Source organism: Promicromonospora sp. NPDC090134 (genome assembly GCF_044746965.1).
Taxonomy (GTDB): Bacteria; Actinomycetota; Actinomycetes; order Actinomycetales; family Cellulomonadaceae; genus Promicromonospora.
In genome coordinates this window covers 392,451-437,593 of sequence record NZ_JBIVCZ010000006.1, presented here as the reverse complement: position 1 = coordinate 437,593, position 45,143 = coordinate 392,451, and the positions used below count along the sequence as shown (strand labels likewise).

General features: G+C 73.3%; 47 protein-coding genes and 1 pseudogene (1 of these 48 only partly in view). 30 read left to right on the top strand and 18 right to left on the bottom strand.

Going from position 1 to position 45,143, the window contains the following annotated elements:
• Together ACIPN7_RS18870 and ACIPN7_RS18865 are read right to left on the bottom strand one after the other, a co-directional pair.
• Positions 1-320, bottom strand: a 320-nt coding sequence (locus ACIPN7_RS18870; RefSeq protein ID WP_400545545.1) for an SDR family NAD(P)-dependent oxidoreductase, incomplete at its 3' end; no start/stop codon positions are given.
• Positions 321-473: 153 nt separating this feature from the next.
• Positions 474-1,892 (bottom strand): cation:dicarboxylate symporter family transporter, encoded by a 1,419-nt coding sequence (locus ACIPN7_RS18865; RefSeq protein WP_400545542.1) that lies wholly within the window; start codon positions 1,890-1,892, stop codon positions 474-476.
• Positions 1,893-2,022: 130 nt separating this feature from the next.
• Here ACIPN7_RS18865 and ACIPN7_RS18860 point away from each other — a divergent pair, with 130 nt between their 5' ends.
• Complete coding sequence (locus ACIPN7_RS18860; RefSeq protein ID WP_400545539.1) at positions 2,023-3,738, top strand: ATP-binding protein; 1,716 nt, start codon at positions 2,023-2,025, stop codon at positions 3,736-3,738.
• Complete coding sequence (locus tag ACIPN7_RS18855; protein WP_400545536.1) at positions 3,735-4,430, top strand: response regulator; 696 nt, start codon at positions 3,735-3,737, stop codon at positions 4,428-4,430. The genes ACIPN7_RS18860 and ACIPN7_RS18855 overlap by 4 nt, the downstream gene beginning before the upstream one ends.
• Positions 4,431-4,478: 48 nt before the next feature.
• Here ACIPN7_RS18855 and ACIPN7_RS18850 read toward each other — a convergent pair whose 3' ends face one another.
• A complete protein-coding gene (locus ACIPN7_RS18850; RefSeq protein ID WP_400545533.1) occupies positions 4,479-5,039 on the bottom strand; it encodes a hypothetical protein in 561 nt (186 codons plus the stop codon).
• A 98-nt stretch (positions 5,040-5,137) separates the two neighbouring features.
• Positions 5,138-6,127 (bottom strand): helix-turn-helix transcriptional regulator, encoded by a 990-nt coding sequence (locus ACIPN7_RS18845; RefSeq protein ID WP_400545530.1) that lies wholly within the window; start codon positions 6,125-6,127, stop codon positions 5,138-5,140.
• A 114-nt stretch (positions 6,128-6,241) separates the two neighbouring features.
• Here ACIPN7_RS18845 and ACIPN7_RS18840 point away from each other — a divergent pair, with 114 nt between their 5' ends.
• The 4 genes from ACIPN7_RS18840 to ACIPN7_RS18825 all read left to right on the top strand — a co-directional run bounded on the left by ACIPN7_RS18840 (position 6,242) and on the right by ACIPN7_RS18825 (position 9,878).
• On the top strand, positions 6,242-7,354 hold the full coding sequence (locus tag ACIPN7_RS18840) for an ATP-binding cassette domain-containing protein (protein ID WP_400545527.1): 1,113 nt from the start codon (positions 6,242-6,244) through the stop codon (positions 7,352-7,354).
• A complete protein-coding gene (locus tag ACIPN7_RS18835) occupies positions 7,351-8,169 on the top strand; it encodes an ABC transporter permease (RefSeq protein ID WP_400545524.1) in 819 nt (272 codons plus the stop codon). The genes ACIPN7_RS18840 and ACIPN7_RS18835 overlap by 4 nt, the downstream gene beginning before the upstream one ends.
• 128 nt (positions 8,170-8,297) lie before the next feature.
• Positions 8,298-8,921 carry a cation transporter gene (locus ACIPN7_RS18830; RefSeq protein WP_400545521.1) on the top strand — a complete coding sequence of 208 codons (624 nt, stop codon included), beginning with the start codon at positions 8,298-8,300 and terminating at the stop codon, positions 8,919-8,921.
• Positions 8,922-9,014: 93 nt separating this feature from the next.
• Positions 9,015-9,878 (top strand): patatin-like phospholipase family protein, encoded by an 864-nt coding sequence (locus ACIPN7_RS18825; RefSeq protein WP_400545518.1) that lies wholly within the window; start codon positions 9,015-9,017, stop codon positions 9,876-9,878.
• Positions 9,879-9,941: 63 nt separating this feature from the next.
• Here the strand turns inward: ACIPN7_RS18825 and ACIPN7_RS18820 are convergent, their stop codons facing one another.
• A complete protein-coding gene (locus tag ACIPN7_RS18820) occupies positions 9,942-10,664 on the bottom strand; it encodes a dienelactone hydrolase family protein (protein WP_400545515.1) in 723 nt (240 codons plus the stop codon).
• 135 nt (positions 10,665-10,799) lie between these two features.
• Here ACIPN7_RS18820 and ACIPN7_RS18815 point away from each other — a divergent pair, with 135 nt between their 5' ends.
• Positions 10,800-11,225 carry an NUDIX hydrolase gene (locus ACIPN7_RS18815; protein ID WP_400545563.1) on the top strand — a complete coding sequence of 142 codons (426 nt, stop codon included), beginning with the start codon at positions 10,800-10,802 and terminating at the stop codon, positions 11,223-11,225.
• A 22-nt stretch (positions 11,226-11,247) separates the two neighbouring features.
• Here the strand turns inward: ACIPN7_RS18815 and ACIPN7_RS18810 are convergent, their stop codons facing one another.
• Both ACIPN7_RS18810 and ACIPN7_RS18805 read right to left on the bottom strand, forming a co-directional pair.
• A complete protein-coding gene (locus tag ACIPN7_RS18810; RefSeq protein WP_400545512.1) occupies positions 11,248-11,841 on the bottom strand; it encodes a histidine phosphatase family protein in 594 nt (197 codons plus the stop codon).
• A gap of 59 nt (positions 11,842-11,900) precedes the next feature.
• Positions 11,901-12,548, bottom strand: coding sequence for a transcriptional regulator (locus ACIPN7_RS18805; protein WP_400545509.1), 648 nt, complete (start codon positions 12,546-12,548; stop codon positions 11,901-11,903).
• 63 nt (positions 12,549-12,611) lie between these two features.
• On the opposite strand from ACIPN7_RS18805, the gene ACIPN7_RS18800 reads away from it, so the two are divergent.
• Positions 12,612-12,944, top strand: coding sequence for a PEP-utilizing enzyme (locus tag ACIPN7_RS18800; RefSeq protein WP_400545506.1), 333 nt, complete (start codon positions 12,612-12,614; stop codon positions 12,942-12,944).
• A gap of 122 nt (positions 12,945-13,066) precedes the next feature.
• Positions 13,067-13,993, top strand: a complete 927-nt coding sequence (locus ACIPN7_RS18795) for a M23 family metallopeptidase (RefSeq protein ID WP_400545503.1) — start codon at positions 13,067-13,069, stop codon at positions 13,991-13,993.
• Positions 13,994-14,065: 72 nt separating this feature from the next.
• Here the strand turns inward: ACIPN7_RS18795 and ACIPN7_RS18790 are convergent, their stop codons facing one another.
• Both ACIPN7_RS18790 and ACIPN7_RS18785 read right to left on the bottom strand, forming a co-directional pair.
• On the bottom strand, positions 14,066-14,449 hold the full coding sequence (locus ACIPN7_RS18790; protein ID WP_400545500.1) for a VOC family protein: 384 nt from the start codon (positions 14,447-14,449) through the stop codon (positions 14,066-14,068).
• A gap of 9 nt (positions 14,450-14,458) precedes the next feature.
• Positions 14,459-14,926: a MarR family winged helix-turn-helix transcriptional regulator gene (locus ACIPN7_RS18785; RefSeq protein WP_400545497.1), complete on the bottom strand. Its 468-nt coding sequence runs from the start codon at positions 14,924-14,926 to the stop codon at positions 14,459-14,461.
• Positions 14,927-15,018: 92 nt separating this feature from the next.
• Here ACIPN7_RS18785 and ACIPN7_RS18780 point away from each other — a divergent pair, with 92 nt between their 5' ends.
• From ACIPN7_RS18780 to ACIPN7_RS18760, 5 genes are read left to right on the top strand one after another with little or no spacing between them, the layout of a single operon-like run.
• Positions 15,019-15,474, top strand: coding sequence for a nitroreductase/quinone reductase family protein (locus tag ACIPN7_RS18780; RefSeq protein ID WP_400545494.1), 456 nt, complete (start codon positions 15,019-15,021; stop codon positions 15,472-15,474).
• 60 nt (positions 15,475-15,534) lie between these two features.
• Positions 15,535-15,990, top strand: a complete 456-nt coding sequence (locus ACIPN7_RS18775; RefSeq protein ID WP_400545491.1) for a nitroreductase family deazaflavin-dependent oxidoreductase — start codon at positions 15,535-15,537, stop codon at positions 15,988-15,990.
• 36 nt (positions 15,991-16,026) lie between these two features.
• Entirely contained in the window at positions 16,027-16,485 is a 459-nt protein-coding gene (locus tag ACIPN7_RS18770) for a DUF5959 family protein (protein WP_400545488.1), read from the top strand.
• A gap of 58 nt (positions 16,486-16,543) precedes the next feature.
• On the top strand, positions 16,544-17,452 hold the full coding sequence (locus ACIPN7_RS18765) for an intradiol ring-cleavage dioxygenase (RefSeq protein ID WP_400545485.1): 909 nt from the start codon (positions 16,544-16,546) through the stop codon (positions 17,450-17,452).
• 45 nt (positions 17,453-17,497) lie between these two features.
• Complete coding sequence (locus ACIPN7_RS18760; RefSeq protein ID WP_400545482.1) at positions 17,498-18,214, top strand: DUF1684 domain-containing protein; 717 nt, start codon at positions 17,498-17,500, stop codon at positions 18,212-18,214.
• Positions 18,215-18,251: 37 nt separating this feature from the next.
• Here ACIPN7_RS18760 and ACIPN7_RS18755 read toward each other — a convergent pair whose 3' ends face one another.
• Positions 18,252-19,787, bottom strand: a complete 1,536-nt coding sequence (locus ACIPN7_RS18755; protein ID WP_400545479.1) for a GMC family oxidoreductase — start codon at positions 19,785-19,787, stop codon at positions 18,252-18,254.
• Between the two features lie 164 nt (positions 19,788-19,951).
• Between ACIPN7_RS18755 and ACIPN7_RS18750 the strand changes: the two genes are divergently transcribed.
• Complete coding sequence (locus ACIPN7_RS18750) at positions 19,952-20,854, top strand: helix-turn-helix domain-containing protein (protein WP_400545476.1); 903 nt, start codon at positions 19,952-19,954, stop codon at positions 20,852-20,854.
• Between the two features lie 286 nt (positions 20,855-21,140).
• Here the strand turns inward: ACIPN7_RS18750 and ACIPN7_RS18745 are convergent.
• Positions 21,141-21,266: pseudogene (locus tag ACIPN7_RS18745) on the bottom strand (helix-turn-helix domain-containing protein); the annotation flags it as partial.
• 547 nt (positions 21,267-21,813) lie between these two features.
• On the opposite strand from ACIPN7_RS18745, the gene ACIPN7_RS18740 reads away from it, so the two are divergent.
• The 6 genes from ACIPN7_RS18740 to ACIPN7_RS18715 all read left to right on the top strand — a co-directional run bounded on the left by ACIPN7_RS18740 (position 21,814) and on the right by ACIPN7_RS18715 (position 28,250).
• Positions 21,814-22,572 (top strand): VIT family protein, encoded by a 759-nt coding sequence (locus tag ACIPN7_RS18740; RefSeq protein WP_400545473.1) that lies wholly within the window; start codon positions 21,814-21,816, stop codon positions 22,570-22,572.
• A 16-nt stretch (positions 22,573-22,588) separates the two neighbouring features.
• A complete protein-coding gene (locus tag ACIPN7_RS18735; protein WP_400545470.1) occupies positions 22,589-23,866 on the top strand; it encodes an arginine deiminase in 1,278 nt (425 codons plus the stop codon).
• A 245-nt stretch (positions 23,867-24,111) separates the two neighbouring features.
• Positions 24,112-24,246: a hypothetical protein gene (locus tag ACIPN7_RS18730; protein WP_400545467.1), complete on the top strand. Its 135-nt coding sequence runs from the start codon at positions 24,112-24,114 to the stop codon at positions 24,244-24,246.
• A 150-nt stretch (positions 24,247-24,396) separates the two neighbouring features.
• Positions 24,397-24,867, top strand: a complete 471-nt coding sequence (locus ACIPN7_RS18725) for an HNH endonuclease (protein WP_400545465.1) — start codon at positions 24,397-24,399, stop codon at positions 24,865-24,867.
• A gap of 292 nt (positions 24,868-25,159) precedes the next feature.
• Positions 25,160-26,581 (top strand): rifampin monooxygenase, encoded by a 1,422-nt coding sequence (rox, locus tag ACIPN7_RS18720; RefSeq protein WP_400545560.1) that lies wholly within the window; start codon positions 25,160-25,162, stop codon positions 26,579-26,581.
• An 82-nt stretch (positions 26,582-26,663) separates the two neighbouring features.
• Positions 26,664-28,250, top strand: coding sequence for an ATPase (locus tag ACIPN7_RS18715; protein WP_400545462.1), 1,587 nt, complete (start codon positions 26,664-26,666; stop codon positions 28,248-28,250).
• A 34-nt stretch (positions 28,251-28,284) separates the two neighbouring features.
• Here ACIPN7_RS18715 and ACIPN7_RS18710 read toward each other — a convergent pair whose 3' ends face one another.
• From ACIPN7_RS18710 to ACIPN7_RS18695, 4 genes are all read right to left on the bottom strand, one after another.
• Positions 28,285-28,887 (bottom strand): TetR family transcriptional regulator, encoded by a 603-nt coding sequence (locus tag ACIPN7_RS18710; protein WP_400545459.1) that lies wholly within the window; start codon positions 28,885-28,887, stop codon positions 28,285-28,287.
• Between the two features lie 10 nt (positions 28,888-28,897).
• Positions 28,898-29,836 carry an SDR family oxidoreductase gene (locus ACIPN7_RS18705; protein WP_400545456.1) on the bottom strand — a complete coding sequence of 313 codons (939 nt, stop codon included), beginning with the start codon at positions 29,834-29,836 and terminating at the stop codon, positions 28,898-28,900.
• Entirely contained in the window at positions 29,833-30,741 is a 909-nt protein-coding gene (locus ACIPN7_RS18700; RefSeq protein WP_400545453.1) for an oxidoreductase, read from the bottom strand. The genes ACIPN7_RS18705 and ACIPN7_RS18700 overlap by 4 nt, the downstream gene beginning before the upstream one ends.
• A gap of 159 nt (positions 30,742-30,900) precedes the next feature.
• Positions 30,901-31,962 carry an LLM class flavin-dependent oxidoreductase gene (locus ACIPN7_RS18695; protein WP_400545450.1) on the bottom strand — a complete coding sequence of 354 codons (1,062 nt, stop codon included), beginning with the start codon at positions 31,960-31,962 and terminating at the stop codon, positions 30,901-30,903.
• 126 nt (positions 31,963-32,088) lie between these two features.
• Between ACIPN7_RS18695 and ACIPN7_RS18690 the strand changes: the two genes are divergently transcribed.
• A complete protein-coding gene (locus tag ACIPN7_RS18690; protein ID WP_400545447.1) occupies positions 32,089-32,568 on the top strand; it encodes a GNAT family N-acetyltransferase in 480 nt (159 codons plus the stop codon).
• A gap of 149 nt (positions 32,569-32,717) precedes the next feature.
• A complete protein-coding gene (locus ACIPN7_RS18685; RefSeq protein ID WP_400545444.1) occupies positions 32,718-33,536 on the top strand; it encodes a metal-dependent hydrolase in 819 nt (272 codons plus the stop codon).
• Positions 33,537-33,621: 85 nt separating this feature from the next.
• On the opposite strand, the gene ACIPN7_RS18680 is transcribed toward ACIPN7_RS18685, so the two are convergent.
• The gene (locus ACIPN7_RS18680) at positions 33,622-35,415 is read right to left on the bottom strand and encodes an ATPase (protein ID WP_400545441.1); all 1,794 of its coding nucleotides are present in this window, start codon (positions 35,413-35,415) and stop codon (positions 33,622-33,624) included.
• 285 nt (positions 35,416-35,700) lie between these two features.
• Here ACIPN7_RS18680 and ACIPN7_RS18675 point away from each other — a divergent pair, with 285 nt between their 5' ends.
• The 4 genes from ACIPN7_RS18675 to ACIPN7_RS18660 all read left to right on the top strand — a co-directional run bounded on the left by ACIPN7_RS18675 (position 35,701) and on the right by ACIPN7_RS18660 (position 42,187).
• The gene (locus tag ACIPN7_RS18675) at positions 35,701-36,924 is read left to right on the top strand and encodes a hypothetical protein (protein ID WP_400545438.1); all 1,224 of its coding nucleotides are present in this window, start codon (positions 35,701-35,703) and stop codon (positions 36,922-36,924) included.
• A 108-nt stretch (positions 36,925-37,032) separates the two neighbouring features.
• Positions 37,033-39,318: a serine/threonine protein kinase gene (locus ACIPN7_RS18670; RefSeq protein WP_400545435.1), complete on the top strand. Its 2,286-nt coding sequence runs from the start codon at positions 37,033-37,035 to the stop codon at positions 39,316-39,318.
• Between the two features lie 374 nt (positions 39,319-39,692).
• The gene (locus ACIPN7_RS18665; protein WP_400545432.1) at positions 39,693-40,697 is read left to right on the top strand and encodes a hypothetical protein; all 1,005 of its coding nucleotides are present in this window, start codon (positions 39,693-39,695) and stop codon (positions 40,695-40,697) included.
• Positions 40,698-41,080: 383 nt separating this feature from the next.
• On the top strand, positions 41,081-42,187 hold the full coding sequence (locus tag ACIPN7_RS18660) for a serine protein kinase RIO (RefSeq protein WP_400545429.1): 1,107 nt from the start codon (positions 41,081-41,083) through the stop codon (positions 42,185-42,187).
• 78 nt (positions 42,188-42,265) lie between these two features.
• Here the strand turns inward: ACIPN7_RS18660 and ACIPN7_RS18655 are convergent, their stop codons facing one another.
• A complete protein-coding gene (locus ACIPN7_RS18655) occupies positions 42,266-42,736 on the bottom strand; it encodes an Lrp/AsnC family transcriptional regulator (RefSeq protein WP_400545426.1) in 471 nt (156 codons plus the stop codon).
• A gap of 59 nt (positions 42,737-42,795) precedes the next feature.
• Between ACIPN7_RS18655 and ACIPN7_RS18650 the strand changes: the two genes are divergently transcribed.
• On the top strand, positions 42,796-43,923 hold the full coding sequence (locus ACIPN7_RS18650; protein ID WP_400545423.1) for a trans-sulfuration enzyme family protein: 1,128 nt from the start codon (positions 42,796-42,798) through the stop codon (positions 43,921-43,923).
• A gap of 47 nt (positions 43,924-43,970) precedes the next feature.
• A complete protein-coding gene (locus ACIPN7_RS18645; protein WP_400545421.1) occupies positions 43,971-44,366 on the top strand; it encodes a hypothetical protein in 396 nt (131 codons plus the stop codon).
• A gap of 3 nt (positions 44,367-44,369) precedes the next feature.
• On the opposite strand, the gene ACIPN7_RS18640 is transcribed toward ACIPN7_RS18645, so the two are convergent.
• Positions 44,370-44,975 (bottom strand): GNAT family N-acetyltransferase, encoded by a 606-nt coding sequence (locus tag ACIPN7_RS18640; protein ID WP_400545418.1) that lies wholly within the window; start codon positions 44,973-44,975, stop codon positions 44,370-44,372.
• 148 nt (positions 44,976-45,123) lie between these two features.
• Here ACIPN7_RS18640 and ACIPN7_RS18635 point away from each other — a divergent pair, with 148 nt between their 5' ends.
• Positions 45,124-45,143, top strand: the 5' end (the start) of a protein-coding gene (locus ACIPN7_RS18635; protein WP_400545415.1) for an SRPBCC domain-containing protein. The gene runs 634 nt beyond the window's last position; only the first 20 of its 654 coding nucleotides appear in the window; the start codon lies at positions 45,124-45,126; its stop codon lies off the right edge, out of view.

The following is a 45,143-nucleotide window of genomic DNA, read 5'->3' as shown; positions in this document are numbered from 1 at the left end:
AGGTCGAAGCTCGCGACCGGGCCGAGCAGCATGATCCCGGCGGTGTTGACCACGACGTCGACGCCGCCGAACGCCGCCTCGGTCGCGTCGAACGCGGCGGCCATCGCGGTCTCGTCCGCGACGTCCCCGCCGACGGCGATCGCCTGGCCGCCGGAGGCCTGGACCTCGGCCACGACCTCGTCGGCCCGGGCCTGGTTGCCCGCGTAGTGGACGGCGACGGCGTAGCCGTCGGCCGCGAGCCGCCCGACGACGGCGCGGCCGATGCCGCCCGACCCGCCGGTGACGAGCGCGACGCGCGGGGTGCTGGTGGTGGTGCTCATGGGGTGCTCCCTGGTCTAGATGTGGACTGTGCGTTCATATAACCACGGATGTGTACGCCACGTCCATATCTTCGCGGAAACTCGTCCCGGCAGACGACAGAAAGACGGCGGCCGAGGAACCCCCAGAGTTCCCCGGCCGCCGTCGGTCCTTGCTCAGACGCCGGTCGGCTCCGGCACCCGGGGGCGCGGGCCGCCCGTGCGGTCTGCGTCGTCACCGGCGTCCGCGTCCGATGCGCCGTCGGCGTCGGCGGCGGCCTCCGGCGCGTGCAGGTCGTCCGCCGCGCTCTCGTCGAACGGGAGCGCTCCGGACAGCACCTCGGTCACGCGGTCGCGGTCGATCTCCTTGGTCCAGGTGCCGATGATCACCGTGGCCACGGCGTTGCCCGTGAAGTTGGTCAGGGCCCGCGCCTCGGACATGAAGCGGTCGATGCCCACGACGATGCCCACGCCGTCGACCAGGTCGGGTCGGTAGGTCTGCAGGCCGCCCGCGAGCGTCGCCAGGCCGGCGCCGGTGACCCCGGCGGCGCCCTTGGAGGCGATGATCATGAAGGCGAGCATGCCGATCTGCTCGGGCACGGACAGCGGCGTGCCCATGGCGGACGCGATGAACAGCGACGCCATGGTCAGGTAGATGGCCGTGCCGTCGAGGTTGAACGAGTACCCGGTCGGCACCGTGATGCCGACGACCGGCTTGGACACACCCAGGTGCTCCATCTTGGCGATGAGGCGCGGCAGGGCCGCCTCGGACGACGACGTGCTGACGATCAGCAGGTACTCGCGCGCCAGGTACTTCATGAGCGAGAAGATGTTCACTCGGGCCACGAACCAGAGCACGGTACCCAGCACCACCGCGATGAACAGGATGCAGGTCAGGTAGAAGCCGACCATCAGTGTGCCCAGGGCGACGACGGCGCCCCAGCCGGTCTCGCCGACGACACCCGCGATGGCGCCGAACGCGCCCACGGGGGCGACCCACAGGATCATCGTCAGCACGCGGAACACGATCGCCTGGACCAGGCGGATCGCGTCGAGCGCGGGCTTGCCGCGGGCACCGAGCTGCTGGATGGCGAACCCGACGAGCAGCGCCACGAACAGCGTCTGCAGCACGGACTCACCGGTCAGCGGCGAGACGAGCGTGGTGGGGATGATGCCGAGCACGAAGTCGACCAGGCCGGCGGCCTCACCCTCCGCCTCGTAGCTGGCGTCCGCGATGTTCAGGCCCTCGCCCGGGTGCAGCACGTTGCCGACGACCAGGCCGATGAACAGCGCGAACGTGGACATCACGATGAAGTAGAGCAGCGCCAGCCCGCCGACCCGGCCCACGGTGGCGGCCTTCGCGATCGAGCCGATGCCCAGCACGATGGTGCAGAAGATGACGGGCGAGATCATCATCTTGATGAGGGCGACGAACCCGGTGCCGAGCGGCTTCAGCGCCACTCCGGTCTCCGGGGAGGCCAGGCCCACGATGACGCCGGCGACGACGGCGACGATCACCGCGATGTACAGGTAGTGACTCTTGTCGAGCCGGCGGCGCGGGGTGGTCCCGGCGCCGGCGGGCTGCGTTACCGCCATGGTGTTTTCCTCTCACAACGCTGTGTGGTCAGCGACAAGAGTGCTGGCCAGGGCGGCGAACCCCACCATTGCGTACATAGTGTTCTCGCGACGGTCGGAGCAGCCGCGCGGGCGGTCCACAATGGACCCCGTGGCGCAGCGACGGGGTGCGAGTATCGCGAGGTGGTTCCTCGCCGTGCACACGGCGCTGCTGTTCGCCGGGGCCGTCATCGTGTTCGGGCTGCTGGCGCTGGACGCACGGTCCTCGGCCGAGACGCACGCGGCGAAGGAGAGCACCGACCTGGCGGCCACGGTCGCGGCGGAGGCCCTCGTGATCGACACCGTGGCGCGGGCGCACGACACGCTGGAGACGGACCGCCCGGGCGCCGTCGCCGAGGCCTCCGGGCTGCTGCAGCCATACGCCGAGCGGGTCATGGCCACCACCGACATCGACTACCTGACCGTCATGGACACCGACCGGACGCGCTACACGCACCGCAACACGTGGCAGATCGGCCGCGAGTTCGTCGGCACCACGGCGCCGGCGCTGCGCGGCGAGACGTTCACCGAGGTCTACGACGGCACGCTCGGGCCGTCGGTGCGCGCCGTGGTCCCCGTCGTGACGGACGACGGCGAGGTGGTCGGCATGGTCTCCGCCGGCGTCACGCTCGACCGGCTGTGGGACAGCATCGTCCCCCGCCTGGTGGTGGTCGGCGTCGGCACGCTGCTGGCGTTCGGCACGGGCGCGGTGGCCGCGACGCTGCTGGCGCGCCGGCTGGACCGGATCACGGAGAGCAAGGGCCCGGACGAGCTGGCGCACCTGTTCACCGCGCACGAGGCGGTGCTGCACTCCGTCGAGGAGGGCATGCTCCTGGTCGAGGACGGCACCGTGGTGCTGGCCAACGACGAGGCGCTGCGCCTGCTCGACGTGCCGGACCTCACGGCGCCCTTCGCCGTGGACGACGAGCGCCTGTCCCCCGCCGTGCACGACGTGCTGGTCGGCACCGCGCCCGAGGGTCCGGTCCGCGTGGGCGACCGCGTGCTGCTCGTGGGCCGCGACACCGCCGCGGCCGCGGGCCGCAACGTCGGCGAGGTCGTGTCCCTGCGCGACCGCACCGAGCTGCAGCGCGTCACCGGCGAGCTGTCGTCGGTGCGCACCATCTCCGAGGCGCTGCGCGCCCAGACCCACGACTTCAGCAACCGGCTGCACACCATCGCGACCCTCATCGAGCTGGGCCGCAGCGACGAGGCGCTGCGGTTCATCGCCGGCGAGAAGGACCTGGGCCAGCGGCTCACCGACCGCGTGGTCCAGGCGATCGAGGAGCCCGTCATCGCCGCGCTCGTGCTGGGCAAGGCCGCCCAGGCCCGCGAGCGCGCGGTCGAGATGCACTTCGAGACGCACCTGACGCCGGGCACGCACTGGCTGGAGCCGGTGGACGTGGTGACGATCCTGGGCAACCTGATCGACAACGCGATCGACGCCGCGTCCGCCCGCGCGCTGGCCGGGGCGGCCGAGGCGTGGGTCGAGATCTACCTCGCCAACGGCGACGACGGCTCGCTGGTCTTCCAGGTCTCCGACAGCGGGGCCGGCATCGCCGACACCGACCTCGGCCGCATCTTCGAGCACGGCTGGAGCACCAAGGACGCCGCGGCCGGCGGCCGCGGCTACGGCCTGGCGCTGGTGCGCCAGGTGGTCGAGAGCCTCGGCGGCGACGTCGAGGTGACGCGCGGGGCGGGCACGGGCGCGGTCTTCACGGTCACGCTCCCCCGTCCTGAGGAGGCGCCGCCCGGCGGCGCGCCCGACGACGCCGCCGCCGTCGTAGCGCCCGCCCTGGCCGGACCGACCGGGCCGGGCGGCCGCGGGTGATCCGGGTCCTGGTCGTGGAGGACGACCACCGCACCGCCGACGCGCACGGCGAGTACGTGCGCCGCGTGGACGGGTTCGAGCTGGCCGGGGTGGTGCACACCGCGGGCGAGACCGTCCGCGCGCTGCGCGACGCGCAGGCCGCAGGACAGGAGGTGCACCTGCTCCTGCTGGACATGAACCTGCCCGACCGGCACGGCCTGGTGCTGTGCCGCCAGCTGCGCGCGGCGGGCCTGGTGGTGGACGTGATCGCCGTGACGGCGGCGCGCGAGCTGGAGGTGGTCCGGGAGGCGGTGGCCGTCGGCGTGGTGCAGTACCTGATCAAGCCGTTCGCGTTCGGGCTGTTCGCCGAGAAGCTCGGCGCGTACCGCAAGTACTTCGAGCAGATGCGCTCGCCGGTCTCGACGATGAGCCAGCGCGAGGTGGACACCGCGTTCGCGGCGCTGCGCACCTCCAACGCGGCAGGGCTGCCCAAGGGGCTGTCCCAGGACACCCTGGACGCGGTGTCCGACCTGCTCGCGCGGGCGCCGGGCCCGCTGTCGGCGAGCGAGGTGGCCGACGAGCTGCACCTGGCGCGGATCACGGCGCGCCGGTACCTGGAGTTCCTCGCCGACCGCGGCGTCGCGACCCGCGCGCCGCGCTACGGCACGCGCGGCCGCCCGGAGCTGGAGTACGCCCGCCGCCGCCCGGCGTGACCTGGGGGGATGGCCGACGACGGGCGGCGAGGCGGTCGGACGACGGCGTCAGGCCGCGACGGCCGCCGTCAGCCGGTCGATGAAGGCCTGCTCCCCCTCGCTGACCTTGACCCGCTTGCTGAAGAAGCCGCCCTCCTTGGAGCTCGAGGCCTCGGCGACCTGCCCGGCGATGCGGAGCAGCCACTCGCCGTAGGCGACGGCGTCCTTCTCGTCGCCGCGTGCCCGCAGCAGCGCGACCGCGGCGGTGGTCAGTGCGACCGCACGGGCCGTCTCGCCCTCCGGGTCGGGCTGCGCGCCCTCCGTGGCGGCGCGCTCCGTGGCGGCGGCAGCGGCCGCCACCCCGACCTGCGAGGCGGGGTTCGCCGCCGCCTCGGCCTCGGCCGCGTCCTGCTCCTTGAGCCGGTCGCGCATGCCGATCGCCACCGACCGGACGAAGTCGTTCTCGTGCTCCTGGGCCTCGCGGAACACCTTGGCGCCCGAGGTCATCTCCTTGAGGAACTGGAAGGCTCCCGGACGGCCGTCGGCGAGGGTCGCGCCCTTCAGCACGGCTCCCGGGGCGTCCAGGATCGGGGCGAGCTCGTCGGCGGTGAAGTCGGCCAGGTTCGTCATGCGCACGCTCTCTGTCGGGGTCGTGGATACGGGGAACGCCTCAACCTACTGTGCGGTTCCCGCACCCCGCGCCCCCTTCTCGCAGGTCAGGTCACCCGTCAGTCGCGCACCGCCGCCGCGTACCGGTCCGCCAGCTCCCGGGTCGCCGCCACGAGCTCGGGCGGCCCCACCACCTCGAACGGCACCCCGTAGACGCTGAGCCGCCCGGCCAGGCCGGCCCAGGACCACGAGCCCAGCACCACACGGCACCGGGGCTCCCCGTCGACGTCGGGCAGGGGCTCGCACAGCCCGTGGCCGCCGACCCACGGCGCGATGTCGGCGGCCCGCGCGTGGAGCACCGCCTCACCGCGCACCGGCGAGCGGGACCCGCTGATCCGCGGCCCGACGAAGGCGGCGACGTCGCCGCCGGGCACCTCCCGCGGCGCGAACCGCGGCCCGGTGCCCGAGCGGAGCGTGAGGCGGTCCACCCGGAACAACCGCCAGTCGTCGCGGTCGAGGTCGAACGCGACGAGGTACCAGCGCCCCTCCGACGTCACGAGGTGGTGCGGCTCGACCCGGCGCGGCGGCCGGAACGCGGCGTCGCCCTCCCCGACGGGCGCCATGGTGCCGCCCGTGTAGTCGAACCGGACGACCTCGCGGGCCTGGCAGGCCGAGCCGAGCGCCAGCAGCAGGTCCGGGTCCACGGCCGGCTCCTCCGGCCCCGGCCGACGCCGCACGGTGGTCACCTCGAGCGCGTCCAGGCGCGCGCGCAGGCGGGCCGGCATGACCTGGCGGATGGTCGCCAGCGCCCGCAGCGCGCCCTCCTCGGCCCCGGGGATGGCTCCTGTGCGCAGCGCGACGGCGACGGCGACCGCCTGCTCGTCGTCGAACAGCAGCGGGGGCAGCTCGGCCCCGGCGTCGAGGCGGTAGCCGCCGTCGGGCCCCTTGGTGGCGGTGACGGGATAGCCGAGCTCGCGCAGCCGGTCGACGTCGCGCCGCACCGTGCGGGGGCTGACGTCCAGCCGCTCGGCGAGGAGCGCGCCGGGCCAGTCGCGGCGGGCCTGGAGCAGCGACAGGAGGGCGAGGAGGCGTCCGGAGGTCTCGAGCACGAGTCCAGGATCGCATGCAGTAGAGGCCAGGATCTGACCGCTACCTCGGGAAGGCTGAGGGGGTACCGCAGAGCAGGAACCGACCGAACGCACGGACCGCAAGAAGGAGACATCGTGATCCGCACCCGAGCACTCACCAAGGACTTCGTGGTGAGCCGCACCCGCACCGTCCACGCCGTGCGTGGCATCTCGCTCGACGTCGAGCCGGGCGAGCTGGTCGCCGTGCTCGGCCCCAACGGCGCCGGCAAGACCACCACGCTGCGCATGCTGACCACCCTCATCCAGCCGACCTCAGGCACCGCCGAGGTGGCCGGGTACGACGTCGCCGACCACCCCGACCGGGTCCGCGCCGCCATCGGCTACGTGGGCCAGGGCGGCGCGGGCGGCGCCGCCCAGCACGTCCGCGACGAGCTCGTCACCCAGGGCGAGATCTACGGCCTGGACCGCCGCACGGCCCGGACCCGCGCCGCCGAGCTGCTGGAGGCCCTGGACCTGACCGAGCAGGCCGACCGCAAGGTCGAGAGCCTGTCGGGCGGGCAGAAGCGCCGCCTCGACGTGGCCGTGGGCCTGGTCCACCGGCCACCGCTGCTGTTCCTCGACGAGCCGTCGACCGGGCTGGACCCGCACAACCGCGCCAACCTCTGGGAGCACATCCTGCGGATGCGCACCGCGGCCGCCGAGCCGATGACCATCGTGCTGACCACCCACTACCTCGACGAGGCGGACACGTTCGCCGAGCGCGTCATCGTCGTGGACCACGGGCAGGTCATCGCCGACGACACCGCCGACGCCCTGAAGGCCGAGCTGGCGGGCGACCTGGTCGCCCTGCGGGTGCCGGCCGAGCACGCCGCGGACCTCGCGGCGATCGCCGAGCGCGCGCCCGGCACCCGGTCGGTCCGCGTGGCCGACGCCGAGGTGCGGGCCCAGGCGGCCGGGCGCGCGGACCACGCCGACCGGACCGTCGAGATCCGCACCGCGGACGGTCCCGGCGCCACGCCGGGGCTGCTGCGCGCCGCCGACGCGGCCGGCGTCGAGGTGCGGCGCATCGACGTCGCCCGGCCCACGCTCGACGACGTCTTCCTCGGCCTCACCGGCCGCAGCCTGCGGGAGACCGGCGTCGACGGCGGCGCAGCCGGGCCGGACGAGCCCGGCGGCACCGGCAACCCCGCGACGACCGCCTCCGACACGACCACCTCCGCGACGACCAAGAAGGAGGTCCCGGCATGAGCGCCGCGACCCTGACCCCCGCCCCCCAGGCCTCCGCCGAGCGCCCGCTCGCACGCCGCAGCTTCGTGCGCGACACCCGGATCGTGCTCCTGCGGGAGCTGCGCCCGGTGGCGCGCGACCCGTTCTCGATCCTGTTCGGGCTCATCCAGCCGCTCGTGTTCCTCGGGCTGTTCGGCCCGCTGCTGGTCGGCTCGGCAGGCGCGACCCTGGGCTCCGACGTCTGGCTGTGGTTCGTGCCCGCCGTGCTGGCGATGACCACGCTGTTCGGCAGCTCGGTGACCGGCTCCAACCTGCAGCTCGACATCTCCTCGGGCGTGCACGAGCGGATGCTGGTCACCCCGCTGTCCCGGCCGGCGCAGCTCGTGGGCCGCGCCCTGAAGGAGATGGTGCCGGTCCTGGCCCAGTCCGCGGTGGTGCTGCTGGTGATGCTGCCGTTCGGCCTGCGCCCGGACCCGCTCGGCGCGGTGCTCACCCTGCTGCAGCTCGCCGTGCTCGGCATCGGCGTCGGCGCCCTGTCGTACTCGCTGGCGCTCGCGGTGCGCAAGCAGGAGTGGATGTTCTGGGTGGTGCAGCAGACCGTGCTGTTCCCGGTCATGCTGCTCTCGGGCATGCTGCTGCCGCTGGAGACCGGGCCCGCGTGGATGCGCGCCATCTCCACGGTGAACCCGCTGCGCTACGTCGTCGACTCGGGTCGCGCCGCCTTCGCGGGCGACCTCGCCTCCTCGGCCGTCGCGTGGGGCTGGGTTGCGGCGGTGGTCACGGCCGCGGTCGGCCTGACGGTCGGCGTGCGGGCCATGGTGCGCTCGGCGGACTGACCGCCCTCGCGTCGGGCGCCGCAGTTCTCTTCGAGGCCCGAGTTTCTCCGCTTTGATCGGCCGCAAAGCGGAGAAACTCGGGCCTCGAAGGAAACCTGACCGGTGCGCACGCGCGGCAAGATGTCAGCGTGCCCACGAAACCTGACGCCCGCCTGGCCGGCCTGCGCCGAACCGTGCTGATCGTCGCGATCCTCAACTTCGCCTACTTCTTCGTCGAGCTCACCGTGGCGCTCACCGCCGGGTCGATCTCCCTCCTCGCCGACAGCGTCGACTTCCTCGAGGACACGGCGATCAACCTGCTGATCCTGGTGGCCCTGAGCTGGCCGCTGGCCCGCCGGGCGGTCATGGGCAAGGTCATGGCGCTGATCATCCTGGGGCCTGCGGCGGTGGCAGCCTGGCAGGCCGTGGGCCGGTTCTCCGCCCCGACGGCGCCCGACGTCGGACCGCTGGTGCTGGCCTCGCTCGGGGCGATCGCCGTCAACGGGACGAGCGCCTGGCTGCTGGCCCGGGCCCATCACAACGGCGGCGCGCTCGGCCGGGCGGCGTTCCTCTCGGCCCGCAACGACGTGCTGGTCAATGTCGCGATCATCGCGATGGGCCTGGTCACCGTGTGGACCGGCTCCGGCTGGCCCGATCTGGTCCTGGGCTGCGTCATCATCCTCCTGGCCCTCCACGCCGCCCACGAGGTCTGGGAGGTCAGCGAGGAGGAACGCCTGGCCGCCAAGGCCCTGGCGGGCGACGAGATCGGCTGACCCCACCCGCCCGGCACTCAACGAAGGACGTCACCCCGGGATCACCCCGGGGTGACCGCGCCGCACCCAGGAGCCGGTCGTACAGTGCGAGGCATGACCGACGCGCTGGTGCTGGGTGGCGGCGGCGTCGCCGGCGTCGCGTGGGAGCTGGGCGTGCTGCGGGGCATCGCCGACAAGGACCGGGAGCTGGCGGCCCGTCTGGTGAGCGCCAAACGGGTCGTCGGCACGTCCGCCGGGGCTGCCGTGGCCGCGCAGATCACCAGCGGCATGCCGCTCGAGACGCTCTACGAGGCGCAGCTCGTCGACGACGGCCTCGACTTCGTGGTCGAGTTCGACGGGCCGGCGATGATCGCTGGTTGGGCCGCCGCCCTGGAGCCGGCGGCCGACGGCACGCCGCCCGACCCGCTCGTGATCCGCCGCCGGATCGGCGCGATGGCGCTCGCCGCGGCCACCACCGACGAGGCGACCCGGCTCAAGGAGCACGAGGCGCACCTGCTGAGCACGCAGTGGCCGGACACCGACCTCGCCATCCCCGCCGTCGACGCCGAGTCGGGCGAGCTGCGGGTGTTCCGCCGCGACCCGGGCGTGCGGCTCCTGGATGCCATCGCCGCGAGCTGTGCGGTGCCGGGCGTGTGGCCGCCGGTGACCATCGGCGACCGGCGCTACGTGGACGGCGGCATCCGGTCCGTCGCGAACGTCGACCTGGCCGCCGGCGCCGACCACGTGCTGGTCATCACGCCGCAGCGGCCGGGGTCGCCGTCGCCGTTCGGTCCCTCGGCCACCGAGCAGGTCGAGGCCCTGGCGCCCGCGAAGGTGCTCATGATCGGCGCGGACGACGCGTCGCTCGAGGCGTTCGGCATCAACCCGCTCTCCCCTGCGACGCGGGCGCCGTCGGCCGCCGCGGGCCGCGCGGTGGGGCGGGCGCAGGCCGCGGAGCTGGCCTCGCTGTTCGCCTGACCCGGCCGAACGGGCCGCCAGACCTGCGCCGGGCCCGAACCGGCCGACGGGCCCGCACCGGGGTCAGGCGGCCCCGCCCTCGGCCGACGGCGACGCAGCCGGCGTCGGCCCGCCCAGGTGCTCGGCGAAGAACGCGAACGTCCGCTCCCACGCGTCCGCCGACGCCGCCGGGTCGTGCGACATGCCCTGGATCCTGATCAGCATGCCGAGCGCCCCGGTGTACTGCGCCAGGAACGAGTGGGTCGCCTCGGGGTACACCTTGAGGTCGACGGGGATCCCGGTCCGCTCCAGGCCGGCGCGGAGCTTGTCCACCTCGGCGACGTCGACCACCTTGTCCCGGCCGCCGTAGCTCGCCACGACCGGGCAGGGCGCCGACAGCATCCGGGCGAGCTCCGCCGGCTCCTGCTTGCCCGCGGGCAGCAGGCCGTAGTTCACCGCCGCGGCGTCGAACATCCCGCGCCCCGCGGCGACCAGCGCGAACCGGCCGCCCAGGCAGAACCCCATGACGCCCACCCGGCCGGTGCAGTCGGGCCGGGCCGCGAGCGCCGCCCGGGCCTCCTCCAGGCGGTCGTAGGCGGGCCCCTGGTCGGCGACGAAGCTGGCGAAGGTCTGCCGCAGGCAGCGTCCGCGCTGGTACAGGGAGGGGGCGTGCACGAGGTAGCCGTTCGCGGCGAGGTGGTCGCAGACGCGGCGCAGCTCGGCGGTCATCCCGTAGGCGTCGTGCACCACGACGACGCCGGGAAAGGGGCCGTCGCCGGCGGGGACCGAGGTGTGTCCGGGGTGCACGCGGAGCCTCCTGTGCGCTGGGGCGTCCGGACGCCTGGCCCGGACCTCGCTGCCGACCGTACCAGGGGTTGTGCATCGTGCATATGCCCTGGGTGCGCCATGCTGGGCACCATGTTCATCAGCACCGACGGGACCATGGACCTGCGAGTCTCCGCGTACGCGGTCATCACCGACGAGGCGGGCCGGATGCTCCTGCCCCACTGGTCCGAGGGCACGCACCACGGCTGGACGATGCCCGGCGGCGGCATCGACCCGGGCGAGCACCCGGCCGACGCCGCCGTCCGGGAGGTCTACGAGGAGACCGGCTATGACGTGGAGCTGGACGGGCTGCTCGGCGTCGACAGCATCGTGTTCCCGGCGGCCGAGCGCGTGCACGCGGCGGACCGTCCGGGACAGGCCCTGCGCATCGTCTACCGGGCGCGCATCACGGGCGGGGAGCTGCGCGTCGAGGAGAACGGCTCCACCGACGGCGTCGCCTGGCACACCCAGCAGGAGGTCGACGCCCTGAACCGGGTCGCGCTGGTGGACCGGTCGCGCCGCTGGGCGGGGTTGATCAACTAGGCCGCGCCGGACCGGGGGCGGGTCAGGGCCGCGCCGACGGCGGGAAGCCCGTCCAGCGCAGGTCGGCGGGCAGGTGGCCCATGTCGTTGAACAGCACGACCGTGGGTGGCAGGCGGTCGCGGTACTCGATCACGGTCAGCGCGGCGTTGCCGCTGTTCAGGCCGAGCCAGCGGGCCGGAGGCGCGTCGAGCGCGTGCCGCAGCAGCCACGCGACCTGGAACGCGTGGGTGACCAGCACCTCGTGGGTCTCGGCGTCGGCGGGCCGCGCGAACCGGTCGACCAGCTCCTGGGCGAGACGTTCGCCAGGGGCGCGCTCGTCGTCGTCGAACCCGTCGAAGAAGCCGGCCCAGGCCGGCGGGAGGTCCGGCGCGGCGGGCACGTACGGCACGTGGTCGACCAGCTCGGCCGCCTCCGCGACCGGGACCCCCGGGAGGTGCTCGCCGAGCACGCGCGCGCTCGCCACCGCCCGCGGCAGCGGCGAGTGCCACACCGCGTCGACCGGCAGCGCGGACAGCCGCGCACCCAGCAGGTCCGCCTGCCGCCGTCCGACGTCGGTCAGCTCGCCGAACGCGTCCGCCGCGCCGTGCCGGGCCAGGTACAGGTGCCGGGTCGCCATGCGACGAACCTAGCGGCCGGACCAGGTACTACGCACTGCACGGGCCGTCACGCGGGCCGTCACGCGCCGCGCGGGATCCCCAGGGTCGAGAGCAGGTCCTCGTGCAGCTCCATCCAGACGGCGTGGCACGAGCCGATGCCGGTCCCGGCCACCCACTCGGTCTGCCCGGCGCGCGCCTGCTCGAGCGCCCGGGCGAACCGCGTGTCGTACCCGTCGAACCGGGCCAGCACCGCGGCGAGCGAGGCGACGAGCGGCGTCAGCTCGACGCCCAGCGCGCCGAGCTCGTCCAGCACGCGTGCGTCCCAGTCCGCGTCGGTGTGCTTGTTCGGGGCGAGGCGGTCGTCCTCCGCGGGGAGCAGCTGCCAGTCGGTGCACGCCTGGAGCAGGCGCGCGTTCAAGGGCCCGAAGACCTCGTGCGCCTCCTCGACGACGGCGTGCGCTCCCGACTCGGCCAGCTCCAGGGCGAGGAGCCGGTCGTCCTCGGCGCGGCCACGATCCGTCAGCGACCAGCCCGCCGTACTGCCGAACGCCGCCTGGCGGACCCAGCCGTACGCCTCGTCGTCGAGCAGGAGCTCGCGGGCGTCCGCGTGGTCGAGGCCGAACCGCGCGGCCACTGCGTCGTCGTCCGCCATGCCCTGGATCCGTATGGAGTGGAGCACGAGCAGCTCCGGCTGCGAAGATCTGCCGAGCACCGGGATGTGGGTCATAGTGCACCGTGCATCCCGCGGTGCCCGGTGTCAACGTGGGCGCTTACGCCCAGGGAGGAAGTCATGTCGGACAGCTTTGTCGTCGAACTGGCCGGGGCCCCCGGCAGCCCGGGCCAGGCGTCCGGGCCCGCACGTGTGGTGCACGGCCCGGACGACTTCACCCGCGTGCGCCCCGGTGACGTGCTCGTGTGCCGCTTCACCGAACCGTCCTGGACCGCCCTGTTCGGCGTGGTGTCCGCCGTGGTCACCGAGACCGGCGGTGTCCTGTCGCACGCCGCGATCGTGGCCCGCGAGCACGGCATCCCCGCGGTGCTCGCGGTACCCGGCGCCATGACGACCCTGCGCGACGGCGAGACCGTCACCGTCGACGGCGGGGCCGGGCGGGTCACCGGCTGATCTCCGGATGCACTCGATCCGGGCAGCCGTCCAGGGGCAGGCCTCCCCATGGGCACCGGCCCGGCGCCGTGCCAGCCTTCCTGCGTCAGACCAAGAGTCAGACCTCAGGATGGAGAGCACCAATGACAGGCAACTCCCCGTTCCGCAGAAGATCCGCCAGGCAGTGGGCGTTCGCGGCCCTGGCCGCGCTCGCCCTGGTCGCCTCGCCGACGGCGTCGGCCACGGCCTCCCCGGCCACGACGCCGGGTGGCGGCGCCGGCGTGCTGGCGATCTCCCACAAGTCACCCTTCAACTGCAGCAAGACGTTCTACGCCAACAACTGGAGCGGGGGCCACAGCCCCAACGGCTCCATCGACTGGCAGACCTACGGCAGCGACGCCATCAACGGCGAGACGGTCCGGGCCACGGCCGGCGGCACCGCCACCTTCGACGACGAGGGCGGCACCAGCTACGGCAAGTGGGTGCAGATCGTGCACAGCGACGGGACCCGCACGCGGTACGCCCACCTGGCCACGATGGTGCGGGCCGCGGGCCAGACCATGTCGGTCAGCCAGGGCACCGTGATCGGCACCGTCGGCTCCACCGGCGGCTCGTCGGCGCCGCACCTGCACTACGAGCAGCGCAACTCGTCCGGCGTCGTGGACACCTCGCCCACCGTCGACGGCGTGACCGTCTCCGTGGGCCAGAAGAAGGCCGTGACGAGCACCAACGCCTGCGGGTCGAGCAACCCGTACACGCCGGCGGAGGTCTGCGGCAGCGGTTTCGCGGTGGTCGACCAGGCCGCGCTCGGCACGGTGGGCCGGACCTACCTCCTGTACAACTCCGGCACCGGCAACAACTGCGTGGTCACGCTGAAGTCGACCAACCTCGGCACCCCGAGCGCGGTCTCGGCCTTCCTGGAGCCGCAGGGCGCGTCGCGCACCACCGACTCCGGCAGCTACGGGTACTACGCGGGCCCGGTCAAGCGGTCCGCACCCGGCACCTGCGTCAAGTGGGGCGGCTCGGTGGGCTCCACCAGCTACACGAGCCCGTTCGAGCACTGCGGCTGACGTCCCCTCCGCCACGCCGAAGGCCCCCGAGGCACGCCTCGGGGGCCTTCGGTCTTGACGCGCCCTGAGGCCTCAGGCGCCCGACGGCGGCTCGATCAGGTCCCACGGCATGCCGTACAGGTCCTCGAAGACGGCGACAGTGCCGTAGACCTCGTACCGCGGCTCCTCCCGGAACCGCACGCCCGCCGCGAGCATCCGCGCGTGCTGCGCGGCGAAGTCGTCGGTCTCGAGGAAGAACGCGACCTTCCCGCCGGCCTGGCGCCCGACGACGTCGTCGGCGCCCGGCAGCGCGAGCACGAGGCCGGTCCCGCCGTCGGCGGGGCCGACGACGACGCGGCGGCGGCCTGCCGCATTGGTCTCGTCCTCCCGCAGGGCGAACCCGAGGGCATCGACGAAGAAGGTGATCGCCTCGTCGTGGTCGCGGACGAGGTAGGTGACGTCGGAGAGTCGCAGCACCCCGTGATCCTAGGCCGCGCGCACACCCCGGGCCGCCACGACGACGGCCGACGCCAGGCGGCGGAACTCCGGCCGGTCGATCGCCGGCAGCGTGGCCAGCAGCCCGTCGAGTGCCCTTGTGACGCCGTCCTCGAAGGCGGCCACCGCCTGGGTCCCGGCGTCGGTCAGCGACACCTGGACCGCCCGGCGGTCGCCCGGCACCGGGCCGCGCTCCAGCAGCCCGCGCCGCTCGGCCCGGTCGACGAGGCCGGTGAGCGCCGCCTTCTCGATGCCCAGGAGCTGCGCCAGGTCGACCATGCGCTGGGGCTGGTCACCGAGGCCGCAGAGCAGGCGGCCCTGCATGGGCGTGAGCTCGTGCTCCTCGGCGACGCGGGCGACGGTGGCGGTCAGCACCACGGCGAGCTCCACGAGCTCGGGCATGCCCCCGATGCCGTGCGCGGCGCAGCCCAGCAAGGCGTCGGGAGTCTCGTCGGGCATCACTCGTCAAAGGTACACAGCCAACATGGTTCATGCCATGTATAGTCAATGGTACGAACCTTTTCTCGGACGTCCGACCGGAAGGCGGCACCATGAGCTTCACCCATCCGACCGGCACGCGCGGCGCGCGGCAGCCGGGCCGGTCCACCCGCTTCTTCAACAAGCTGATCGCCCGCCGCGCCCGGCGCGCGGACGGCAAGACGATGGGCATGTCGCTGCTGGTGCTGACCACCGTCGGCCGCAAGAGCGGCCGGCCCCGCGAGAACCCGGTCGGCTACTTCGCGGCGCCCGACGGCGGCTGGTTCATCGCGGCGTCGGCGGCCGGTGCGCAGGCCAACCCGGCCTGGTACCTCAACCTCGCGGCGCACCCGGACCAGGTGACCGTCGAGCTGGCAGGCCGCAAGGTCGCGGTGACCGCGCGCGAGCTGCACGGCACGGAGCGCGCGCAGGTCTGGAAGCAGATCACCGACGAGGCACCAGGCTTCCGCAAGTACGAGCAGACCACCGACCGGGAGATCCCGGTCATCCACCTGACACCCAAGGCCTGACGCCCCCGCGCCGACAACGGGCGGCCGCGCACCCCGGTCGCCCGGCAGTAAGGTCCCGCCATGAGCTTCTCCCACCCCACGGGCACCCGCGGAGCGCGGGTGCCCGGCCCCGTGTTCCGCTGGCTGAACCGGCTGATGATGGGGCACGCGCGGCGGACCCGGTCCACGACCATGGGAAAGAACCTCCTGGTCCTGACGACCGTCGGGCGCAGGAGCGGGGAGCCCCGGCAGACGCCGCTCGCGTGGTTCCCCGGGCCGGACGACACCTGGCTCGTCGTCGCGTCCGCCTGGGGCGCCGCCACCAACCCCGCCTGGTACCTCAACCTCGCCGCGCACCCGGACCAGGTCACCGTCGAGCAGGGCGGCCGCAAGGTCTCCGTGACCGCCGCGGAGCTCCACGGCGCCGAGCGGGCCGAGGCCTGGCGCAGGATCACCGCCGAGGCCGCGAACTTCCGCCGGTACGAGCAGACCACCGACCGGGAGATGCCGGTCATCCGGCTGACGCCGAAGGCCTGATCCCGGGTGTCGGTGGGCCGTGGTTGACTCGCGCCCGTGACATCACAGGATGCGGGCCGACCCGCAGGACTGCCGTGCGAGCTCTTCCGTTTCGGGAACGACGGGAACGTCGTGGCGCTCCGCATCGACTCGCTCGCCCCACAGGACGGACGCGTCATCCAGGCGAGCGGCACGATCGAGATCGACTGCGGGGACCTGTCCGCCGGGAACGGAGTCCGGGGCGCGCTGCCGACGCTCGTCGCGGATGATGACCTGGACGCCTGGCGGGAGGTCCTCGACGCGCTGGACCTGGGGCACGACGTCGCCTGGCGCGCGGATCAGAAGGCGACCGAGGTGCACGTCCGCTGGGAGCACGACGACAGGCTCGTCGTCGCCGTCCGCGACCGGATGGGCCTGCTGACGGACGTGACGACCGCCGTGCCCGTGTCCGACGAGTGGTTCGACGAGGCCTACGACCGCCTGGAGCGGGTCTACGAGCTGTTCGAGCGCCGGTGACAGCGCACTCTCAGCCGTCTGGCGGGCGGGGCACAGCACCAGGTCCTAGTTTCCGGGCATGACCTCCCCTCACACCGGACGCGAGCAGCCCGAAGCCCCCGAGCCCCACGACCTCGGGCTCTCGCACGACCTGCCGACCCTTCTGAACCGGCGGCACGCCCTCGGCCTGCTGACCGCCGGCGGTCTCGCCGCGGCGCTGGCAGCCTGCTCACCCGGCTCCGGCTCGTCGGGCTCGACCGGCGCCCCCGGCGGCGCGCCGTCGGGCAACCCGGGCGGCGCGCCGCCGGAGGGCGGCCCGGGCGGGGGCGCGCCCGGCGAGGTGTCGCAGGCCGATGTCGGGAAGGGCGAGATCCCCGAGGAGACGGGCGGCCCTTACCCCGCCGACGGCACCAACGGACCCGACGCCCTGACCATGACGGGCGTGGTGCGCAGCGACATCACCTCCAGCTTCGGCGACTCGTCCGGTACCGCCGACGGCGTCCCGCTCACCTTCTCCCTGAGCGTCGTGGACGTGTCGGGCGACGGCGACGCCGGGACCCCTGTCGCGGGCGCCGCCGTCTACGCGTGGCACTGCGACCGCGACGGCAGGTACTCGATGTACGACGTCGCCGACCAGAACTACCTGCGCGGAGTCCAGGAGGCCGACGCCGCCGGCACGGTCACCTTCACCTCGATCTTCCCCGCCTGCTACGCGGGCCGCTGGCCGCACATCCACTTCGAGGTCTACCCGTCGCTCGACGACGCCACCAGCGCGACCAACCGCATGCGCACCTCGCAGCTCGCCCTGCCCCAGGACGTGTGCGACACCGTGTACGCGACGACGGGCTACGAGCAGAGCGTGACCAACCTGAAGGGCGTCACCCTCGACTCCGACAACGTGTTCTCCGACGGGTACGCGCTGCAGCTGGCGAAGGTGTCCGGCTCGGTGGCCGCGGGCTACACCGCGACGCTCCGGGTGCCCGTGTGAGGCCCCGCCCGCGGTGTGTCACCCACGGTAGGTAGTGTCGGACGCATGACGCACGCCGCCACCACCTCCCCCGCCATCACAGCGCTCCAGACCGCGGACTGGCGGCGGCGCGTCTTCGCGCTGTACGCCGAGGCCCGCACCCGCGCCGTCGTGAACCCGGCCGCCGCGCACGCGGGCTGGATCGCCGCCCGGGACGAGCTCTTCGCGACCCATCCGGTCTCCCCGATCCTGCCGGAGGAGCGGCCCGGCTTCACCGGGCTGACCGTCACCCCGTACGACCCGGCCTGGCGCCTGAGCGCCCCGATCGTCCCGGCCGAGCCCGGGCCCGACGGCGCCCCGCGCCGCCTCGACGTCCCCACGGGGACCGACGGCGTGGTGCCGTTCGAGCTGCTCGGCACGGTCGCGCTGGGGTCCGACGCCCTGGGCGACCTCGGCACCCTCGACGTCTGGCGCCTCGGCTCCTACGGCGGCGGCCTGTTCGTGCCGATCAAGGACGCGCTGGCCGGCCCGCCCGGCGGCACCTACGGCGGCGGCCGCTACCTCATCGACACGATCAAGGGCTCCTGGCTCGGGCACACCGGCGGGTCGGACGGCGGGGAGGGCGGCGGCCCCGACGACTTCGGCGTCGGCGACCTGGTGCTCGACCTCAACTTCGCCTACAACCCGTCCTGCGCCTACGACCCGGCGTGGACGTGCCCGCTGGCCCAGGAGGGCAACACGCTGGCGGTCGAGGTCCCGGTCGGCGAGCGCACCCCGAAGTAGGTGCGTTCCGGCCGGGACCCTCGACCGCCCGGCCGGTCTACGCCGTCAGGGTGTTCCGGTAGATGTGCTCGGCGAGCATGATCGTCGTCAGGTTCGTCGCCGTCGAGGGCACGAGCGGCATGATCGACGCGTCGATCACCCGGATCCCGGTCAGGCCACGCACTGCGCCGCCCCCGTCCACCACCGCCTGCTTGTCCTCGGCACCGCCCATCGGCACGGTCGAGGTGGGGTGGGCGTAGGACGCGATCTGCTCGTCGATGACGCGCTCCAGGTCCACGTCCGACTGCACCTGCTCACCGGGCGTCATCTCGCTCTCAGCCACCTCGGCGAAGTCCGGGGTGCGGGCGATCCTGCGGCTGAGCCGCACGCCCTCGAGCATGCGGGACCGGTCGCGCGGGGTCGCCAGGAAGTTGAGGTCGATGACCGGCGCGTCCAGCGGGTCCCGGCTCCGGAGCTTGAGCGAGCCCGTGGACTCGGGCTGCACCACGGCGATCGCGAGCACGATCGCCCCGCCCGTCGGGCTGTAGGCGGGGTCGATGAGGTGCGTGGCCGAGATCTGCAGGTCGAGCTCGTCCCCCTCGGCCTCGCTCGACCGGGTCCAGACGAGGGCGCCGGCGGCGGGCGTCATCGCGAGGGCCCCTGGCTTCAGGGCGTACGCGTTGTAGTAGAAGGGGTGGTCCTGCAGGTGCTTGCCGACGGGCAGGTCCGCGAGAACGTCGATACCGAGGTCTTCCAGGTCCTCCTTCGGCCCGACGCCGGAGCGCAGCAGGATCGCGGCACTGCCATACGTGCCCGCGGAGAGCACCACCTCGCCCGCACGGAACTCCCGGCCGTCGGCGGCTAGGACGCCGACGGCGGTGGTGCCCTCGAACAGCACCCGGTCGATCTCGACGCCGCCGGCGATCGTCAGGTTCGCCCGGGAGCGCACCTCGTTGGTGAGGTAGGTCAGGGCCGTGCTCTGCCGCACGCCGTCCACGGTGTTGAGCGGATTCGGTGAGACACCGTCCTGCTCGGCGCCGTTAGGGTCGCCGATCCGCTTGAGCCCTTCTGCGACGCTCGCGTCGATGAAGGCCCGGATCGACGGCGTGACCTCGTCGTACGTGCGCTGGCGGATCGGGAACGGGCCGGTGCGCCCGCGCAGCGCGTCCTCGCCGTCTGGCGTCCGCTCGAGCGCCTTGTAGGTCTCCAGCACCTCGGCGAACGACCAGCCGGTGAGCCCGTGCGCCGTCCACTTGTCGAAGTCGTCCTTCCGGGCGCGGAGAGCGACCGTCGCGTTCACGGCGGAGCTCCCGCCGAGCACCTTTCCGCGCAGGGCCGGCACCGCGCCGTTGCGGTCCGTGCCACGGGCGACATAGCCCCAGTCGTGCTCGGCGTCGCCGCCCACGATCGAGGGGTTCAGGACGACGTCCGGGTTTCCGGTCGTCGGGTAGGCGGTGCCGGCCTCCAGGAGCAGCACCGATCGTGCGGGATCGCTGCTCAACCGGTTGGCCAGCACCGCGCCGGCCGACCCGCCGCCCACGATGATGACGTCGTGCCGGCTCGTGCCCTGTGTCGTGTTCTGCGTCGTGCTCATGATGTGTGTTCCTTCCAGGACCCTGGCCGCGCCGAGCGGCGGCCTCGATCAGTACAACCAGCCAGGAGGCGCCGTTGAGCGCCGGAGCAGGCACGGTTCTGCCGAGGACTGGCAGTGCTACCTTCGCCGGGTCAGGCGCGCCGGAGACGGCGCACACTTGGCCTATGGACAGCGGCGACGAGCTGAAGGAATTTCTCCGCGCGAGCCGGGCGAGGCTCCGCCCGTCCGAGGTCGGCCTGCCCCGGGCCGGAACGCACGGGCCGGGTCTCGCGCGGCGCGTACCCGGGCTACGCCGCGAGGAGGTGGCTCAGCTGGCTGGCGTGAGCGTCGACTACTACGCCCGGCTCGAGCAGGGACGCACCCGGCAGGTGTCCGACGCGGTACTCAGCTCCGTCGCCGATGCCCTACGCCTCAATCCGACCGAGCGCGAGTACCTGTTCACGCTCGTGTCCCTCCAGACCCAACCAGAGTCGCGGCGTTCGACTGCCGCGTCGGCCGCTCAGCGGGTACGGCCGAGCGTCCGCCGAACCCTCGCTGCGTTCACCACCTCGCCCTCGCTCGTCATGGGCCTCGGGATGCAGGTCCTGGCCATGAACTCACTGGCCCGAGCGGTCTTCTCGGACCTCAGCACGCTCCCGCAGCGCGAGCGCAACATGGCGCGCTGGACGTTCCTCTCGGCCGAGGCGCGCGCGCTGTACGACGACTGGGAGGTCATCGCCGCCGAGGCTGCCGCCGTGCTGCGCGCCGACGCCGGCGCCCACCCCGACAACCCCACGCTCAACGAGCTGGTGGGCGAGCTCACCGTGAAGAGCGCCGACTTCCGGCGCCTCTGGGCCGACCACGGCATCTTCCGCTGCGGCTTCGGCACGATCCGTATGACGCATCCCGTCGCCGGACCACTCTCGGTCGACTACGAGGCCCTCGACGTGCCGGCGGCCACCGACCAGAAGATCGTCGTCTACATGGCCCCTGAAGGATCACGCTCGGAGGATGCTCTGCGGATGCTGGCCAGCTGGACGGCGACTGCCCCAGCCACCGGGCTCCCCCGCACCCAGCGCGCGGGGTAGGCGCGGGGACGGCCGGCAGACGGACGGCATGCCCGTCCGCCGGCACGGCAAGGTGAGCTTCTCCGACCCCACCCCCGACGCCAGCCTCGCGCACCGACTCCTGGTTGCCTGCCTGGGGGACTTGACCACCGAACCTTCCGAGGCGGGCCGCCTCCACGTCACACCCGGCTTCAGCAGGACCGCAGGGCGCGGGGTCAGCCCTGCACGACGACGAACTCGTCGCGCGCAGCCGGCCGCCGAGCGCCTCCACGTACGACCGCAGCGTGCCCAGCTCGGTCGAGTCGATCCGGCCGTGCTCGATCGCGGACACTCGCGGCTGCGCCACACCCATCCCCTGTGCGATCACGGCCTGGGTCATGTGCTGCGCCCGGCGGATGTCAGCGAGCTTGTATGCGCGCACCTGCTCGCGCATCGCAGCCATGATCTCGGCCGCCCGCATCTCGTCCAGCCCAGCCGCGACCGCGTCGTCCTTCACTTTGTTCCATGAACGCGCCATGTGTCACGCCTCCTCGTCGTACTCGCCGATGAGCCACTGCTCGTACCGACGCTCAGCGACCGCGGAGCTCCTTCAGGTTGTGCACCGCCGAGCCCTTGATCGAGTCGACCACAGGCCGGCCCAAGGATGGGCCGGACCTGGCGAGCAGCTCGATCGCGGCGGCGAGCCCCGGACGCTCACCCTTGATGGGTCGACTTTGCCAAGAAAGACATCACTTCGCAGGTGATGAGGCGTATCAGTGCGTATACGCAACGGCCGACGCCGGCACGCGGTCGGCCCTCGCGCCGGCACAGACCGCACCGCCGCCGTCCTGATCCGCTTCGAGGCCGGGGTTTCTTCGCTTTGGGGCGGCTGAAAGCGAAGAAACCCCGGTCTCGAAGCGGAGGGCAGCGCGGCAAGGTGAGGCTGCCCAACCTCGGCCCCGACATTGGCCTCCCACGCCGACTCCTGGTTGCCTGAGCACATGACCACACCACCGTCCGGCGCGGAACGTCCGGACACCGGCCGCCCCGCCGTCGGCCACGCCGACGAACCCCACACCAACGGGCTCGCCGAGCGCCTGAACTGGCTGCGCGCCGGGGTGCTCGGCGCGAACGACGGCATCGTCTCGGTCGCCGCGGTCGCCGTCGGCGTCGCGGCGGCGACGTCGCAGACCGGGCCGATCCTCACCGCCGGCGTCGCCGCCCTCGTCGGTGGCGCGATCTCGATGGCGCTGGGCGAGTACGTGTCGGTCTCCAGCCAGTCCGACACCCAGAAGGCTCTCATCGCCAAGGAGAAGGCCGAGCTCGCCACCATGCCGGAGGAGGAGCTGGCGGAGCTCACCGAGCTCTACGAGGCCAAGGGCCTGTCCCCCGCCACCGCCCGCCAGGTCGCCGTCGAGCTCACCGAGCACGACGCGCTCGCCGCCCACCTGGAGGCCGAGCTCAACATCGACGAGGACGGCGTGGTCAGCCCCTGGCACGCCGCGCTCGCGTCCGCCGTCGCGTTCACGCTCGGCGCGGTCCTGCCGCTCGCGGCCGTGCTCCTGATCCCGGAGCCCTGGCGGGTCGGCGTCACGTTCGTCGTCGTGCTCGCGGCGCTGGCGGGCACGGGCTGGCTCGCGGCCTGGATCGGCGACGCGCCGCGGGTGCGCGCCACGGCGCGCGTCGTCGTCGGCGGGGCGCTCGCGCTCGGCGCGACCTTCGCGATCGGCTCCCTGCTCGGCACGACGGCGGTCGGGTGAGTACCGTTATCGCCCGATGAACACCATCGACAGCACACCGCCCCCGGCCGGCACACCCTCGTCGGCGTACGGCGTCCACTCCGAGGTGGGCCGCCTGCGCAAGGTCCTGGTCTGCGCCCCCGGGCTGGCCCACCAGCGCCTCACCCCGTCCAACTCCGCCGGCCTCCTGTTCGACGACGTCCTGTGGGTCGAGCGCGCCCAGCAGGACCACGCCGACTTCGTGGCCGAGCTGCGGGAGCGCGACGTCGACGTCGTCGAGCTGCACGCCCTGCTCGCCGAGACGCTGCGCGTGCCGGGGGCGCGCGACTGGCTGCTCGACCGCAAGATCGTGCCCGAGATCGTGGGCAACGGCCTGGTCGAGGCGACGCGCGAGTACCTGGAGTCCCTGCCGGAGCACGAGCTGGCCCGGTACCTGATCGGCGGCCTCGCCGTGGCCGACGTGCCGGAGCTGCCGCCGGGCTTCCGCGCGCTGGCGGACCTCAGCCCCGACGCGCGCGAGTACCTCATGCCCCCGCTGCCGAACACGCTGTTCACGCGCGACACGACCTGCTGGATCTACGGCGGCCTCACGCTGAACCCGCTGTACTGGCAGGCACGCCGGGACGAGACGCTGCTCATGAAGGCGATCTACTCGTTCCACCCCGACTTCGTGGGCAGCCGCGTGTGGTGGGGCGACCCGGAGAGCAGCCACGGCGAGGCCACCTTCGAGGGCGGCGACATCATGCCGATCGGCAACGGGACCGTGCTGATGGGCATGAGCGAGCGCACGTCGCGCCAGGCGATCACCCAGGTCGCGGCCTCGCTGTTCCAGGCGGGCGCGGCCGAGCAGATCGTGGTGGCGGGCATGCCGCGGCTGCGCGCGGCCATGCACCTGGACACGATCATGACGTTCGTCGACGTCGACACCGTGACCGTCTACCCGCGGATCGTGGACCGCGTGCACCCGTTCGTGCTGCGCCCCGACTCCGGGCCGCTCGGTGTCTCGGTGACCGACGCCGGGCGCTCGTCCTTCCTCGACGTGGTGGGGCAGGTCTCCGGGCTGGGCCAGCTGCGGGTCATCGAGACCGGCGGCGACGTCTACGAGTCGGAGCGCCAGCAGTGGGACAGCGGCAACAACTCCGTCGCCGTCGAGCCGGGCGTCGTGTTCACCTACGACCGCAACACGACCACCAACGACCTGCTGCGCAAGGCCGGCATCGAGGTCATCGAGATCGCGGGCGGCGAGCTGGGCCGCGGGCGCGGCGGCGGGCACTGCATGACGTGCCCGATCATCCGCGAGCCCGTGAGCTGGTAGACGGGGCACAGGCCGAGCTCGGTGCGGCCCGCGACACGCCGTGGGACCGCGCCACGCCGCACACTTGATGCATCCTTGGGTTGCAGTTCCGGAAAAGCCATAGACGCTACCAAGTCCTCGTTGTACCTTTCTTCACACACGGACTGGTGCCGTGGCGGCAGGTTGTGTGTCCGTGACCGCCTGTTCCACGACGCCAGCACGACCAACAGCCACATCCGAGACCACCGGAAAGGACGAGACACACGATGGTTCGCACCCGCATCACGCTCCGGGCCGCAGGCCTGAGCAAGGCCAGTGCTGCCACCGAGTCGTCCTACCCGACCACCGCGCAGCACCTCTGGGACGGCCGCGAGGCCATCCGGGGCGCCATACGCTCTTGATCCGGCAATGGCCGGACCAGTGAACGTGAGCCGCCTCGGGACATCTTGTTCCCGGGCGGCTCTTGTCGTCCCGGGGCTGAACAGCACCACAGCCAGCACCACCCGAAAGACAAGAACCGAGACGACAAGCTCACCGGAAGGAGCAGGCCCGTGGCCGACGTCCTAGTCCTCAATGCCGGCTACGAGCCGCTGCACCGGGTATCGGTCCGGCACGCCATCCACATGCTCGTGCGCGAGGTCGCGGTCGTGGAGGAGGCGGTCGACGGCCGCTCCTTCGGGCCGTTCCCCTTACCGCGCGTGCTGCGGCTGGTCCGGTACGTGACGATGCGGTGGCTCTACAAGTCGGGCGGGGCGCCCGCGTGCACCAAGCTCGGCGTCAAGCGCCGCGACGGCCTGTGCGCCTACTGCGGCGGCCCCGCCGAGACCGTGGACCACATCCTGCCGCGGTCCCGGGGCGGGCCCTCGACGTGGATGAACCTCGTGGCCGCCTGCTACGAGTGCAACTCGCACAAGGCGGACCGCACCCCGGCCGAGGCCAGCATGGTGCTCCACGTGACGCCGCACGTCCCACGCGCGGACTACGCCCGCGCCATCCGGCACAGAGCGGCCCGCGCCGCGTGAGCCGAGGTTCACGAAGCGGGTGATCGGTAAAAGGTCAGGTGATCGGCAACTCGAGTTGCCGATCACCTGACCTTTTGCCGATCACTTGCCGGCGGCTGCCCGGGACCAGAGCCTAGGGTCCGCGGTGAGGAGTAGAGCCGGGCGCCGCGCTTTCCTGCCAGTTTCAACGTATAACGCAGTGGGGGGCTTGCGGCAAGGGGCCTGTGGGGGCGCAGAATCGTCGGCCGTCGCCGGTTTTGGCGCCTGACGAAACGAGGTTCTGGTGACCGACGTGAACGCGACCGACACGAACGTGCCCGAGGTGCTCGTGGCCGGGGGCGGCCCCACCGGCGTGATGCTCGCCTGTGAGCTGCGGCTGCGGGGCGTGCGGGTGCTCGTGCTGGAGAAGGACGCCGAGCCGACCAAGGTGGTCCGCGGGCTCGGCCTGCACGCGCGCACCCTGGAGATCCTGGACCAGCGCGGCCTGCTGGACCGGTTCCTGCCGCTGGGCAAGCAGTACCCCGTCGGCGGCTTCGCGGGCATCAGCGGGCCCATGCCCGCCGGGCTGGACACCGCGTACCCGTTCGTCCTCGGCATCCCGCAGCCCGTCACGGAACGTCTGCTGCGCGAGCACGCCGCCGAGCTGGGCGTCGAGATCCGGTACGGCCACGAGGTCACCGGGCTGAGCCAGGACGACGACGGCGTGACCGCCGAGCTGGCCGACGGCACGCGGCTGCGCTCGCGCTACCTGGTGGGCTGCGACGGCGGCCGCAGCACCGTGCGCAAGCTGCTCGGCATCGGCTTTCCCGGTGAGCCCAGCACCCACGAGACCCTGCTGGGCGAGGTGGAGCTGACCGCGTCCGCCGAGACGATCGACGCGGCCGTCGCGGAGGTCCGCAAGACCTACAACGACTTCGGCGCCATGCCGCTCGGCGACGGCCTGTACCGGCTCGGCGCGCCCGCCGACGGCGTGGCCGAGGACCGCGCCGTCCCGCCCACCCTGGACGAGCTGCGCCGGCAGGTGCGCAAGCTCGCCGGCACCGACTTCGGCGCGCACTCGCCGCGCTGGCTGTCCCGCTTCGGCGACGCCACCCGGCTGGCCGACCGCTACCGCGCCGGCCGCGTGCTGCTCGCCGGGGACGCCGCGCACGTCCACCCGCCGTACGGCGGGCAGGGCCTCAACCTCGGGGTCCAGGACGCGTTCAACCTGGGCTGGAAGCTGGCCGCCGAGGTGACGGGCCGGGCCCCGGACGGGCTGCTGGACAGCTACGCGGCCGAGCGCCGGCCGGTGGCCGCCGACGTGCTGGACACCACGCGCGCCCAGCACGTGCTGCTCTCCCCCGGGCCGGGCCCGCAGGCCGTGCGCCGCCTGCTGACCGAGCTGATGGACCTCGAGGACGTGCGCCGGCTCCTGGTGGAGAAGGTCACCGCGACCGGCATCCGCTACGACCTCGGCGCCGGGCCCGCGCTGCTCGGGCGGCGGCTGCCCGACGTCGCCCTGCGGCAGGGCCGGCTCCACGAGCTCCTGCGCACCGGCCGCGGCCTGCTGCTGGACCGCACCGGCCGGCTCACGGTCGAGGGGTGGGCCGACCGGGTCGACCACGTGGTCGACGCCGACGCCGCGCTGGACGTGCCCGCCGTCCTGCTGCGGCCGGACGGCCACGTGGCCTGGGTGGGCGCCGACCAGCAGGACCTGCTGGACCAGGTGCGCCGGTGGTTCGGCGCCGAAACATGACGGGTGAAAGCCACCGGTACCCTGTGCGCGTTCATGAACTCGCCACGACGATGTCCGGCGACCGGAGAAGGGGAGCACGCGAGTGAGCGTCCAAACCGCGGGGTGGCCGCGCGCCGATGTGGTCGTGCGAGACGACGGCTCAGGCCAGGTGACGATCAACGGCCAGACGGTGCCCGTCTACCGGAACAGCCTGGGCGAGGCCCGCAGCGAGGTCATGCGCCTCGTCATGGAGTACTCGGCGAGCATCGGGCTGGCGGTCGAGGTCCAGGCCCTGGGCCCCGAGGGGCCCACCGGCCTGACCGTCCACCCCGACGGCAGGGTCGTGCAGGACGGCGGCGCGGGGGCCGCGCAGGCGGTCCAGGCCGCGGTGCCGCAGCGGACCAGCGTCATGGGCCATGCCGACCAGCAGGACGTCGGGCAGCAGGCCTTCGGGCAGCACGGCGTCGGACAGCACGGCGTCGTCCACAACGGCGTCGGACAGCACGGAGCGGGTCAGCACGCTGCCGCTCCGAGCGGCGTCGGCCAGCAGGGCTTCCAGCCGGAGGTACCCCCGCAGGACCCGCCCGGCCCGCAGGGCCCCGCGCCGCAGGGCATGCCGCCGCAAGGCACACCGCAGCACGGCCTGCCGCAGCAGGATCCGGCGCCCCGGGCCCCGGGCCCGCAGGGCGCGGCCGGCTCGTTCGGCCCCTCGGCCCCCGAGCCCGACCAGCCCTTCGGCCCCGGCCCCGGGCACGACGGCGGACGCCGCGACAACCGCCGGTCGTCCTTCCTCGTGCAGGACCGCCTCGACGAGCCTGCCACGCAGGGTGTGCGCGGCGTGCTGGCGCGCGTCGGGCTGCGGGTGCGCCCCGGCGAGACCGAGCGGGCCGAGCGCGCCGACGAGCAGGTGGTGAGCCAGCACTGGCCCGGACCCCGCACCATCTCGATCGTGAACGGCAAGGGCGGCGCCGGCAAGACGCCGGCCACGGTGCTCCTCTCCGCGGTCTTCTCGTCGCACGGCGGCTCCGGCGTCGTCGCGTGGGACAACAACCAGACGCGCGGCACGCTGGGCTGGCGCACCGAGCAGGGCCCGCACGAGGCGACCCTGCTGGACCTGATCCCGCAGACCGAGCACTTCCTGGGCCCGACGGCGCAGCTCGCCGACCTCGCCTGGTTCGTGCACCACCAGTCGCGCGACCGGTTCGACGTGCTGCGGTCCAAGCCGATGGCGCTCGCGCACGAGCAGCGCATCTCGTCCGAGGACGTCGACGCGATCCACGCGGTGCTCTCCAAGTACTACCGGATGATCTTCATCGACTCCGGCAACGACGAGTCCGACCCGATGTGGCTGCGCATGATCGACCACACCGACCAGCTCGTGGTCGCCACCAGCACCCGCGACGACCACGCCGAGGCGGGTGCGCTGCTGCTGGAGGCCCTGGCGAACCGCGGGGAGCACATGGCGGACCTGGCCCGCAAGGCCGTCGTCGTGGTGAGCCAGTCGGACCCCAAGGCGACGCCCGCCGACCTGCGCCGCGTCGCCCAGGGGTACCGCTCGCTGGCGCGCGAGGTCGTCACCGTCCCGTTCGACCCGGCCATGGTCGACGGCCAGCTCGTCTACCGCGCCCTGCGCCCGCAGACGCGCCGGGCCTGGCTCGCTGCGGGCGCGGCGCTCGCCCGCGGCTTCTGACACCGGCGCTGCTGGCGCCGGGGCGAGCAGGAGGTCACGCGGAGGAAGCCGGGGCGACGATCCGGGTGACGGCGCGGCGGACGTCGGCGCGCACGTCGTCCGCCGCCTCCGTGCCCTCCGGGACCGCGAGGATCCCGCCCACGGTCAGCACCGAACCGTGCACCACGGCGAGCAGCTGGCCGAGCAGCCGGTCGGCCGGCACCGTGGCGTCGATCCGGTCGGGGTGCCGCGCCTGGACGTCGCGCAGCGCCTCGACCTTGGCCGCGCTCGACGTCGCCGACCGCTCCAGGGCGCCGAGCACGCCCGGCCGCTCCAGCGTGTGCCAGAGCAGGAGCCGCACCAGCTCGGGGTGGCCCACCGTGAAGTCGAACAGGCGCACGGCGTAGCCGGGCAGGTCGTCCGCGGTGAAGGGCACGGCGTCCAGCAGGTCGAGGATCCGCGCGCTCACCACCTGGTCGAACAGCGCCTCCTTGCCGCCGAAGTACGCGTAGATGCGCTGCTTGTTGGCCGACGCCCCCACCGCGATCCGGTCCACGCGCGCACCGGCGAGCCCGTACCGCGCGAACTCCTCGGCAGCGGCCTCCAGGATGCGCGTCGGTGTCGCGGCACGTCCGACGTCGGCACGGGGGGTGGGCATGTCGCTCAGCCTAGCTCCGGGCCGCCGGCAGGGCCGTGGACGTGACATCCTGCGCGACGGCCCACAGCCGGGCCGCCGTCGCGGCGTCGCGCATGCGCCGGTTGAGCAGGGCCTGCCGCGGCGGCCCGGCCAGCCCGTACCGGGGCCCGTAGTAGGCGCCCTGGGCGGCGTCCTGCCTGGTGGCGGCCACCAGGAGCGAGCCGACGCCGTCCTCCGGGGCCGCCATCGGGAGCAGGCCGCTCGACCAGCGGACGGGCTCGTCCTTGCCCATGCTCGGGCCGGTGACCTGGAGGTTGGTGCGGGTCAGGCCGGGGTGGGCGGCCGTGCTGACCAGCGACCAGCCGCGCCGTCGGGCCACCTGGGCGAGGTGCCGCGCAAGGTGCAGGTCGGCCAGCTTGGACTGCGCGTAGGCGGGCAGCGCCCGGTACGCGCGGCGCTCCCAGTCGAGGTCGTCGAAGTCGATCCGGCCCTGGTTCGCGGCGTACGAGCACATCGTGGCGACCCGCGGCGCGGGCGCCGCCAGGAGCAGCGGCAGCAGCAGGTTGGTCAGCGCGAACGGGCCCAGGAAGTTGGTGCCCCACTGCAGCTCGTGACCGTCGGCCGTCTCGTACCGCTCCGGCGGGATCGAGATGCCCGCGTTGTTGACGAGCGCGTCGAGGTGGCCGACGTCGCGCGCGAGCCCGTCCGCGAAGGCCCGGACCGACGCCAGGTCGGCGAGGTCGAGCACCCGCACCTCGGCCCGCGCGTCCGGCCACGCCGCCCGGATCTCGGCCAGCGCGTCGGCCCCCTTCGCCGGGTCGCGCACCGCCAGGATCACGCGGGCACCGGCGGCCGCGAACCGCTGCGCGGCCTCGCGTCCCGTACCGCTGTTGGCACCCGTGACGACGACGGTGCGGCCGGTCTGGTCGGGGACGGGTACCCGCTTGCCCCCGGGCACGGCGCCGGTCACCGGGCCGGGACCGCGGTCGACGTGATCTCCTCGGCGACGGACCAGAGGCGGCCCGCCGTCGCGTCGTCCCGCATGCGCCGGTTGAGCCGCGCCGGGCGGGGTTCCCCGACGAGGCCGAACCGCGGCCCGAGGTAGGCGCCGGACGCGGCGCCCGGGTCGGCGGCGGCCAGCAGGATCGAACCCGCGCCCTCCGGGGCGTCCATCGACGGCAGGAGCGAGCCCGGGGACCAGCGCACCTGACGTTCCTTGCCCATGCTCGGCCCCGTGACCTGGAGGTTGGTCCGGGTGAAGCCGGGATGGGCCGCCGTGCTGACCAGCGTCCAGCCGCGGCGCGCGGCCAGGTGCGCGAGGTGCCGGGCCAGGTGCAGGTCGGCGAGCTTGGACTGCCCGTACGCTGCCCAGGCCCGGTAGGGGCGGCGCTCCCAGTCGAGGTCGCCGAAGTCGATGCTCCCCCGGTTGGCCACGCCGGAGGTCATGGTGGCGACGCGCGGCTCGGGCGCCGCCAGGAGCAGCGGCAGCAGCAGGTTGGTCAGCGCGAACGGGCCGAGAAAGTTGGTACCCCACTGCAGCTCGTGGCCGTCCGCCGTCTCGTACCGGACCGGCGGGACCATCACGCCCGCGTTGTTCACCAGGGTGTCGAGGCCGTCGAGGTCGCGCGCCAGCCCGTCGGCGAAGGCCCGTACCGACGCCAGGTCGGCGAGGTCCAGGAGCCGCACCTCGGCCCGCGCGTCGGGCCGGGTCGCGAGGACCTCGGCGAGGGCGTCGGCGCCCTTGTCCGGGTTGCGGACGGCGAGGATCACGTGGGCGCCGGCGGCCGCCAGTCGCTTGGCGGCCTCGCGGCCGGTGCCGCTGTTGGCGCCGGTGACGACGACGGTGCGGCCGGTCTGGTCGGGCACGGTGTACATGGGACTCCTCGGGTGGCGGTGTCGGCGTCGATGACCAACCAACCAGTTGGTTGACCAGTCCCACCATGCACCCGCTCCCCCAGCGGGACAAGCCCTGGGAACGAGAAGGGGCGCCGGATCCTCGGATCCGGCACCCCCGTGCCCTGCTCGGTCGTGCCGTCAGGCGCCGAGCGCGCCCGCCACCAGCTCCAGGGTCTGCGAGCGCCCGAACGTCGCGTCCAGCGGCTCGTCGTCGCGCGATCCGGCCACCGGCACGAGCATGACCTCCTCGACGCCGTGCCGCTCGGCCAGACCGCGCACCTCGGCCGCCACATGCTCGGCGTCGCCGATCAGCCAGCGCGCCCGCATCGCCTCGATCGACTGGGCGATCAGGCCGTCGGCGGGCTCGTCGGCCGTGGCGCGCAGCGCCTCCTCGACGGTCTCCAGCGCACCGAGCTTCTGGCCGGAGCGCAGCCGGGCCATCTGCCGCAGCTGCGGCAGGGCGCGGTCGTGGGCCTCGTCCGACGTGGGGGCGGCCACCGCGTTGACCGTCACGAACGTGCGCGGCTCCGGGTGCTCGGCCGAGGGCCGGTACCCGTCCCGGTACAGGGCGAGGATCTGGTCCATGCCCTGCCCGGAGAAGTGGTTCGCGAACACGTACGGCAGCCCGAGCTCGGCGGCCAGGCGCGCGGAGTAGTCGCTGGAGCCCAGCAGCCACACGATCGGCACGCTGCCGGCGGCGGGTGTGGCCCGCACGTCGTAGACGTCGCCCGAGACCAGGCGCAGCCGGGCGCCGTCGGGCCCCATCAGGCTCAGGATGTCGGTGACGTGCTGCGGAAAGCGGTCCACATCCGCCGTCGGACCCGTGGCGCGCAGCAGGGAGGTGACCACGGGGTCGCTGCCCGGGGCGCGGCCGATGCCGAGGTCGATGCGGCCGGGGGCCACGGCCTCCAGCGCCGCGAACTGCTCCGCGACCACGAGCGGGGCGTGGTTCGGCAGCATCACGCCGCCCGACCCCACCCGGATGCGGGAGGTCCGCGCGGCCGCCGCGGCGATCATCACGGGCGGCGACGAGGCGGCGACCGCGGCCATGTTGTGGTGCTCCGCGAACCAGTAGCGCTCGTAGCCGAGCCGGTCGGCGAGCGCCGCCAGGTCGAGCGAGGCCGACAGGGCCTGGGCGCTGGTCTGGCCCGAGCGGACGGGCACGAGGTCAAGGACGGACAAGCGTGGCTGGGTGTTCATCGCCTTGGTCAACCGTCGCGGGGTCCGGCGTGTTCCTCGGCCGCCGCCCTTTACCAGTTCTGTACCGGTATCGGTATCGCGGGAGGTCATGGCGCCCACCCCTGTCGGCCTGACATGATCACGTGCGTGTCTGTTGATGTGCGTCCTGCGACCGACGAAGACGTCGACTTCGTGGTCGACCTGTTCCGCCAGTACCTGAGGTTCTACGAGCAGGAGGTGCCCGACGCCGAGGCGCGGGCCTACCTGACCGCCCGCCGCGACGCGGGCGACAGCGTGCTGCTCGTCGCGGAGGTGGCCGCCGAGGGCGGCGACCCGGCGGAGCCCGCTCAGGTGGTCGGGTTCGCCCAGAGCTACCCCACGTGGTCGTCGGTGAGCCTGAGCCGGTCGTGGGTGCTGAACGACCTCTTCGTCGCCCCGGGATCACGCGGGACGGGCGCGGCGCGCGCCCTGGTGCAGGAGACCTGCCGCCTGGCCAAGGAGGCCGGCGCCATCCGGGTCTCGCTGGCCACCGCGTGGGACAACGTCGCCGCACAGGGCCTGTACGAGTCGGAGGGCTTCGTGCGCGACCAGCACTTCCACCACTACGCGTACGTGACCGGCGCCTGACCGCGCCGAGGTGCGGCACGCGCGGCGTGCTCCTCCAGCTCTGTGTCGGTAGCCCGCGCTAGGGTGTGCCCCGGCCAGGAACTGACCTGGTCAGAAGGCCAAACTGCCGATTCGGGGAGACCCCGGGAACTGGAGCGCACACCACCATGATGGGAGGCAACCACGCCGCGACGGGAGCTGCGGCCTGGGTAGCGGTCACGGCGTCGACGCCGATCGCGTTCGGCTGGTATCCGGTGACCGACACGGGCGTCGTCGCGGGAGCCCTGGTCTGCGCGGGAGCCGCGCTGCTGCCCGACGCCGACCATCACTCCGGCACGATCGCGAACTCGCTCAAGCCCGTCTCGAACGGCGTGGTCAAGGCCATCGAGGCCGTCTCGGGCGGGCACCGCAAGGGCACGCACTCGATCCTCGGCATCGCCGTGTTCACGGCCATCGCCTGGGGCCTCAGCTTCCTGAGCATCGACACGGGCAACGAGCAGATCGGCGCCATCCTGATCGGCCCGGGCATCATGTGCGTGCTGCTGGTCGCGTTCGCGCTCAAGGCGCTGAAGATCACGCGGGACACGAAGATCCTGCCGTGGACGACGTCGATCACGCTGGCGGTGCTCATCGCCATCTTCGCGCCCGAGGAATGGTTCTGGATGCCGTTCAGCGTGGCGCTCGGCTGCACCGTGCACATCCTGGGCGACATGATCACCACCAACGGCGTGCCGCTGCTCTGGCCGCTGAAGTTCCGCAGCCCCCGCTGGATGCGCGACGGGCGCGGCCTGGAGCTCGACATGATCTGGCGGTCCGGCGGCAACCTGTCGCTGCCGATCCTGGGCGACGCCGGGTCGGTCCGGGAGTGGATCTTCCTCATCCCCGTCTCGCTGTACGCCGTCATCGGCATCGTGTGGGCGCTGCTGAACGAGATGGGCTACGACACGATGGCGGTCTGGTACCAGTTCCTCGGGCTCTTCCCGGGCTGAGGCCTCCCCCGCCGAGCCGCGCGGCACGACCACGTCCGGCCCCCGCCCGCTGCCGGGCGGGGGCCGGACGTCGCTCGACCCTCGCTCAGAGGCCGCCGGCCACGGCGGCGCCGGCGGCGAGCCAGGCGCGCCGGGTCTCCGGGCGCAGGGCGCCGTACCGCAGGTGCCCGTCGACCATCGCCGGGTCGAACGGGATGGTGACGACCTCGCGGGCCAGCGCCCGGTACCCGTCGGCGACCTTCTCCAGCTCGCCCGACGACTCCTTGGGGTCGGCCTGGCTCACCACGACCACCGACTGCTGCGCCAGGTAGGCCGACCGTCCGTCGCGGGTGCCGAGCGCCTCCAGCAGCAGGGCCCCGGCCTCGGCGTGGTCGTCGCGCGTCGTGGTGGCGACCACGAGCTGGTCGGTCAGGTCGATCATCCGCTGCCACATCGGGTCGGACTCGTCGTTGCCGGAGTCGATGAGGATCATCCGGTAGTACTTCGAGAGCACGGAGTGGATCGCGTCCACGTCCTGCGGCTCGATCCGCTGCTCGTTGGCCATGGCGATCGGCTTGGACCGCAGCACGTCGAACCGGTCGCGCGTCTGGTGGTGCACGTACCGCGCGAGGTCGGCGGCCTGCGCCGACGGGCCCAGGAGCCGGTCGGTCTGCGGCAGCAGGTCCAGGAGGGTGGACTCGTGCGGACCCTGCTCGGTGCGCCAGCCCAGCGTGCCGCGGGTCTGGTTGTTGTCCCACGTGACCACGCCCGCGCCACCGAACTGCGCGAAGACCGCCGCGAGCAGCACCGTCGACGGCGTCTTGCCCGCGCCGCCCTTGCCGTTGACCATCGAGATGGTGCGCGGGCCGGGCCAGTGCTGGCTCACCGCGCGCTCGTCGGCCCGCTCGGCCCGCTCCGACTCGCTCGGCCCCACCCGGATGCCCATGCGGGTCAGCATCCCGCGGAAGCCCTGCGTGGCCGGGTCCTCGTCCTGCTGGTGCGTGAGGAACGACTGCCGCGCCTCGCGGCGCGAGCGCGGCGCGTCACCCTCGACGGCCCGCGTGGGGCCCGACGCCGGCGTGGAGAGCCCGCCGTCCGGACCGGTGTGGTCGGCCGTGGGCGCCCCGTTGACGGGCGCGGGGCCCGCGGGGTCGCCGAGGACGCCGCCCGGGACGCCGTTGGAGACGCCGCCCGGGAGGTCCTGCGCCGCGTTCTCGCGGACCCAGTCGGCCACGCCCTGGTCGCCGGCCGCGGGCGCGCCGTCGGACGGGAGAGGAATGGTGGGCGCGACGCCCGGGGCGGGCAGGTTCTCCGCGGGGTCCGGCGCGAACGCAGGGACTTCCGGCGCGAACGCAGGGCCTGCCTCCGGGGCGGACGGCGCGCCGGCGCCGTTCGATCCCTCGGGCGCCCGCGGGGCGCGGCGCACGGTGTCCGTGTCGATCGGCTCGATCGCCTCGGGGACGGCGGTGTCGCCGCCCGGGGCCAGGTCAGCGACCGGCACGCCCTCGAACGCGGGGGCCGGGATCGTCCCCGGCCCGGCCGCGGGCTGAGGCAGCGGCTCCGGGAGCGGCTCGGGAAGCGGCTCGGGAAGCGGGGAGGCGGCCGGCGCCTGCGGCGTCGGCGACGACGGCGGCGCGAGCTCGTCCTCCTCCGGCACCACGGTCCCGTCCGGGTGCACGATCAGGTTCCAGAGCCCCTCCGGGCCGGTCGCGGAGGCCCGCACTGGCCTGCCGATCTGTACGGCGTTCTCCGTGACCCGGCGCAGGACCTCCACCCGTGCCTCTTCCAGGCTGCCGGCGGCGATCGGGTGGAACGTCCCGTCGATCGTCACCTCGCCGGAACCGTCCTCGCGGACGATCGCGTCGATCCGAGGCCAGCGTGGCACGGTGTCAGAGCTCATGCGTTTCCTCCGAAGTTCCTGGGCAGGCGGCAGATCGTGGGTTCGCCCCCGAGAGCAAGCGTCGGCCATGATCGACCCGCTGGCCACCCCAACGGGGCATTCACCCCACCTGGTAGGTTCTCGCGCAAACAGGTGTCGAAACCGGGACCACAACCGAGGAGCCCTTGCGTGTCCGACGAGCCCACCCGCCGAATTCCTCCGGCGGCCGACCCGACGCAGATCCAGCGACCACCGGCTCGTCCGGGGCAGCCGGGAGCCCCGTCATCGTATGACGCGACCCAGCGGATGAGCGCATTCGCACCGGGTGGTGGCGCCGGACAGCGGGTCCCGGGGAACCAGGGCGGCTCTCCGGTCGACGAGTCCACGCAGCTCATGCCGCCGCCCCGCGGCGCCGCCCCCGTCGACGAGTCCACGCAGCTGATGCCACCGCCCCGCGGCGGCTCGCCCGTCGACGAGTCGACCCAGGTGATGCCCCCGCCGCGCGGCGCCTCCGCCGTCGACGAGTCCACCCAGCTCCTGCCTCCGGCGGGCGCACAGCGGGACTACCGGTCGGCGACGCCGCCGCCCGCCCGGCCGTACCGGCCCTACGAGACCGAGCAGCCCACGCAGGTCCAGACCCCCGGCGCCTTCCCCGGCGAGGCCGGCTACGGGCAGGGACAGCAGGGGTACGGCCAGCAGCCCGCCTACGGGCAGCAGGGTCAGCAGGGTCAGCAGGGATACGGCCAGCAGAGCTACGGCCAGACTGCCGCGTACGGTCAGCCGGGCCAGGCCGGGCAGCAGGGTTACGGACAGCAGGGCTACGGCCAGGGGTACGGACAGCAGCCCGGCTACCCCCAGCCCGGTCAGCCGGGGCAGCAGCAGGGACAGCAGGCGGGCCCGCCCAACCCGTTCGAGCAGGGTTTCGGCCCGCAGTCCGGCCGCCCGGTGCCGCAGCGTCGCGACCGCGACGACGACTCCCGCGGGGGCGGCTCGACGGCGGGCGCCGTGCTGGCATGGATCCCGCGGATCCTGCTCGCGCTGAGCGTGTACCAGCTGATCCGGCTGATCCCCGGGTTCGACGTCATGCCCGACGTCTCGCAGTTCCCGTTGTTCCGCGGGATCGGCGACGGCGTGCTCGGCATGCTCAACCTCAACCCCGAGTGGTCGGACCAGGCCGCGAACATGACCATCTCGGTGCTCGGCATCGCGCTGGCCGGCCTGTTCAACACGATCCGGTCGCTGAACACGTCGCTGGCGATCTGGCCGTACGGGCTGGCGATCGTCGCCTGGATCGTGGTGTTCGCCGTCGGCGGCATCGTCGGCTACGCCCAGGACGCCACCGAGAACGTGAAGCAGAACGTCCAGGACACGGTGGACCAGGAGATCGAGGACGCCAAGCAGGACGCGAAGGACTCGGTGCAGCAGGAGATCGACAAGAGCGTCGAGGACGCCCAGCAGAACGCGACGGACAGCGTCGAGGAGAGCATCGGCGACCAGCTCGAGGACGCGCTGCCCGGCGGAAACGGCTGAGCCGGCCAGGTCACGGGTCGGGCACTTCGACCGCGGTCAGGGGCAGGACGCTGATAGCGTTTCTCACGTCCAGCCGGTAGTTCCGGTGCACTGCTGAGGAGTCCTTGCTTGTCCGACGAGACCACCCGCATGACGGCCGCACGCCCTGCCGGACAGCCGGTCGGGGGTGGCGACCAGACCGCCGTCGTGCCGACGCCGTCCACGCGGGCGGTGCCGCCGCCGCCCGCGCCCACGCGGACCGTCCCGCCGCCCACCGCGCCCACGCGGGTGGTGCTGCCCACCGGGCCGTCCGGGGGCGGCGTCGGGCAAGGAGCCGGTGGCGGGTACACCGGTTCCGGGGTGCCCGGAGCCGTGCCGCGGATCCCCGCGACGGGCGAGGTGCTCGGGCCGTTCCAGCTCGGTGACTCGCTCGGCCACGGCGGGTTCGCCCACGTGTACCGGGCCACGGGCCAGGGCGGCGAGGTGGCACTCAAGGTGCTGACCAACACCGAGTCGGGTTCGCTGGACCGGTTCGTCGGCGAGGCCGCCCTGCTGGAGCGGCTCGCCGGACGCGGGTTCCCGCAGCTCGTCGCGGCCGGCCTGGACTCCCCCACGCCGTGGTTCGCGATGGAGCTCGTGCCGGGTCCCACGCTGTCCCAGCGCCTGGCCGCGGAAGGCCCCCTGCCGGTGCACGAGGTGCTGCGCGTGGCCGACGACGTGCTCGACGCCCTCGCCGTGCTCCAGGAGGAGCACTTCCTGCACCGGGACGTGAAGCCGGCCAACATCATCGCCGCGCCCGACCGGTACGTGCTCATCGACCTCGGTATCGCCAAGGGGCACGGCACCACGACGTCGACGCACGCGGCGGGCACCATCTCGTACATGGCGCCCGAGCTGTTCGTGCGCAAGCCGCACGCCCGCTCCGACGTGTACAGCCTGGGCCTGCTCCTGATCTTCCTCGCCACGGGGCAGCTTCCCAACGACCTCAACTTCGCGGGGCGTGACCTGACGGCGGCCGACGTCGGGCCCGTGGACCAGCGGCTGCTGCCCCTGATCCTGGCCATGACGCGGCACCGGCCCGAGGACCGCCCGCCGCTGCACAACCTGTCGCGCACCGTGGCCCAGCTCGCCACGGACAGCGCCCGGCTCGACCCCGCGCTGCTCGCCGCGGCGGGGGCCACCACGATCGAGCGCGGCCTGGTCACCGAGGTGCTCACGGGCAGCGCTGCGGCGGCCACCGTGGCGCCCACCAGCGTGCTCGCGAGCAACCCCGTGCAGCCGGGCGAACCCATGACCAACCTGGTCTACGACCAGCAGCTCATGGGCCGCCTGCACCAGGTGCACGGCGACGGGTTCGACGGCGCGGCCGAGGAGGTCATCTCGACGTACCTGGCCGCCGTCGGGCCGCAGCGGGCCGGCGGGCGCGCGCCCGCCGCGATCAAGGACTACCTGTGGGCCGCGATGCGGTGGGCCCCGGCGTTCACGCCGGAGGGGTACTCCGACACGTTCGAGGGCTGGGCCGCCTACCGGCAGCGCCACGGCCTGCCGCTGCCCGGCACCCCCGGGGCGACCACGCCCCGCCGGCACACCAGCAGCGCGCCGCGGGTGGCGCAGGCACCGCAGCAGGCGACGCAGGTCGCGCCGTCGTTCCGTCCGGGCTCGGCGACGGCCGCCCGGACGGCGCCGTCGCCGGCGCAGCAGCCCGGGACGACCGGCACGCAGCCCGTGCAGCGGCCGACCGGGCCGGTGCAGCCGCCAGTGCAGCAGCAGCCGACGGGACCGGTGCAGCCCACCGGGCCGGTCCAGCCGACGGGGCCGGTCCAGCCGGCCGGGCCCGCGGCGGGGCACTCGCGGCGGGACGCCCGTGACGAGCGTGACGCGCGCTCCGACCGGAGCTCGGACGGTGGCCTGCACGCCGTGGCGACGATCCTCGGCTGGATCCCGCGGATCCTGCTCGCGATCGCGCTCTACCAGCTCGTGCGCCTCATCCCGGGCTTCGACGCGATGCCCAGCGCGGCCGAGCTGCCCCTGTTCGCCGCGCTCGGCGACATCACGGTGGCGACCCTGGGCCTCGACCCGGAGTGGGCCCCGCGCATGGCGGAGCTCTCGATCCCGCTGCTCGGCATCATCGCGGCCGCCCTCGTCAACCTCGTGCGCGCGGTGCGCGCGCGCCGCGGCGGCCGCACCTGGCCGTTCTGGCTGGTCGTCGTGGTGTGGGTCATCGTGATCGCGGTGCAGGGCGTCGTCGGCTACGCGCAGCAGGTCACGCAGGACGCGCGCGACTCGTTCCAGGAGCAGCGCGAGCAGATCCAGGACGACCTCGAACAGGGCGTCCAGGACACGACCGAGGACGTGCGGGACTCGATCTGGCAGTCCTTCGAGGACGCCCTCCGCTGGAACTCGGACGAGGGCTGACGCCCGGCGTCAGTGTCGGCGGCGTCAGGGTCGGCCGCGTCAGGGTCGGCCGCGTCAGGGGGCAGGAACTCAGAGGGCTGAAGAGTCGGCAGTCCGCACTGATCCTCGGCAGTTTGCCCTGCAGACTCGGCACTTGGCATCGAGATCGGCACAGGCCTGTGCCGATCTCGATGCCAAGTGCCGAGCGCTGAGGGAAGTGCCGCTCCCGTGGCTGGCCACATGAACGGGCCAGCATCGCGACCCGCCGCCGGGAGCCCCTCGGCACGGCGGCGCAACGGTTCGAGCACGACCACAGGCGGGGTCGACGCAGCCTTGTGCACAGGGCGTCCGGCACGGCGGCACCCGAGCGTTACCCGCCCGGCACGCTCGTGTCCATGAAGGTGACCTCTACCCAGGACGGCGTCGCCGTCCCAGAAGTACTCCTGGCACGCGAGCAGGACAAGAATCAGCTGGCACTCGCCAGCCGCCAGGGCTCGTTGATCCGCATCCGCCGGGGTGCCTACTGCGATCCGGACGCCATCCGGACGGACGGTCCCGCCTCGGCTCCGCGCGAGAAGCGGAACCGGGAGCTCGCCCGCGCCCGGGCGCTGCACCGGCAACTGCGCTCGGAGGCGGTGTTCAGCCACACGACGGCGGCGCTCCTTCTGGGCTGTCCCGTATGGACCGTGCCTGACCGCACACACGTCTACCAGCGCTACCGCCCCTCGAGCCGCGCGGCGAAGGACATCGTCCGACACGTGGGCACCGTTCCGGCCGACGCCGTCGTCACCGTGCATGGTCTTCCGGTGACGTCGCTCGTGCGTACCGTCGTGGACTGCGCGCTGACGCTGCACCCGCTGGAAGCCCTCGTCATCGCCGACTTCGCGCTGGGCCAGGACGTCGACCGCGCCGAGCTCCTGGCGGAACTCGGTATCCGGACCGAGCGGCGCGGCGTCCGGCGCGGCGTCTGGCGCGGCGTCCGGCGCGCACGGCTGGTCCTCGAGCTGGCGGACGGCGGCTCGCACTCACCCTGGGAGACATGGGTGCGCTACGAGATGCTGCGGACCGGCCTGCCCAGACCTGCCACCCAGATGCCCGTGTCGACCGACCGTGGCCTGTTCCACACCGACCTCGGCTACGAGCAGTGGAACCTGGGCATCGAGTTCGACGGCCTGATCAAGTACCGACCGGACGGCGTCGGCGCCGGTCACGACCCCGCACGCGAGTACATGAACGAGAAGAGTCGTGCCGAGGCGATCCGCAGGGCAGGGATCACCGTGGAACGCGTCGCGGCGTCCGACCGCAGTGACGTCCAGTCGATGCTCGCCCGCCTCACGGCCCACCTGCCACCCCACGTGCTGCAGCGAGCCTGGATCAACCCCCTCCTGCCGCCGTCCTGACCACGGCAGTTCGCTCCGGGTGGCGGCAGTTTGCCCTGCAAACTCGGCAGTCTGCATCGAGGTCGGCACAGGCCTGTGCCGACCTGGGCGCAGACTGCCGACGTCGCAGGAATGTGCCGACCTCAAATATTCAGGTGCGCCGCGTCCGGAGGGCGTGCGATGCTCGTCGCACGGTCACCGGGTCAACCCCTGAGGCGCTCGCTGACCGGCCAGCTCATCAGGTAGGAACGGCTCCGGCACGTGCGTTCGAGCACGGTGCGGACAGGAAGGAGGCAGTGATGGACGACGTCGTTCGCGCGGCTGCCTTCGCGGCAGCAGACGCCACTGTCACCAGGAGCACCCGGGACTGATCCGGCGATGCTCCAGCATCAAGGAGCACCGACTTGCCCCGTTTTCCCGAAGCACCCAAGCCCGCCCTCATCCACGCTGCAGCCGGCAGAGGCGGCAGGTCCGACGTCTGGTCCGCCGACGACGAGCGTCGACCCGCCCGCCGTACGCGGGTCGGCCGCGAGGACCTGGAGGGCTACTACCCCACGGCTGTGGACGACGCCGACCAGCTCGGCCTGTCCGACGTCGTCCCGCACGACCCCACCCAGCCGCACCACGACCAGCCCGACCCCACCCAGCCAGACCCCACCCAGCCCGGCCCCGGGCAGCGCTGGTCCACCTGGCGGTCGGTCGCCAAGGGGGCCCGCGGGCCCGAACCGCTGCCCGAATGGGTGGTCACCCGCGACGCCGCGCTCGACACCGAGCTCGGCATCCTCAAGACCGGGAAGGAGGCCGACGCGTTCCTCGTGGAGCGTGCGGTCCCGGAGGGCGCGGGCCCGGCGTCCGACGCCCCGGACCTGGCGCTCGACCAGGCGGCCACCCGCTGCCTGCTGGTCGCCAAGCGGTACCGCAGCCTGGAGCACGGTCAGTTCCACCGCGGGTCGGAGTACACCGAGGGCCGCACCGTGCGGCGCACGCGCGACCAGCGCGCCATGGAGGACCGCAAGTCCGCCTGGGGCCGTGCGGTGTCCGCCACCCAGTGGGCCGACGCCGAGTTCGTCGCCCTGCGTGAGGCCTGGCAGGCGGGCGCGCCCGTGCCCTACCCCGTGCAGATCGACGGGACCGAGGTGCTGATGGAGTTCATCGGCACCGAGGAGACCGACGAGCTGGGCCGCACCCAGGCGGTCGCCGCACCGCGCCTGACCCGGGTGCGCCCGTCGGACGACCTGCTCGAGTCGTACTGGGACCAGCTCACACACGGAATGTCCGTGCTGGCCCGGCTCGGCCTCGCGCACGGCGACCTGTCGCCGTACAACATCCTGGCCCACGGCGAGCGGCTGGTCATCATCGACCTGCCGCAGGTCGTGGACCTGGCGGCCAACCCGTTCTCGAGCGACGTGCTGCTGCGCGACTGCCGCACCGTGTCCGACTGGTTCATCGCCCGCGGGCTGGACGTCGACCCGGACGCCCTGTTCGCCGACCTCCTGGCGCAGGCGTTCTGACCGGCACGGCGAACCCCGCCGAACGTGTCAGACGTACAGGCCCCTCGGGTGACCTGTACGTCTGACACGTCGAAGGGCTCACTCCGCCGGGGTGACCGGACCGCAGGTCCAGGACGAGAACACCAGGTCGGTCTGCACCCGGCCCACCTCGCCGCGCGCGGTGAAGTCGAGCACCAGGCGCTGCAGCTCGTCGGTGTCGGCGCAGGCCACGTTGATCAGGAAGTCGTCGGGCCCCGACACGTGGTGCACCGCGCGGGTCTGCGGCAGCCGGCGCACCCACTCGACGAACGGCCCCAACAGGGGCCGCGAGTGCGTGGTCAGCCGCACCATCAGCATGGCCTGCAGCCCGCGCCCGACGGCGGCCGGGTCGATCGCGGCGTGGTACCCGCGGATCACCCCCGCGTTCTGCAGTCGCTGGATGCGCGCCAGGCAGGTCGACGGCGCGACACCGACCCGCTGCGCGAGCGTCTTGTTGGGGAGGCGCCCGTCGTTCTGCAGCTCGATCAGCAGGGCCCGGTCCACCGAATCCAGGAGCACGTTCTGGGTCATGGGCCGAATATCTAGCACGCCGCGGCGCCGTCGGACAGCGAGAATGCCGATAGTCACCCATGAGCATGCATTCCTGGACCACGCGCGCCGTCCACGCCGGCAAGGACGACCTCGCCGCGCTCGGGCTCCATGCCCCGCCCATCGACCTGTCCACCACCTACCCGTCGCACGACGTCGTCGCGGAGGCCACCCGCCTGGACGAGTTCGCCGAGGGGCACGACGACGGCGGTCCGCCCGTCTACGGCCGCGTCGCCAACCCGACCGTGCGCCGCTTCGAGAACGCCCTGGCCGAGCTCGAGGGGGCGGAGGCCGCGGTCGCGTTCGCGAGCGGCATGGCCGCGCTGTCGGCGTGCCTGCTGACCCAGGTCGCGGCGGGCCGGCCGCACGTCGTCGGGGTGCGGCCGCTGTACGGCACGACCGACCACCTGCTCGACTCCGGGCTGCTCGGCACGTCGGTGACGTGGGCGACGCCGGAGGACGCGGCGTCGGCCATCACGGGCCGGACCGGGCTCGTGGTCGTGGAGAGCCCCGCCAACCCCACGCTCGACGAGGTGGACCTGCGCGCGCTGACCGACGCCTGTGCGCCGGTGCCCGTGCTGGTGGACAGCACGTTCGCCACGCCGGTGCTGCAGCGACCGCTGGAGCAGGGGGCCGCGATGGTGCTGCACAGCGCCACGAAGTACCTGGGCGGGCACGGCGACGTCATGGGCGGCGTGGTGGCCTGCGGCGAGGAGATGGCCCGGTCGCTGCGTCAGGTCCGGTTCGTCACCGGCGCCATGCTGCACCCGATGGCGGGGTACGAGCTGCTCCGCGGCCTGGCGACGCTGCCGGTGCGGGTGCGCGGGGCGGCTGCGACCGCGGCTGAGCTGGCCCGCCGGCTGGGCGAGCACCCGCGGGTGACCCGGGTGCACTACCCGAGCATCGGCGGGGCGATGGTGTCGTTCGAGACGTCGGCCGACCCGGTGGCGCTGGTCTCCGCCGTCCGGCTGATCACCCCGGCCGTGAGCCTCGGCAGCGTGGACAGCCTGATCCAGCACCCGGCGTCGCTGACCCACCGGATCATGGACGAGGTGTCCCGCAAGGAGGCGGGCATCTCGCCGGACCTGGTGCGCCTCTCCGTGGGGCTGGAGGACGTCGAGGACCTGTGGGCCGACCTGGACCAGGCGATCGACCGCGCCGCCCGGTGAGTTCGCGTGACGTGGTGGCCCGGGCGTCGTCCGCCTACCGTGAGGGCATGACCAGTACCCCGTACGACCAGGACGACCTGCTCACGTTCCTTGTCGGCTACGGCGTCGCGCTCGGGTCGGGCGACCTGGAAGCCGTGACCGAGAGCCTCGGCTACCCGTCGGTCGTGGTGCAGGCGGACCAGTCCCTCGTGGTGCCCGACGCCGAGGCTGCGCGCGCGAGCCTCGGCAGCATGCTCGCCTCCTACCGCGAGCAGGGGCTGGTCGCCGCCGTGCCCGAGATCAAGGCGGTCGAGCAGCTGGGCGACGCGCTGCTGTGGGTCGACGTGCGCTGGAGCTTCAAGGACGAGAACGCCTCGGAGGCCACGGCGGACCGGGCGCGCTACCTGCTCCGCCGGGGCCGGGAGACGTTCGAGCTGTGCGTGGTCGTGCCGGTCGAGGAGTAGCCCTCAGGCCGGCACGATCTCCCGCCGCATGTGCCACCGGGTCAGGCGCCCGCTCGTGGCGTCGGTCGGCGCCAGCCGGTCGAAGCCCGCTCGCTCGAACATCGCGACCGTACCGACGAACGCCGCGCTCACCGGGACCCGGCGCCCGTCCTCGGGCTCCACGGGGAAGGCTTCGAGCGCTGTAGCCCCGTGGGCTGCGGCGTAGTCGACCCCGGCGTCGAGCAGCGCCCGGGCGACGCCCTGCCTGCGGAAGCCCGCGCGCACCGTCACGCACATGAACACCCAGGTGGTGGGCCAGGTCTCCGGCTCCCCCACCGGCAGCACGCGGGAGCGCTGCAGCGACCGGGCCGCCGACCGCACCGAGAAGCCGAGCCAGCCGGCGACCTCGCCGCTGTCGAGGTAGGCGAGCATGCCCGGCGCGGGCTCCTCCTCCGTGAGCGCGCGCAGCCGGGCGCCGCGCGTGGTCACGTCCTCCTTCGCCGGCGCGCGCCAGTGCATGCACCAGCACGCCTGCTCGCGCCCGCTCGGGTTGAGGACGCGCGCGATGTCGTCGAACCGGTCGGCCGTGGCGGGCACCACCGCGATCTGGGCCTTCTCCTCCGGGGCCATTCTCGGAACCTACTCCCCGTCACCGACACGCGCGTCCAGTCGGCGCTTGGCACACTATTTATCGCCACCGCGGCGCCCGCGCCTCGGCACTTGCCTCCCGGCCGGACCTGTGACCTAATATAAGTGTCCACTTATTGAAGGAGTGAGCATGTCCATCACCATCGACCC

Bases quoted from the DNA above. Each gene is read 5' to 3' on its own strand.
- ACIPN7_RS18710 (WP_400545459.1), bottom strand. From the start codon at position 28,887: ATGCCCACCCCCCGTGCCGACGTCGGACGTGCCGCGACACCGACGCGC.
- ACIPN7_RS18795 (WP_400545503.1), top strand. From the start codon at position 13,067: ATGACAGGCAACTCCCCGTTCCGCAGAAGATCCGCCAGGCAGTGGGCG.
- ACIPN7_RS18815 (WP_400545563.1), top strand. From the start codon at position 10,800: ATGGACCTGCGAGTCTCCGCGTACGCGGTCATCACCGACGAGGCGGGC.
- ACIPN7_RS18835 (WP_400545524.1), top strand. From the start codon at position 7,351: ATGAGCGCCGCGACCCTGACCCCCGCCCCCCAGGCCTCCGCCGAGCGC.
- ACIPN7_RS18775 (WP_400545491.1), top strand. From the start codon at position 15,535: ATGAGCTTCTCCCACCCCACGGGCACCCGCGGAGCGCGGGTGCCCGGC.
- ACIPN7_RS18850 (WP_400545533.1), bottom strand. From the start codon at position 5,039: ATGACGAACCTGGCCGACTTCACCGCCGACGAGCTCGCCCCGATCCTG.
- ACIPN7_RS18825 (WP_400545518.1), top strand. From the start codon at position 9,015: ATGACCGACGCGCTGGTGCTGGGTGGCGGCGGCGTCGCCGGCGTCGCG.
- ACIPN7_RS18750 (WP_400545476.1), top strand. From the start codon at position 19,952: ATGGACAGCGGCGACGAGCTGAAGGAATTTCTCCGCGCGAGCCGGGCG.
- ACIPN7_RS18785 (WP_400545497.1), bottom strand. From the start codon at position 14,926: ATGCCCGACGAGACTCCCGACGCCTTGCTGGGCTGCGCCGCGCACGGC.
- ACIPN7_RS18740 (WP_400545473.1), top strand. From the start codon at position 21,814: ATGACCACACCACCGTCCGGCGCGGAACGTCCGGACACCGGCCGCCCC.
- ACIPN7_RS18640 (WP_400545418.1), bottom strand. From the start codon at position 44,975: ATGGCCCCGGAGGAGAAGGCCCAGATCGCGGTGGTGCCCGCCACGGCC.
- ACIPN7_RS18810 (WP_400545512.1), bottom strand. From the start codon at position 11,841: ATGGCGACCCGGCACCTGTACCTGGCCCGGCACGGCGCGGCGGACGCG.
- ACIPN7_RS18800 (WP_400545506.1), top strand. From the start codon at position 12,612: ATGTCGGACAGCTTTGTCGTCGAACTGGCCGGGGCCCCCGGCAGCCCG.
- ACIPN7_RS18685 (WP_400545444.1), top strand. From the start codon at position 32,718: ATGGGAGGCAACCACGCCGCGACGGGAGCTGCGGCCTGGGTAGCGGTC.
- ACIPN7_RS18700 (WP_400545453.1), bottom strand. From the start codon at position 30,741: ATGTACACCGTGCCCGACCAGACCGGCCGCACCGTCGTCGTCACCGGC.
- ACIPN7_RS18805 (WP_400545509.1), bottom strand. From the start codon at position 12,548: ATGACCCACATCCCGGTGCTCGGCAGATCTTCGCAGCCGGAGCTGCTC.
- ACIPN7_RS18645 (WP_400545421.1), top strand. From the start codon at position 43,971: ATGACCAGTACCCCGTACGACCAGGACGACCTGCTCACGTTCCTTGTC.
- ACIPN7_RS18865 (WP_400545542.1), bottom strand. From the start codon at position 1,892: ATGGCGGTAACGCAGCCCGCCGGCGCCGGGACCACCCCGCGCCGCCGG.
- ACIPN7_RS18650 (WP_400545423.1), top strand. From the start codon at position 42,796: ATGAGCATGCATTCCTGGACCACGCGCGCCGTCCACGCCGGCAAGGAC.
- ACIPN7_RS18735 (WP_400545470.1), top strand. From the start codon at position 22,589: ATGAACACCATCGACAGCACACCGCCCCCGGCCGGCACACCCTCGTCG.
- ACIPN7_RS18665 (WP_400545432.1), top strand. From the start codon at position 39,693: ATGAAGGTGACCTCTACCCAGGACGGCGTCGCCGTCCCAGAAGTACTC.
- ACIPN7_RS18760 (WP_400545482.1), top strand. From the start codon at position 17,498: ATGACGCACGCCGCCACCACCTCCCCCGCCATCACAGCGCTCCAGACC.
- ACIPN7_RS18755 (WP_400545479.1), bottom strand. From the start codon at position 19,787: ATGAGCACGACGCAGAACACGACACAGGGCACGAGCCGGCACGACGTC.
- ACIPN7_RS18680 (WP_400545441.1), bottom strand. From the start codon at position 35,415: ATGAGCTCTGACACCGTGCCACGCTGGCCTCGGATCGACGCGATCGTC.
- ACIPN7_RS18655 (WP_400545426.1), bottom strand. From the start codon at position 42,736: ATGACCCAGAACGTGCTCCTGGATTCGGTGGACCGGGCCCTGCTGATC.
- ACIPN7_RS18765 (WP_400545485.1), top strand. From the start codon at position 16,544: ATGACCTCCCCTCACACCGGACGCGAGCAGCCCGAAGCCCCCGAGCCC.
- ACIPN7_RS18730 (WP_400545467.1), top strand. From the start codon at position 24,112: ATGGTTCGCACCCGCATCACGCTCCGGGCCGCAGGCCTGAGCAAGGCC.
- ACIPN7_RS18675 (WP_400545438.1), top strand. From the start codon at position 35,701: ATGAGCGCATTCGCACCGGGTGGTGGCGCCGGACAGCGGGTCCCGGGG.
- ACIPN7_RS18780 (WP_400545494.1), top strand. From the start codon at position 15,019: ATGAGCTTCACCCATCCGACCGGCACGCGCGGCGCGCGGCAGCCGGGC.
- ACIPN7_RS18695 (WP_400545450.1), bottom strand. From the start codon at position 31,962: ATGAACACCCAGCCACGCTTGTCCGTCCTTGACCTCGTGCCCGTCCGC.